Consider the following 57,671-nt stretch of genomic DNA (forward strand, 5'->3'; position numbering starts at 1 on the left):
TACCTGCCCATCCTCCAGATCAACAGTAACAGCCTCTCCGCGTAGCCGCTGGCTGACACGGCCCGGCGTTGGAATAGAATACTCGCCCGCAATATTGGTCTGCACTTCGATCACGCTGGAGCCGCTCTTCAGACCCTCCGGCGTCTCCACCTCCACCGTCAGCCGGTACCGGTAATCGGGGGTGGGGTCAGGGCCTAGCCCGCAGCCTGAAAGGGTCATCGCGCCAATAGACGCAGCGGTACAAAGAAATACTCGGCGGTTCATGCGATGAATAGTATGCCAAGACTTTGAACAATTCTCTAATCCGGTTTTCCTACTCCAGACAGTGCGGCTAAATCATCCTTATGCCCGCACCACACACTTCCTTTTTTCTGGCCTCTGCGGGCGACCTTACGCCGTCACTAAAGGCGGAATTACACCCTTCGGGCAATCGCCAAAGTTTTATCCTTTGGACTGTGTCCCATGTGTCCCTTCCCTACAGCTTTTGTCAGGGTTTGGACTGCGAATATGAACGGTGGTGGTGGAGAGGGCGCGCCTACCTTTCGCATTCCCATACGCATCATTCAGTCGGCATTCACGGCATAAGGCCATGCTTTGCCGGTGTATTCGGGATTAAGAGGGAGTGGGTCTGATGCGCCTTATACGGATAAGTATTTCAACGTCGATACTGGCTATATTGGCAGGTTGTGCCGCCAATCCTGATGGCGGTACCGGTGATGATCTGGTGACTGCTCCGGCCCCGCCCGTTGCCGTGGCCCCACCTCCTCCGCCCCCTCCTCCGCCACCACTCCCCGCACCGGCCCCGATGGCTTCGGCAGATGCGATTATGGTTACGGGTAACCGCTTGGGCAAAAGTGCTGCGGCCGGATATGTCGCGGAAAGCGAGGCACCGGCTGGCTCAACGGCCACCAGTGCGGAGGTTTCCCCCCGATATCGCTATGTCCCGCCGGTCATCATCGCGCGCGATCCCGGCAGCGAGAAATATGATGGAGAGGAAATATCCTCTGTCAAAATCGCGGCAGCAGAGCCGCTCTCCACCTTCTCTGTTGATGTCGATACGGGCGCCTATGCCAATACGCGCCGGTTCCTAAGCCAGGGGCAAATGCCCCCTCGCGCTGCCGTGCGGACAGAGGAAATGATCAATTATTTCCGCTATGATTACCCCAAACCGGCAGATCGCAGCACGCCGTTCAGCGTCAATACCGATATGGCGGTAACCCCGTGGAATGCGAATACGCGTCTGCTGCGGATTGGTCTGCGCGGATATGATTTGCCCCGCAATGAACGCCCGCCAGCCAATCTGGTGTTCCTGATGGATGTGTCCGGATCCATGGGGCGGCCCGACAAATTGCCGCTCGTCAAAACGGCTTTGGCCGGATTGGCGGGGGAGCTTTCGCCCCAAGATAAGGTCTCTATCGTGGTCTATGCCGGTGCGGCGGGATTGGTGTTGGAGCCGACCAGCGATGAACGCAAAATCCGCCGCGCGCTGGATCAATTGAATGCGGGCGGATCAACCGCTGGCGGCGCAGGTATCCAGCTCGCTTACCAGATCGCAGAAGACAATATGATCAAAGGCGGTGTGAACCGCGTTATTCTGGCCACTGACGGTGATTTCAATGTCGGCTTGCGCGACCGGGACGCGCTGATCGAACTGATCGAGAAAAAGCGCGATACCGGGATTACGCTGACCACGCTCGGTTTCGGAACGGGCAATTATAATGAAGCCCTGATGGAACAAGTCGCCAATCACGGTAACGGCAATTACGCCTATATCGACAGCGCATTGGAAGCGAAAAAAGTGTTGGGGGATGAAATGTCCTCCACCCTGTTCACCATTGCCAAGGATGTGAAAATTCAAGTCGAATTTAACCCTGCGGTGGTCAGCCAATACCGCCTGATCGGCTATGAAAACCGTGCTTTGCGGGATGAAGATTTCAACAATGATGCGGTGGATGCGGGCGATATAGGCGCGGGCCATCAAGTTACCTCGATTTACGAAATTGTGCCCGCTGGCCAAACCGGATGGATATCCCCGCGCCGGTACGGAGCCGGTGCTCCGGCGCGGATCGCAAACCCGAACACGAGCGAGGCGGCGTATATCAAGCTTCGCTACAAAATGCCGGACGGGAAAACATCGCGCCTTGTGGATAGGATTGTGCCTGCATCCGGTATGCGGATGGCAGAGCGGCCCCGCGGCGATTTTGCCTTTGCCACCGCGGTTGCGGCCTTTGGCCAAAAACTGCGCGGCGATCCGTTGCTGAATGATTTTGACTTTGGCGATATTGAAAAGCTTGCGGGCACGTCTGGCAATTATTGGCGGCAGGAATTTGCAAGGCTGGCGGATGTTGCGGACAGTTTGGAAGCGCAATCGGGCGGCTAACTGCTTACCAAACAAGCAGGTGAGACACATCAATCCGGTTGACGGTGCGGGTTCGGCGCGCAAAGGACAATGGCGCTAGAACACATCGGTTAAAGGGAACACGGATTGATGATGGAGCTCGTCGAAGCAAACTGGCCGGTGGCCATTATTGCGGTCGTGGTGGTGATACTGGCTGCGTGGTGGCTATTCGTCGCGCTGCGGCGGACCAAAGTAACCACCGACACGTCGGATGTGTTGGACGAAGGCCACGGTCCGGCAGCGCGCAACAATGCGCTGATCGACGCGCCTCCGGCGGCGGTTCAACCAGACAGCGTGCCGCTGGAAACGGCGGCAGAGAAAAAGCCGGTACAGGCCGCAAGCGGATCGGGCGATGACCTCTCCCGGATCAAAGGCGTTGGCCCGAAACTGGTGGCAATTCTGCATGAAAACGGCGTGACCGGTTTCAGCCAGATTGCCGCTTGGTCAGAGGCGGATATTGACGCGATCGACGCAAAGCTGGGCCGTTTCCAAGGGCGTATCCGGCGGGACAATTGGCCTGAACAGGCACGGTTCCTCGCCGCAGATGACACGGCTGGCTACGAAGGCAAATTTGGTAAGCTGTAGACGCATATGACCGATCCCATCCGTCCGCTCCGCAGCGCGCTGTACCTGCCCGCCAATCGCGCCAGCGCGGTTGCCAAGGCGAGATCGGCAGATTGCGATGCTGTGATCCTCGATCTGGAGGATGCCGTGGCGCCCGACGCCAAGGCGGAAGCCCGCGCCGCTGCGGTTGCAGCCATCAAGGAAGGCGGCTTTGGTCATCGGGTCTTGGTGGTTCGGGTCAATGCGCTGGACACCGAATGGGGCGCAGCCGACTTGGCAGCGCTAGGCCACTGCCCTCCCGATGCCGTATTGGTGCCCAAGCTGTGTCACCCGGACGAGGCCAGCATCTACCGGGCGCAGATCGGTGACGGGCCGGAACTTTGGGCCATGCTCGAAACCTGCATTGCCTTCACCCAGCTGGGGGCCATCAACGCAAAGGCGGCATCCGCCAATCTGACAACCTTCGTAATGGGCACCAATGACTTGGCGCTCGAAATGCGCGCCAAGCTGGATACGGGCCGGGCAGCCTTCCTGCCTCTGCTTGCTCAGGCAGTCATCCATGCAAGAGCGCACGGCCTGTCTATCCTGGACGGCGTGTTCAACGATATCGCAGACGTAGGCGGCCTGACGCAGCAATGCCAACAAGGCGCGGCGATGGGCTTTGATGGCAAAACACTGATCCATCCAAAGCAATTGGAAACCGCCAACGCCGCGTTTAGCCCGTCTACGGATGAAGTCACCACTGCGCAAAGCATCCGAGACGCCTTCGCGGCGCCGGAAAATGCTGGCAAAGGCGTTATTAAAGTTGACGGCAGAATGACAGAGATACTGCATTTACGCGAGGCAGAACGCACGCTGGCTCTCGATGCAGCAACGAAGCGCAACACGGCTTGAACCAAACGCACTTGCGGCGCATGGTCAACACTGCAAGAGACCATGAAAATTAGTTTCAGGAGTAACTATGGCCGGCATGGCACCGTTCAATTGGGAAGATCCCTTCAATCTGGAATCCCAACTTTCCGAAGAAGAGCGGATGATCCGCGATGCTGCGAAAGGCTTCGCGCAAAGCGAATTACAATCGCGTGTGATCGAGGCGTATCGCGATGAAGTGAGCGCGCCGGAACTGTTCCCGCTGATGGGGCAGGCAGGCTTGCTGGGCGCGACAGTGCCTGAACAATATGGCGGCGCGGGTGCCAGCTATGTTGCTTACGGTTTGATCGCCCGTGAAATTGAACGGGTGGATTCCGGCTACCGGTCTATGGCCTCGGTCCAATCCAGCCTCGTGATGTATCCCATCCAGGCATATGGATCAGAAGAACAGCGCCAGAAATACCTCCCTGGCCTTGCCAGCGGTGAGCTGATCGGATGTTTCGGATTGACCGAACCTGATGCCGGTTCCGACCCCGGCGACATGCGGACCTATGCCAAGAAAGATGGCGACGGATATTCATTATCAGGGGCCAAAACCTGGATCAGTAATTCGCCGTTTGCGGATGTGTTTGTGGTCTGGGCGAAGAGCGAAGCACATGGCGACGGCATTCGCGGTTTCGTTTTGGAAAAGGGGATGGAGGGCCTTTCCGCTCCGAAGATTGAAGGTAAATTGTCGCTGCGCGCATCGACTACGGGCATGATCATGATGGATGATGTCAAGCTGCCTGCCAGCGCATTGCTGCCTGATGTCCAAGGGTTGAAAGGCCCATTTGGATGCCTCAACCGTGCGCGATACGGGATCAGCTGGGGCAGCATGGGCGCCGCAGAATTCTGTTTTCACGCCGCACGGCAATACGGCCTTGATCGCCATCAGTTTGGCCGTCCGCTGGCGAATACGCAGCTGTTCCAGAAAAAGCTCGCCGATATGATGAGCGATATCGGCCTTGGTCTTCAAGCCTCGCTTCAAGTTGGCCGATTGATGGATAAAGGCGAATTCGCGCCTGAGATGATCAGCATCGTGAAACGCAATAATGTCGGCAAGGCGCTCGATATCGCCCGTGCAGCACGTGATATGCATGGCGGCAACGGGATTAGCGAAGAATATCAAGTGATCCGTCACATGGTGAATCTGGAAACAGTGAACACCTATGAAGGCACACACGATGTGCACGCTCTGATCCTTGGCCGGGCAATTACAGGTTTGGCCGCGTTTTGATGAAGCTGTTTGGATATTTTCGCAGCTCAACCAGCTACCGGTTGCGCATCGCGCTCAATCTGAAAGGGCTGGATTACGAGAATATCCCGGTTGATCTGCGCACATCTGAACAAAAGGGGGCAGCGTTCACATCGCGCAATCCCTTTGGCAGTGTGCCTATGTTGGAAGCAGACGGCCGTGACCGGGCGCAATCGATGGCTCTGCTGGAATGGCTGGAAGAAGCCTATCCCGATCCGCCGTTGCTGCCAGCCGGTTTGGAAGACCGGTACACCTGCCGTGAGCTGACCTATGCCGTGGCGACCGAAATTCATGCGGTGAACAACTTGCCGGTTCTCAAATATTTGCAAGACCCGCTTGGACATTCTCAGGAAGATGTTGATCTGTGGTATCGCCATTGGCTGGCTCGTACATTGGACCCGGTGGAAAAACGCTTGGCCCAGCTTAGCACTGGTGATTTTCTGTTCGACCGACCGGGCCTATTTGAAGTGGTTCTGCTGCCGCAAATCTACAACGCCAGAAAATTCGCATACGATCTTGGCGACAAACCGCATCTGACTCGTATCGAGGACGCGTGCCTTGCTTTGGATGCATTTCGGCGCGCCTACCCAGATAACCAAAAAGACAGTCCAGATTTTAAGGGAGACTAACCGCTTATGAAACTCGCATCGATCAAAGACGGTACGCGCGACGGTAAGCTGGTCGTCGTCTCAAAAGACATTACCCGCTATTGCGCCGCCGATAATATTGCCCCGACGATGCAATATGCGTTAGACAATTGGGATCGCGTTTCTGGCGATTTGGAAGTTCTATATCGCGATGTGGAACATCAAAGCGTACCGTGCGAACGCTTCCACGAAAGCGAGGCTCACTCCCCCCTTCCCCGTGCCTATCAATGGGCGGATGGCAGCGCGTATATCAATCATGTCGAACTGGTTCGCAAAGCACGCAACGCCGAAGTACCGGACAGCTTCTATCAAGACCCGCTGATGTATCAGGGCGGTAGCGACACGTTCTTGGGCCCGCGGGACAATATTCCGTTGGGTGATCCGGCCTGGGGCTGTGATATGGAAGGGGAAGTCGCGGTCATTACAGGTGACGTGCCAATGGGTACTTCTGCCGAGGATGCGGCCAGTCAGATCAAATTGGTCATGCTGGTCAATGATGTATCCCTGCGCGGTCTGATCCCGGGCGAACTTGCGAAGGGTTTCGGCTTCTTCCAATCCAAGCCTTCCAGCGCATTTTCTCCTGTCGCAGTTACACCTGATGAATTGGGCGACGCATGGCAGGATAGCTTGATCCATTTGCCGCTATTGGTCGATTATAACCGGCAGCCATTCGGCCGCGCCGAAGCAGGCGTTGATGCGACATTCAATCTCGCACAATTGGTTGCCCATGCTGCCAAAACCCGCAATTTGGGTGCGGGTACAATTGTCGGTTCAGGCACTGTCTCCAACAAAGGCGCAGATGGCGGACCGGGCAAACCTGTGGCTGATGGCGGGGCCGGCTATAGTTGCATTGCAGAAATCCGCATGATTGAGACTATTCAGGATGGCAGCGCAAAAACACCGTTTATGAAGGCCGGAGACACTGTAAAAATCGAAATGAAAGATAAAGACGGTCACAGCATATTCGGCGCAATCAAGCAGGAAGTGGTGGCAGTTTAAGCCATGGCAAACACAGATTTGGGTGATCCGAAACTAATCCCCGTCATCATCGGCTGCGGGCAAATCAATGACCGGGCAGCCACTGGCGCTGAGGGTATGGACTCTCTCGAGCTAATGATTGCTGCAAGCCGCGCGGCAGGTGCCGACGCGGGTGCCGGGGTTTTGGCCCAGACTGACTGGCTGGGCATCGTTAATCAATTGTCGTTTCCGCAACTCACGGGAACTTTGGTTGAGGGAGTTTCATCCGCACTGGGCCTATCACCCAAGATCGCCCGTGAGACCCCTTCCCCCACGGGAGACAGCCCGATTTTGCTGATCAACGAAGCTGCCAATGCCATAGGCGGCGGCAAGGCCAATGTGGCATTGATCGTTGGTGCAGAAGCGCTCCGTACCGCTGGCAAGCGACGGGCGGAGGCAAAAGCTGCTGCAGCTGCTTCCTCTGCGGGCGAAGAAAAGAAAAAGGGACCGTACCCAAAACGGGCCTCGGTCGAACCCGAGCCACGCCATCATTACGGATTGCTGACACCGACCGACGTCTATCCCATATTTGAGAATGCAGCGCGCGCGGAATTCGGCCAAACATTTGCAGAGGCACAGGCCGAAAGCGGAATGATCTGGGCCGGAATGTCGGAGGTTGCGGCAAACAACACGCACGCATGGATCAATCAGAGCCGAACCGCATCGGACATTATCGAGCCAACTGCGGACAACCGGCCGATCGCTTTCCCTTACACCAAATTCCAAGTCGCCAATGCGGCAGTGAACCAAGGGGCGGCTGTTATTGTGACCAGTCTGGCAGTTGCGCAGGCAGCTGGCGTCAGTGAAGATCGCATTATCTATGTTGGCCAAGGCGCCGCAGCGCATGAGGCAGAAGATCCGCTAAACCGGCCCGCTTATGCGTGTTCGGCGAGTATGTCCGTGTCACTCACCAAAGCGCTCGAGTTGAACGGTCTTTCGGCCAGTGAGTTTGATCATATGGAGATCTATTCCTGCTTCCCGATCGTGCCCAAAATGGCGCGGCGGGTGCTGGGCATTCCCGCAGACCGGACGATGACGATGTTCGGCGGATTGACCTTCGGGGGCGGACCTATCGGGAATTACATGACCCACGCGGCAGCCTGTATGGTCGAGGCGCTCCGCAACGATGGTACCAATGGATTGCTATTCGCCAATGGCGGCTACGCAACGCACAATCACACCATTGTCTTGACCAAAATGCCGCAACCCGCGGGTACCTTCCCCCATAATTTCGACTTTCAGGAACAGGCTGATGCATTGCGCGGCGAGGTGCCGGAAATGGTTGGCGAATATGCTGGCCCGGGCAAGCTTGAAACCTACACAGTGCTGTTTGACCGTAAAGGTGAACCAAAACACGGGGTCGTGATTGCACGATTGGAAGACAATCGCCGCGCTATCGCTTTAGTCCCGCCGACCGATACACCGGCTATCGAACGGCTCATGAGCGGCGCAGCGGACTTGCAGGATAGCGCAGGTGTGCTTGCGGTGCATGACAGCCGCAATATCTGGTCATTTGCCCAACCCTAATCAATCGACACCATTTGACTGATACCCGCTTTTGCCCAATGACTGCTGAGTTCGTTTCCACGCCTAAGGAATTCTGATGTTTAAGTTCTGGTTTTCTATTCCCCTGTGGCAGCGCGTTATCGGGGCTCTGATAATCGGAACATTGTTTGGCTGGATCTGGAAAGAGTTCGCCTTGTTTGGTGGAGCCAGCCCGGAAAGCATCAAGTGGATTGGCGATCTGTTTATCAAGGCGATCAAAATGCTGATCGTTCCGCTGATATTCTTCTCTCTTGTTTCGGGTATTGCGGCGCTGGGCGATCTCAGAAAGCTGGGTAATGTTGGCGGGAAGGCGCTGATGATATTTGGCGGAACCGCAGCGATCTCGGTATCGCTAGGCCTCACACTGGCAACCATCACCCAGCCCGGTGTCGGCCTTAACGTGGCCTTGCCAGACGGGGCAGAAGTACCCGAACCTGCGACCACCACAGCGGTTGATATGATCCTGTCGATGGTAACCGACAATCCGGTTGCGACAATGGCAGAAGGTCAGGTTCTGCCGCTGATTATCTTCGCGTTGCTGTTCGGGATCTCCGTATTGATGGCCGGCAAGGAAGCGCTGCCGATTGTGAAGGCGATGGACGCCGGATCCGCCGTGATGCAGCGCATGACGATGATCGTGATGGAACTGGCGCCGTTTGGCGTTTTCGCCCTGATGGTATGGGTAGCGGGCACGTTGGAACCTGCCGTTCTGCTTGGCCTATTGCAGATTATCGGGCTTAATTATCTCGGCTGTTTTATCATTATTCTGTTGGTCTATCCGGCGATCATCAAATTTATCGCCAAACTGCCCATTATCGATTTCTATCGCGGGATTGTGGACGCTCAAGTGGTGGCATTTTCCACCGCATCATCCAACGCCGCGCTGCCTGTCACGCTTCGCTGCGTTCAGCGGAATTTGGGTGTGTCACGGTCGGTTTCCAGCTTTGTCGTTGCCCTAGGCGCGACGATCAATATGAACGGCACCGCGATGTATCTTGGCCTTGTCGCGGTATTCGGCGCGCAGGTTTACGGTATTGATCTGACATGGACATCCTATGTGCTGATCGCGCTTACTGCGACGCTTGGTTCAGTTGGTGCTGCGGGTATTCCCGGCTCTGGCCTGATCATGCTGACGCTGGTCCTGACATCAATCGGCGTACCACTGGAAACCGTGGCTCTGGTCGCCGGGATCAACCACATTATGGATATGATGCGCACGGCCACCAATGTCACCGGTGATGCCACGGTTGCCGTCGCGGTGGGCCGGATGGCGGGCGAGATTGATGTTGAGGAATACGTCTCTGCTGATGACATTTAACAGCCCGTTTCAGTTGCGGCCAACCAAGTCTCAGGAAAGACTGTTATGAAAAAACGCACTATGGCAATGGGTGTCGCGGGCTTGCTCATCGCTGGCGGCGCTGCTGGCGCTTACATTGTTTCCCCGACTATCCATGCTGGACAAACCGGAGAAGCGCCTGAACTCGGCCGGACAGGCGATTATGTCATAGGCACGTTCGAGAAGGATTTCGCGCTGTCTGATCGAACCGCGATTGGAACGGCGGGTTTACTCACCGGCAACATCGAACCGGTCGGTCGCACACTCACAGTCCGTTTTTGGTATCCCGCCACCGATACTGCCGATGGTGAAGCGGCCAGCTATACCCATATGATGGCAATTCCTGACAAAGATGCCATCGAGGTTGTGACAGGCGGAATTGCTTTGCCCGATGCACCAGCATTGGAAGGGGAAACATTCCCCTTGATCGTGATGTCGCACGGCTACCGCGGATGGAATACCCAGTTCAGCAATCTGGGTGAACACATCGCATCGCGCGGCTACATCGTGGCCTCTATCGACCATGCGGATATGCCGGCAGAAGGCTTGCCCTCGCTGCTGGTATCGTTCGGCAATGTGTTGGTTGATAGGACGCAAGACCAGCGGCAAATCTTGTCGTTGATTTTGAATGGCCCCCGCGAACCACAGCTTGCCGCAATTGATCCGGAAAAGGTCGGGCTGATTGGCTATTCTATGGGTGGTTACGGGGCGCTCGCCACAGCTGGTGCAGCCTATGACTTCTCTAAAGAACCACTATCCAACATTCCAGAGCAGGCACAGCAGCAACTCGCCAACGCCACTTCCGAAGCTGCACCGATTGATGCCTTGGTCACTTTTGCCCCTTGGGGAGGCGCACCTGACAACCGGGCATGGACTGCAGACAGTCTGGCCAAGATCGACGTGCCGACACTGGTTGTTTCAGGCAATCAAGACGATGTGGTAGATTTTGAAGCTGGTGTTCGATGGATTTACGACAGCCTGCAAGGAACGGACCGCCGCCTACTGGTCTTTCGGGAGGCTAGGCACAATATCGTCGGCAATGACTTTACCCTCCCCGCCGATGCGGACTTTGTCGCGACCGAGTTCCTGAAAGAACCCGTTTGGCGTAGCGACCGGCTGAATGCGATCAACCAGCATTTCGTGACCGCGTTTCTTGATCTTCATTTGAAGGGGGACGGCGACAAGGCGGCCTATCTCAATGTACCAAGGCCTGACTCCAATGCTTCCCAATGGCCGATTGGCTTCCGCGAACAATTAAACGGCAAATATGCTGGATCTGACCAGCCAGACCATTGGAATGGCTTCCAACGGCGCTGGGCTGTCGGATTGGAATTGTATTCAGGGGACCGAACGACAGCGGAATAAACGCTGAATTTTCCGGCGTGCTATTCGGTTATTGTGGGCGCGTCATAAATCCAAGATCAGGCTGAGCAAAACGGCCAATATTGGGGGCAATTCCGGGTAATTCGCTGGGCGACACGCCGAACCATTGTGCCAATGTAGCGGAATACTCGTCTACCGAAGTGGTTGGCAGCAATCGGCCCCGCCCAACTTGGTCGTCGCTCTCAACTGATACCTGCGGTGCGGTACCGTAGAAGCGCCCGCCATTGACGGCACCGCCAACAACGAAATGATGGCTACCCCAGCCGTGATCAGAACCATCCCCGTTGGATGCCAGTGTACGGCCAAAATCGGATGCGGTGAACGCCGTCACTTGATCGGCGATGCCCAGCTCGAGCGTAGAGCGATAAAACGCATCCATCGCGAAATCGACTTGGCCCAGCAACGCTTCATGGCTGCCGATCAAACCGTCATGATGATCGAAGCCGCCAGCAGACACCATAAACACTTGCCGCGTCATGCCCAAATCACCACGCGCTGCGATCAGCCTGGCGACCACGGAAAGTTGATCCGCCAGCCGGTTGCCCGTGCCGAAATCAGTCGCCACGCTGGACCGTGCCAGCGCATCATTCACAAAACCGCCAAATTCTACCGACCGGGCGTTTGTTTGCGCATAATCCCCTTCAAACACATGGCCTGTATGGGTCTTAAGCAACGTGTCCAATGCAGTACTAGCCGCCGATGAGTTATATAGACGCCCGCGGGACAGCCCATTAATCAATGTCGCCCCGTCTGGGGATACTTGATACGGCATCGCCTGTTCGCCGTTCATAAATACCGCGTTGCCAGTGGCATTTATCAGCGTGAACATAGCGTTGGAATTGCTGGATTGTGCCAAGTCCCCCATCCGTCCGCCCCAACCAGTAGGCGATCCTTCCGGCTGCGAGCTTTGCCAAGTCGATTGCTGATCATTGTGAGAGAATAGGTTGGCGGGACGCGGAAAGCGCGTGTTGTCATCGCTCTCATACTGAGCCTTTGTCAGCGGGGTTAACAATGGCCCGACGTTCAGCATGGGTGCCATATTACCCTGATCAAACCGGGATTTTAGAAGCGGCATTGTCGGCGCAAGGGCGTATCGGATGTCGTCCGTCAGCGTCTGCTCGTCGGGTTGCATCAACACACTGTTGGCGAGGCTGCTGCGTGGCAAGGCAATCCCGCCCCCGGCTTCGCTGCCATTACCGCCACGTATCTGGCTGTACCGCTGATAGTTCGGTGCATCGAATGGGATCAACGTATTGCCGTGATCATTCCCGCCATACAAAAAAACACACACCAGCGCCTTGTAACCACCAGTACTGGCAAATGCAGCGGCCTCCCCAATTCCGGCGAGCCCCATTGCATAGGAGGTCGCGACACCTGCCCCGGCCAATTGACTGGAACGACGCATAAAGGCGCGGCGGCTTAGCTCTGTGCTTTTTCCAACAAACATCGCAGTGCCTCTATTTCTGAACCATGTAATCATTGGATGCCATCACCAACATCACGCCAATATGGATGCGCCGGAGTTTCGTCGCGTCGTCGCTCGTTTCGGTTACCGTGATATCGTCCAATGCCGCCTTGATAACGTCTCGCGTATTTTGGGTCAGCTGCCCGCCGGCCAAGACCAGATCGAGCCGGTCCAGCAAGGCATCACTTTGATGCGCGATAGGCAATTCACCGGAATAGCTTGCCTTCACATCGCGGCCAAACCGGCCCGTTCCCCCAATCACCCCTTCCATGAAGTTCACATAGCCCGCGACTGATGTCTCGTTCACCAGCTGGAATTCGGGTGCGAGCAAATTGTTCGCCGCCGCCTGCGATCCTGCGGGAATATAGCCGGGCCGGAAGAAGTTAAAGACAGACGGTGATCGCAAAGGTGCTTGGCCAAGCGCAGTCGAATTAGAAGACGTATCGCCTATATCCCAATTCCCGTTTACCGAACTGACGTCAAATGTCCTGCCCCATTGGGCGTATCGCACCATCGGCTCCCGCAACCTGCCGAACATCGGATTGGTTAGCCCTGCCGGGTCCAACGCTTCTTCATCCATCAGGATAGCTGTGAAGACCGCACGCAAATCGCCGCGCACTCCCGATCCGTTGTCGTTGAACGTTTGCGCCACCCGCTGCACATATTGCGGGCTAGGATTGCTGGTCACCAATCGCTGGATCATCTGCTTGCCAAAGAACGGACCGACATTGGGATGCTGAAAAATTGCATCAAGTGTCAGACGAAGCGTCTCTGCGGCCCCGGTGCCAGCGGGGATTACAGTGCCCAAAAAGGCTTTCTCTTCAGCGGAATGCTCGCTCTGGGTTCGCGGGCGCTGCCACTTGGCGGGGTCTGCTGTCATGGGCCGCCGGACATACTCAACATCAGGAATCTGATTGTTCGGGTTCCTTGGATTAGGCGTATATCCAATGCCATCAAAGTCGAAATCATAACCAGTGAACGCTTTGGATATGCCCGTAACATCGTCGTTGGAATAGGTCGGGATAGGGTTCCCGCTGCCATCTGTCCGCTGCGTGCCATCCACATTCAGTTCAAACAGCCCAATCGAAAAAAGCTGCATGACTTCGCGGCCATAATTTTCATCCGGAACCCGGCCGGTAGATGGGTTCGCCTTGCGATTGCCCCGGGTGTTGAGGAACACGCCCATCGCGGGGTTAAGCGTAATATCTTCCAGCAAATCGCGAAAATTGCCGAATGCCCGCCTGTTTAAAATATCCCAATATTCGCCGATCGCCTGGCTGCGCCACGTTATGCTAACGCTGTTGAGCGAGACCACAAAGAACTCTGACAAGGCCAGAGCCGCGCGTTTGCGCACTTCGCTTCCGCGTGACATCAGCTGGCTCCAGATCATGTAATCCCCAATTCGCCGATTGAAGAAAAACTGGTCGGTGGTGATGTCATCAAAACCGCGGGATTGGAAAAACTGCTCAGCCGTCTGATCATTGGAAGCGGACATCTGGCCATCAAGCCAAGGCTCGTAACCCCGATCTTTCAGATTGCTGATGCTGCCAATTGGTGCCGAGAATGCGGCGCGCAGGGCGAACCGGGCAGCCGCTTCATCTGTCGTAGGCTTCAGCACTGTCGGGGGCGGGGTGACCGTTCCGCCGCCACTACTGCCAGTTGGTGGGGCAGAGCCCCCGCCACTATCTCCACCGCCGCATGCCGCAGTGGCAATCGCCAACGCAGAAACGGTTATTCCTTTGGCCGGTAAGGATGCGGGCCCGTCTTCGGGAAGAACGGTTAGGTTTTCTTCTAACGAGCCATGATCACGCTCGGTGGCTTCGCTCAGTCGCTCGTCAGTTACACAGTCTTTCATAACTGCCCGTCCCTCATTTCTGCACAGCACCGGTTTTGCATAACAGCCTCACTGCGCCGAGATTGAAACAATCAGGGAAAAGTCATGCACTGTTTTGATCGCTGCGCCGGGTTAACAAACCGCTTCTGAGGAATGGTAAATTGGCCGGCGGCATAGAGAAATATGCGCCCCGTTTTCTTGTGTCATGCCACGGCGGCTCACAGGAAGAGGGCCACCACGCCTTTTAGCATGATGGCCCTTTTCAGATAGCATGGGATAGGCACCGCATGGCGCCGCCCTAAATATCGGTACGTTTAGCTCGACAGAGCGATATGCCGTTTCATGTGATGATCGACATTGCCGAATTCGGAATCGAAAATCGTCAGACGTTTGAAATAATGACCAATGGCCATTTCGTCGGTCATTCCCATACCGCCGTGAATTTGGATAGCCTCCTGCCCGATAAGATGTGCAGCCTGACCAATCCGGACTTTCGCAGCAGAAACCGCTTGCTTGCGGGCGTTTTCGTCATCACCCAGACGTAAAGTAGCCAAATATGTCATAGACACTGACTGCTCATATTCCGTGAACATATCGACCATGCGGTGTTGCAGCACTTGGAATGATGCAATTGGCACACCAAACTGTTTACGCTGTTTCGCGTAGTCGATTGTCAGTGCGTGGGCGACTTTCATGGCGCCGCACACTTCTGCGCACTGCGCAGCAATTGCTTCGTCGGTCACCAGTTCAATAAGCGGCAAACCGCCATCTTCTTCGCCGATCAGGGCATCTGCCGGTACAGAGACGTTCTCAAAATACACTTCGGAAGCACGGCGTCCGTCAACGGTCGGGTAATCGCGCGTGACCACCCCGTCAGCGCTTTTGTCGACAATGAATACGGAGATACCGCCCTTGTCCCGCTGGCCGCCCGAAGTACGTGCGGTCACCACCAGATGGGTTGCCCAAGGGGCGCCGATCACAACTGCTTTATGTCCATTGAGCACATAGCTGTCGCCGCTCTTTTTCGCAGTCGTTTCAAGGTCTGCAAAATCATACCGGCCGCGTGGTTCAGCATAAGCAAATGCAAAGATCTGGCTGCCATCTACAATCCCGCCAATATGCTCTTCTTTTTGAGCAGCAGTACCGGCGTGCTTCAAGAAACCACCCGCGCATACAACGGTGGGAACATACGGCTCGACCACCAGGCCTTTGCCAAATTCTTCCATCACGATCATGGAATCGATGGCACCGCCGCCGAAGCCTCCATCCTCTTCAGAAAACGGCATGCCCAGCAGACCCAGCTCAGCCAGTTGCGCCCAAATTTCAGGGCGCCAACCGCTTTCGCTGGCGATCACGCCATTGCGTGTTTCGTAATCATAGGTTTCGCGCACCAGCCGTGTCAGGCTGTCGCGCACCATTGATTGCTCATCGGTGAAGTTAAAATCCACAGTGTCTCTCCCGATCTCTCAGCCTTAAAGGCCAAGAACCATTTTCGTGATAATGTTGCGCTGAATTTCGTTTGACCCGCCATAAATGGAGGTCTTGCGCATATTGAAATAGGTCGAAGCCGAATGTTGCGCATATTCCGGACCAATCGGATACTCGTTCGATCCCAGATCGGACATGCCATTGTAATATGGCGTGCCATAATGACCAACAGCTTCCAGGGTAAGTTCCGTCAGGCGTTGCTGAATCTCGGTACCCTTAATCTTCAGGATCGAGCTTTCCGGGCCAGGGCCCTTACCGGCTTGCTCGCCCGCAAGCGTGCGCAATTCGGTGATTTCCAGAGCCGCAAGATCAATTTCAAGCTGGCTCACTTTACGGGCGAAATCAAAGTCGCTCATCAACGGTTCGCCGTCCAGTTGTTCGGACTTTGCAATGTCACGCAATTGCTCAACACCGCGCTTCGACCGCGCGACACCGGCAATACCGCTGCGTTCATGCGCCAACAGGAACTTGGCATATGTCCAGCCCATATTCTCTTGGCCGACAAGGTTTTCTACCGGCACGCGAACATCGGTAAGCCACGTTTCGTTGACCTCGTAGCCACCATCAATCAGCTTGATCGGGCGCACTTCGATACCCGGTGTTTTCATATCCACCAGAATGAAACTGATACCTTCCTGCGGCTTCGCAGCATCGGGATCAGTGCGGCACAGGAAGAAACCCCAATCAGCATGCTGGGCCAAGGTGGTCCAAGTCTTCTGGCCATTAATTACGTAATGATCGCCATCACGCACCGCGGTGGTTTGCAGGGATGCAAGATCAGACCCGGCGCCGGGCTCACTATAGCCCTGGCACCACCATACATCTCCGCTGCAGATGCCCGGCAAATGCTGGGCCTTCTGTTCTTCGTTTCCGAAAGTATAGATAACAGGACCGACCATCGAAACACCGAATGGCAACGGCATAATTGCGTTCACCCGGGCGTTCTCTTCAGACCAGATATAGCGCTGCGTCGGGGTCCAACCCGTGCCGCCATACTCGGTCGGCCATGCCGGTGTAGACCAGCCTTTTTCACCCAACACCTTATGCCATGCAACCATGTCTTCCGGCGAAAGATCATCACGCAACCCGTCGGCAGAAAGGTGTTTCGGGTAATTTTCCGCAATAAAACTACGAACCTCTTCGCGAAACGCCACTTCGTCGGCACTGAACTCCAGATTCATCGGTCTCTTCCCTTCGATCTATATTCTCTTGCTCTTACACTCCTGACATCAACAAAAAAGAGGCCAATTTGTGCCAGATAAAGCAAGTTTTTCTCGGTTAGGCCTCATTACATGCGAACAAACGCTACGGCACGCAGCCTTTCCGGAGGGGATGCGGATAACCGCCCGCTCACAAAAAAATTTGCCGCATCCAGCAATTAAGACCGAGAAGCTGTATCCTAGCGGTTGATTCCGCAATTGGCACGATCTCTCTAAAACTGAAACAGCTTGGGATCTGCACCGGTTATGACTAGAAGCCTGACCAAATGCGCGGCGGGTGGGACGACTTGGCCGCACAATCCAAGCCCGGCGTAACGATCTTTGGTAACGCCGCTTCAGTCAAGGATACCGCCATGAGCAGACCTCTCTTCAGCCCGTTCAAGATCAAATCGCTGGAGCTTCCAAACCGGATCGCCATGGCCCCCATGACCCGCAGCTTTTCACCTGGCGGCGTACCGGGTTCAGATGTGGCCGACTATTACGCACGGCGCGCGGCGGGCGGCGTTGGTCTGATCATTACAGAAGGCACCACAGTGGATAGAGGCGGCGCCTCTAACGACGAGAAGGTACCCAATTTTCACGAGGCGGAAGCTCTTGAAGGATGGGGCAATGTGGCCAAGGCTGTTCATGCCGAAAACGGAAAGATCGCGCCGCAAATCTGGCATCAGGGGATGATGCGCAAGCCCGGCACCGGACCACACCCGGAAGCAATGTCGGATAGCCCTTCAGGCCTCACCCATACAGGCAAGCAGGTTCAAGACGCGCCCAGCGATGCCGATGTGGATGATATGGTAATGGCGTTTGCCAACGCTGCTGGCGAGGCCAAGCGTCTTGGCTTTGATTGTGTCGAGATTCACGGCGCGCATGGCTATTTGATTGATCAGTTTTTCTGGGACCGGATGAATATTCGGGACGGACGATTTGGTGGTTCTCTGCCCGAACGGGCAACATTTGCAGCCGATATCATCCGCGAAACACGCAAAGCGGTGGGCGATGATATGCCAATCATTTTGCGGTTCTCGCAATGGAAGCAGCAGGAATACACTGCACGCCTCGCCGAGACACCTGAAGAGCTTGGCGCGTTTCTCAATGTCTTCGCTGATGCCGGTGTCGATATGCTGCACTGTTCCCAGCGCCGCTATTGGGAACCTGAGTTCCCCGAGCTGGATGGCGAGAATGGGCTGAACTGCGCGGGCTGGGCCAAGAAACTGACTGGTTTGCCCACCATAACGGTTGGTTCGGTTGGCCTCTCATCCGATTTCTTTGGGGCCTTTGCAGGCGAAGGTTCCGCGGCACGTTCTCTGGATGATCTCGAAGAGCGCCTAGACCGGCAGGAGTTTGACCTAGTCGCCGTGGGCCGCGCTTTGCTCCATGATCCCGACTGGGCAGCCAAGATCCGTGACGGTCGGCACGAAGAGCTGGAAGATTATGACGGTAAGAGCCTGATGTCTCTCACCTGATACCGCCGCCCAGGCTCACGGTAAGCCTCTTAAAACAGGCTTACTGCAAACACGCGTCCCTATCGCTGCCCTAACTTACGCAAGTGGTAAGAATGGTCCCCGAACTGTGCATCGAATGCGAGCAACCGCTTGTGATAGTGCCCGATATTCAGCTCGTCGGTCAGCCCCAAACCGCCGTGAATCTGGATGGCAGATTCTCCGATGGCCAGACCCATTTTACCAAGCTGTCCTTTGAACACTGAAATATCGCGCGCCGTGATCGCACCCGAATTGGCCAAGGCTGCCGTGTAGGTCAGCGTCGCGAGCGCCTTGCTATATGCGATTTTCATATCTGCAAGGCGATGGGCGATCGATTGAAACGTCCCGATGGGTGTCCCAAATTGCTTTCGCGTCATTGCATACTCCGCAGTCAGGGAGAGCAAGGCGTCCATTGCCCCGACGGCCTCCGCCCCCTGCACGATAATCGCTTTGGCGATGATCTGTTCGAGCGCTTCGCTGGCATCGGCCAGCAGCATTGCATCGGCACCGACTGCCACCGCATCAAAGCGGATATTGGCAGCACTGCGCCCATCAATTGTTGTGTAGGCACTGACATTCAGCCCATCGGCATCTTTCCCGACAAGGAATAATGCGACCGGGCCTGCCGCGCCCATACGTGCCGCCACGACCAAAATATCTGCATCAGCCCCAGCCAAAACCAAGCGCTTTTCACCGCTGAGCACGAAGCCATCGCCGGACGGTTCAGCCACCATTTTGATAAGGCCTGGATGCGCTGTTCCGGCACCTTCTTCATAGGCAAAACCGGCTACTGCCTCACCCGAGGCAAGCTTCTCAATCCAGTCCAAATTGGCTGTATTGTCGCTGGCCGCGATGGCAGCCCCTGCCAGCATGATGGAAGACACGTAGGGTTCGACCACCAAGTGTTTGCCAAAGCTTTGAGCGAACGCCACGCAATCGCCGATAGAACCGCCTAGACCGCCTTGATCCTCGCTAAATGGCAAGGCGAGCAAGCCCAGCTCGGCAAACTGGTTCCAGACCTCGGCAGACCAAGGCGCGGCGGATGACACCAGTGCTTGTCTGGCATCGAAATCATAGTTCTTGTCCAGATAGCGCGCGACACTATCACGCAGCATCTCTTGTTCTTGAGAAAATGAGAAATCCATAAGCTCAAGCCCCTGCCATAGTGCGTGCAATAAGGTCCCGTTGGACCTCGTTAGAGCCCGCGTAGATCGTGGTCGCTCGGCTATTGAGGTATAGCGGCATCGAAATCAGGTCGAATTCGCTACCCAGTGGTTCGACATTGGAACCAACCCGCAAGGCTTCCAATTGGCGGGCCAATCCGCCCACGCCAGATACCTGGTTCATGATCACCGAAGCGCGCTGGACCAGCTCGGAATTGATGGTTTTATTCATTGACGGGAATGACGGATCGCGGGCGATAGAGTGGCCGCTAATCGCCAATTTTTCAAAATGGGCGAGCGAGGCAACATCCGCCTCCAACTCCCCTATATCGCGCTGGAAAACGGGATCATCCGCCAACACCCCACCGAAAGGAGATGCGATTATCGCGGCCGCCTCACGCGCCCTTTCTAAATACCGCACAAGCGTTGGGCTAGCCGCCGATCCGCCTCCGCGTTCATGCTTGAGCAAATGCTTGGCAACGCTCCAACCATCATTTTCCTCACCGACCCGGCCCGATTGCGGCACCCGGACATTATCGAAGAAAACCTCACATTGTTCGGGAAAGCCGTCCAGCCCGACGATAGGCCGGATTTCCATTCCCGGATAATCCACACGGTCGAGCAGCAGGAACGTGATCCCTTGTTGCTTTTTGCCCTCCGTACTGGTGCGGACCAGCATAAACATCCGGTTTGCATGGTGGGCATAGGTCGTCCAAATCTTGGAACCGTTGATAATATAATCATCACCATCTGGCTCAGCCCGGCAGCTCAGCGATGCCAAGTCAGAACCCGAACCCGGCTCAGAATATCCTTGCGCCCAGAAATCGTCACCATTGAGGATAGTGGGCAAGTATCGCTGCTTCTGCTCTTCTGTCCCCAAATCGATCAGCAGCGGACCGACCATGCCCAAACTTTGCGGCAATAAGGGCGGTAGATCGGCTTTGCGGTATTCCTCAGCAAAGATGAAACGTTGTTCCACACTCCAGCCTGTGCCGCCATATTCCTTTGGCCAATGGGGCGCTGCCCAGCCTTTCTCGAACAAAGTTTTGTGCCATTCCATACACTCTTGGAACGGAGCAAACACGCTGGTCGTCTTGCGGCCTGCCTCGCGAATGGCGGGTGTTGGAGCGGTGGCGAAGAAGGTCGCGACTTCCGCCCGAAACGCTTCCAACTCTGGCGAAAAATCGATATTCATATGGTGGTTCCAATCCCCAATGCACCAGCTGGCATTCCGCTGGCAACCATCTGTTCTGTCAGTTACGCAGGATACAAGCGCGTCTAGTATCCGCTGGCTTGCCCGTCTTTCCGCATTTCGGTTGCACCGGTATAAACGCCGGTATCGGGGTCTCTGGCAATGGCTTGATAGCCGCCAAACATAATCCCATTATCAACCACGCGGACATTGTGCCCCATGTCGCGCAGCGCCTCGACAGTTGAAGCCGGAATACCCGGTTCCACATTCAGAGTCCCCAGCGGATCAGCAGACGGGCCCGTCAACGCTTCTGTTGGCTGGCGCCCCCCGTCGTGGTTTATCCGTGCCGTATCGCCAGCTTCCTGAACATTCATGCCGTAATCGGCAATGTTGATCAGCACTTGGACATGGCCCTGCGGCTGCATTCCCCCGCCCATCAGACCCAGCGTCATATAGGGCTTGCCATCTTTCTTCACGAAAGCGGGAATGATGGTGTGAAACGGCCGCTTGCCGGGCGCATACGCATTGGGATGGTCCGCATCGAGGCTGAATAGCTCGCCCCGGTCCTGGAACATGAAGCCAAGTCCATCGGGCACAAGGCCGCCGCCCATACCGCGATAATTTGATTGGATCAGGCTCACCATCATCCCGTCTTTGTCGGCAACGGTCAGATATGTGGTATCTCCTGGCCCTTCGAGCTTGGGTTCGCCCGGTCCGAATTCCGGGGTCGCCTTGGCAGGGTCAATCAGCGCAAACCGTTTGCGGCCATATTCCTCTCTCAGCAGGTCCATCGGCACAGGGAAGAAATCTGTATCGGCGTAGAAGCGCGCAACATCGGCATGCGCGAGGCGCTTCGCTTCTGTGATATAATGGATCACTTCCGCGCTGCCGCGTTCCCACTGGCGCAGGTCTACATTCTTGAGAATATTGACCATTTGCAATGCTGCGAAGCCCTGTCCGTTTGGCGGCAATTCACACAGTTCAAATCCATCGCGGTATCCGACACAGGCGGGTTCCACCCATTCGCTCGAATGATCCGCAAAATCCTCCAGCGTAAAGGCCGAACCTTGCCGTTGAAGATAATCGACCATCACCCCGGCCAGATCGCCTGTATAAAACGCATCGCGGCCACCCTGCCCGATCTTTTCGAGCGTATTTGCCAAATCCGGATTTTTGAAGATCTCTCCGGCCTCGGGCGCTGTACCGTCCGCGAACCAAGTGGCCCGGGCATTGTCGAACGAGAAGTCGTAGGTTTCTTGGCGGCGAGTGTAAGCCTGCAAAGACCGGTCAAGATACATTGCAATAACCGGTGCGATGGGATGCCCTTCCCGTCCATACCGGACTGTCGGTGCAAGGATCCCGTCCATCGGCATTTTTCCGAAACGTTTGTGCATGGCGAACCACGCATCAACAGTGCCCGGGATTGTTACTGGCAAATGCCCCACCGGCGGCAGCGCTTCAGCTCCATCCAGTCTCTCCAATAATTGGTCGAGCGTTTGCCCCTTGGGTGATCGGCCAGATCCATTGATCCCATGCAGCCTATCGGTTTTCGGATCATAGATGATTGCGTAAAGATCGCCGCCAATCCCGTTGCCGGTAGGCTCCATCAGTCCCAAGGCCGCATTGGCAGCGATGGCGGCATCCACCGCGTTCCCGCCATCCTTCAAAATATCCAGCGCAATCTGCGTGGCCAACGGATGGGCAGTGGCGGCCATTCCGTGCTGGGCAATAACCGGACTGCGCGACCAGTTGGCGCCCACCGGCCTGCCGCCGGCACCTATCTGTTCTTCAACCGGCTTGGCCTCCTGCGCTGCGGCAGGTGTTGCTGCCAATGCTACAGCCGATATGGCGGCGGTGATGGTGACGCGCATGGTCATTTCCTTTAAAATTGCAGGATCAAGCTTTCTTCCCTTTGCGCATTGGAGGCAATAGAAAAAGTAGATGCCGATCCGCCAGATGATCCCGGGATTGCCGGGCTGCGGTGCTAATTGGTTCTGTTCCAGGCCCCCCATCATTTCCGGCTCCGAAACAGTATTACCGTATCACCATACGGCAGTTGCGACTGAGCAATGATGCCCGTACGGTTCAGGCTACAGCCGGTTTGGCGATGGGGAGAACAGTATGAAGGTTTGGATGATAGCGGCGGCAGTTACCGCAGGAACCTTCGGCCACGGGTTTGCTGCACACGCGCAATATGACGCGGCAATTACCCGAACCGACTTCAACATTCCGCATATCAAATCCGATAGTTGGGGCGGTGTCGGCTACGGCGTTGCTTACGCCTATGCGCAAGACAATTTCTGTATGTTGGCGGAAGAATTTGCCACTGTCGCAGGCACCCGGTCACTACACTTCGGCCCCAAAGGAACTTCCACTCTTGGATTTGGCGAACAAGACAATCTGACATCCGACCTGTTTTACCGCAGCCAGATTGATCTGCCGACACTGCGCGCCGGCTGGTCCCAGCAGCACAGCACAACCCAGGCATTGGTTGATGGATATATTGCGGGTTATAACCGCTTCCTGCGCGATACAGGCAGCGATGCCTTACCCGCAGCCTGCCGCAATGCCAGCTGGGTACGCCCGATTGATCGGGACGACATGATCCGCCTCAACCAGAAGCAAATGTTGCTGGCAAGCTCGCTGGCGCTGGCGCCCGGGATCGCTTCAGCAGCCCCTCCTGGCAGTATGCAATCCGAAGCAGTGTCCTACACCATAACACCGCATGAAGATCTAACGTTTGGAAGCAATGGCTGGGCCTTTGGCGGGGATGCTACATCGGATGGCAGCGGCCTTTTGATCGGCAATCCGCATTTCCCGTGGGAAGGACCCGCACGGTTCTGGCAGCTGCACGTAACCGGGCCAGATGATTATGACGTGATGGGTGTCGGCCTTGCCGGTACGCCAATCCCGACGCTCGGTTTCAACCGCGACGTTGCGTGGACGCATACTGTAACGGCCGCGCGCCATTTCACCATTTACGCGTTGACGCTTTCGGCTGACGATCCGACCACCTACATGGTTGATGGTGAGCCTGTGGCCATGACCAAGCAGGACATTAGCGTCCCCATGCCCGATGGCGCTCCGCCAGTTGTCCGCACGCTCTATTCGACTCAATTTGGCCCTGTGGTGACTATGCCCGGCACACCGCTGGCGTGGAATTCATCTTTGGCTTTTGCTCTGCGTGATGCGAATTCAGGCAATCAACGCGCAATAGAAACTTGGCTAAACATCGGGAAAGCCCGCAATGTCGGGGAAATCCAGACAGCCGTCAGCGACAATCTTGGTATCCCGTGGGTCAACACAATCGCGGCTGATCGCGATGGCGATGCGCTGCATGCTGATATCACGGCAGTGCCCAACGTATCTGCAGAATTTGCCAAGACATGCGGTACCCCGTTTTCCGGCTTGGTAGCGCATCTGGTGATACTACTGGACGGAACCAGAGCTGAATGCGATTGGCGCGGATCGGATCAGAATGCGACGGCCGGCTTGCTGCCCGCTTCTGAACAGGCCTCTCGCACTCGCCGCGATTACGTCACCAACAGCAATGATAGCTATTGGATCAGCAACCCTCGCACCCAGTATCAGGAACTGTCACCAATCCTTGGCAAGTTTGAAAAGCCGCTGAGCCTGCGAACGCGTTCCAATTTCATCGAAACAGAGGCTGCTTTGGCAAACGGCTTGATGGACCGCGACGCTGCAAAGGATCTGGTGTTCGGCAATAAAAGCCTCGCTGCGGATATGGTGGTAGAACACCTGCTTACGCTGTGCGCTGACCAGCAGGACATGGAGGAGGCTTGCTCCGCAATTGCTGGATGGAACCGGAAATTTGAAATCGGCAGCACCGGGGCCTTTCTGTTTGCCACCTTCTGGGAAGAAGTGCGCGAGCGGGACGGATTGTGGCAAGTTCAGTTCGATGCGGCTGATCCGGTCAATACGCCGCGCGAACTTATTACAGAGGGTGCCAAGGGAGAGGCCCTAATGGCCGCTCTATCCAAAGCTGCAACATCCGTTACCGCAGCCGGAATTGCCCTTGATGCGCCGTGGGGAGAAGTCCTGGCGGTTCGCCTGAATGATCGGCAGATTGCGCTACATGGCGGGCCCGGCGTGGCAGGCGTGCTCAACATGCAACGCGGCCGCCCGGTGGAAGGCGGATTGGTTCCGCAGCATGGCTCCAGCTACATCCAGATAGTGGGTTTCGACGAAAACGGACCGGTGGCCGACGCTATCCTGAGTTATTCGCAATCAACCGATCCGGCATCACCGCATTTTTCCGACCAGACGGAACTCTATGCGGCCAAGCGGTGGCACCGCTTGCCTTTCTCACCGCCTGAAATTGAGGCCCAGCGTAAGGGAGAAACTCTCCGTATTACAGAATGAACTGCTGCGGCTGTTGTCACATCCCTAAGATGCGTGGCCCAACATTGGCCGCGGGGATGATCACAAAATAGAGCGGTCATTCGGTCGTCACCGAAATACCGATGACCGCTACATCGCCTCGCGGATCATGGCTTCGTACTCGGCCGCTGAAACCGGACGCGGGTTTGACCGGGCCGACAAATCTTTTTGCGCATATTCAATCAGCTCGGGTATGTCGCTTTCTTCAATACCCATTTCTGCAAGGCCGGATGGCAATCCGATTGCGGCATTCATTTCAGTGATCGCAGTGGATAAATCCGCATCGGGTGCAAGCCCCATAGCCTGCCGTAGACGCACGTATTTTTCTTCACATACTGACGCGTTGAAACGAAGCACCGTTGGCAAGAAAACCGCATTCAACGTCCCGTGATGCAGATTCAATCGGCGGATACGGCCCGCAGCGTGGCTCATCGCGTGAACGGCACCCAGGCCCTTGATGAAAGCCAGCGCCCCTTCGGTAGAACACATCATCATCTGCCAACGGGCGTCGCGATCCTGGCCGTCCTTGACCGCGCGGGGCAGATATTGCCAGCCACGCCACAAACCATCCAGCGCGACACCTTCCGCAGGAGGGTTCACTGCCGGTGTCAGAAATGCTTCGATACAATGCGTAATCGCATCCATACCGGTTGCGGCAGTCATCAGTGCCGGCAATCCCATTGTCAATTCCGGGTCACAAATGGCAGCTTGCGGGATGAATAGCGGGCTGGCGAACGTCATTTTGCGGCCGTCTTCAAGAATAATCACAAACCCGACAGAAACCTCGCTGCCTGTACCGGCGGTTGTGGGAGCAGCGATAATCGGGGCAACCGACTTGATCAGCTTTGCACCGCCGGCAAGCGGATCATACTGCGCTAACGGTCCGCCACTGCCAGCGAGCAATGCCACTGCCTTGCCCAGATCCATGGAAGAACCGCCGCCAAGCGCGATCACACCATCGCATCCCTCGTCCTGATATTGCTGAAACGCAGCTTTGACAGCTTCTTCTGTTGGATTACCGGGCGTACCATCAAAAGTGGTCGTTTGAATATCCGCACCGATTGCATCGATTACGGTGCCGACCACTCCGGCAGCCACCAACCCGGCATCGGTAGCTATGAAGGCCTTGGATATTCCTGCTTTTTTTAACTCGCCACTAAGTTGTCCCAGCGCACCGAAATCGAAATGCGTCGTTGTTAGATACGTCAGTGTTGCCATGTTCAGCTACAGCCTCTCTGCTGGATAATTATGTTGTGAGAGTTGGTTTAGCTAGGTGGCAAAACTAGTCAAATGATCTGCGATCTGATTTCGATTTTCGAACGACAGGCGAAGCGCGATGCAGAAAACATCAATTGGCAGCCGATCTCTAATGTTCAGCTTGATGGAGGGCTAAAACGCTATTGAGGCGATGATGGACCTACCACCAATTTAGAGAACGAAGCTTGCGCATAGTCACCGTTCGCCTTGTCAGTTGGCCAATCCCCGGTACCGGCACACGCGGCGGCCCAGAAACTTCCATCGGCTTTTGTGCTGCATTGATTATAGAGGCCCGCTTTGAAATATAGCGAGTCCCCGCCGTAGCTATATTTGTTGTCGGCCGCGTCTACATTCCCGTTTGCATCAATATTGTCTACCAAGCTGATGGCTTGGCGAACTGTGCCGAGCCGCTCGCTTTCAAATTTCAGATACATCGTATTGCGATAGACGTTGATCGTATAACTGAAATCTTCGCCCAGCGGGATGCCCGCCTCGCCCGGGTCACTCGTCTCGGTCCAAACATTGCCCCAAACCGGATAAGCGATATCAGTCCGGTCTGGATCGTTCTTGGCCAGATTGCGTTCGTAGGTCCAGAATACCGAACCCGTTTGGTGATCCGGCAGTTTCTTATAGAATATCTTGATCGGTTCGTTTCCATATCCGAACCCCGATCTAGTGTTGTCGTATTTTACCGCGTGGATTTGTCCGACAACCGCAGAATAAGCCGGCTTGCTGCTGGGGTTGCCGGAATTTCTGGCAACATGATCCACTCTCAAAGTCGCTTCAAGCTTTCCGCCAACAGCACCGAATTTGTCAGAATCTTTGCGTGCCTCCACGGCAAAATTATTTTCCGGGCCATGCGTCTTGAAACGGGTGTTCACACCGCGAAGCATATGTCGCAATTCACTGCGGGTGTTGGACGAGTTTTTGGTAGTTTTTGCCTTGTTCGGTGCGGTAAAAACCATTCGGCCTTCAGCGTCCAGATAGAAGTAGTCTGGGTGACTATATCCCTGGATCTTGCGAACACTAACCTCGTCTACCTTACCATCACCGTTTTCATCAGCAGGCAGTGTAATCTTCCACTCGCTTAAATCGAACTTAGTGCTGGGCGCGGCGGACGTGTCATGAGCTACGCTGGGTACAGATGCAACTACGCTAGATACGATAAACGCAGCTACAATCGCCGAACAGCACTTCATATCAATTCCTCAAACAATGCAGCGGAAATTTAAGCTTAGCAGGCGACGATAACTCTGCGCTGAACGGGGCTTAGCGTTGAACCCGGCCAGACCCGTCTCCGCCCATCAGCTTCTCCGCTTCTGCAACCGTAACACGATTGAAATCGCCAAGAATTGAATGCTTGAGGCAACTTGCGGCTACGGCAAATTCCAACCCTTGCTGCTGATCTTCATAGGCATTGTAGCCATAGATGAAGGCCGAAGCGAAGCTGTCCCCTCCCCCTACACGGTCAACAATATCTGTCATTTCGTAGCGGCGGGAGAGCTTAAAGCCTCCATCACGGTGGCGAACACAGGCCGACCAGCCGTTGCGGTCTGCGCTGAAGCTTTCACGCAGCGTAATCGCAATGGCTTTCATTCCCGGATATATATCCAGGACCTTCTCCGACAAAGCTTCGTACTTAGCTGTGTCGAGCTCGCCAGATTCGATGTCTACATCGACCGAAATGCCCAATGACTTTTGGCAGTCTTCTTCATTGGCGATGCCAACATCGACATATTTGACCAACTCGCCCATCACTTCAGGCGCAGTCTTGCCATATTTCCACAATTTGCCGCGATAATTGAAATCACATGACACGGTAACGCCGGCCGCCTGCGCAGCTTTCACGCATTCAAGGCTAAGGTCGGCGGCTGACTGGCTAAGCGCCGGTGTAATACCGGTAATGTGTAGCCACTTCTTACCTTTGAAAATGGCATCCCAATCAAAATCGCCCGGCGCCGCTTCGCAGATGGATGAATGCGCCCGATCATACACGACCTTGGATGGACGCTGGTTGGCACCCGTTTCTAAGTAGTAGATTCCCACCCGGTCACCAGAGCGCCGCACATGTGATGTATCCACGCCAAACCGCCGCAATTCGCGGATGGCATTTTCACCAATGTCATTGTCGGGCAGCGCAGAAATGAAGCCCGCATCAAGCCCATAATTGCTGAGTGCCACCGCAACGTTGGCCTCCCCGCCGCCAAAGGTCGCCTCAAAGGCAGGGGATTGGAAAAACCGTTCGTGGCCGGGTGTCTTGAGGCGCAACATGATCTCGCCAAAAGAAAGGAAGTCTGCCATTTTCAAATATGCTCCAATTGGAGTTCAAAACCGTTAGGAAAAGAACAAGCCGCCATTGATGTCGACATTTGTGCCGGTGATGAAGGATGCTTCATCTGAAGCGAGGTACACCGTTGCATCCGCAGTTTCTTCCGCTCTGCCTTGCCGTTTTAGCGGGGTTGCATTGGCAACATTTGCGCGGACTTCGTCTTTGGTGAACGTATCGTGGAACGACGTTGCAATCATCCCCGGACATAGCGAGTTCACTCGGATGCCTTTGGGGCCCAGATCTTTGGCAAGCGCCCGGGTAAGGGTCATCACAGCGCCCTTACTGGTGGCATACGCAATTGCGCCAGGGCCCCCGCCATCACGGCCAGCGAGTGACGCATAGTTCACGATTGAGCTACCTTCAGTCATGTGGGGAACGACCGCCTGTGCTGCCAAGAAAGCAGAAGTGACGTTCAAGCTCATCACATTCTCGAAAAACTCGGTGTCCATTTCATCGAGGCCCTTACGCGCCACGAGACCGCCGACCACATTCACCAAGTGGTGGATGACCGGACCGAATGCGTCGAGTGACGCGGCCACAACAGCGTCAACATCGGCTTTCTGGGTCATATCGCCTTTTACGATAATACCTTTGCCACCAGCTGCCTCGACTTCTGCCAGCGTTTCTTTGGCTGCATCTTCGTTGCTGTTGTAATTGATGACAACCGATGCACCTTGGCGTCCAAACGCGACCGATGTGGCGCGTCCGATATCGCGGCTACCGCCAGTAACAATAACAACTTTACCGCTAAATTTAGTCATGTGATTTCCTGTAGTTTAGATATCTGAAAAGGTTCAGCAGCTTCACGCCGCCTTTGGCTTGAGTGGTTTGATGTTGGGACAGAAGATGAAGACCGAAACAACGGTCATAATTGCCAACCCGGCGCCGACGACAAATGCAGGCGTGTAACTGTTCACCGTAATGGTCGGGATCAGGAAGTTGAGGAGAACCACCGCCAGTTTGGCGGCAGTGCCGGCATAACCCGCCAATGTCCCAACCGAATTTCCGCTATAGAAATCGCTCGGCAATGTTTGGATATTGCCGACTGCAGTTTGAAACCCGAACAAGATGGCTGCCATCAGCATAACCGCGACGAAAGGTGTCGCCGCCTGTGTCGTGAGTAGCAGGAAGATCAGCATGATGATCCCGCCAAGAGTGATCACACTCTTCCGCGTTTTGTCGACGCTCCAACCAGCTTTGATACGGTTTTGGGCGAGCAAACCGCCGAACCACGCACCAAGCATCGCACCGACATAGGGAATCCATGCATAGATGGCGATTTCTTCCACCCCAAAGCCGTAGGTTTCGTTCAAATAGAGAGGCAGCCAGCCAACAAATAACCACCAGATCGGGTCAAGGAAGAATGATGCCATGATGACACCCCAACTTTCCTTGCGCGACAGAATCTCACCCGATCCCGGCGCGTATGTCGCTACCTCGTTAGTTTCTTGATTGCGTTGTCCGGTAAGAATGAACTGGCGTTCTTCTTCCGATAGCCACGGATGCGCCTCAGGGCCGGACTTGTAGACCAATAACCACGGCACAAGCCACAGAAAGCCTAAGGCACCAATGGCAATAAATGTCGCTTGCCAGCTGTCCAAAAAGACAAACAGCACGCCGATAATCGGTGCAGAAACAATACCACCAATGGCGGCGCCAGAGTTAAATATGCCCTGAGCCAAGGCCCGCTCATTGATCGGAAACCATTCGGCATTGGCTTTGGTTGCGCCCGGCCAGTTGCCAGCTTCTGACACACCCAATAGGCCGCGGAATACCGCAAAACTGGTCAGCCCCGTCGCGACCGCATGCAGCATAGTCGCTGCCGACCATACGACGATCGACAAAACAAAACCAAGTCGCACGCCGATCCAATCAAAAATCTTGCCGAACAAGGTTTGACCGAAAGCGTATGCGAAAGTGAACACGTTCAATATGATCGCATAGTCTGTCTTGGTTAAACCAAGATCTTCGGAAATTTCAGGCCAGAGAAAGCCCAATGCGCCACGGTCAATATAGTTGATGATCGTCGCGATCGCGACGAGCCCCACAATTACGAACCGGAATTTTCCCTTCAGCATATTATGCCCCCTCGCCCAAAAAATCTTCGCGTGCCGGACTAAACGTATCGAGGATCACGCCTTCTTCCAGACAGACCGCTCCGTGCATGACATTGGAAGTTACGAAGGCACTATCGCCTGCGCCCAGCTCTTGCTCTTTACCGTCAACCGTTATGAGAAAACGGCCAGACTCGATATAGATAGACTGGCTGTGCGGGTGCGAGTGGACCGAGCCTTCTGCGCCTTTATCGAACAGCACACGGCACATCATTAAATCCGTTCCATAGCCCAGCATTTGTCTCCGGATGCCAGGTTCCAAAGCCTCTACCGGAACATCTGCACCGCGAATAAATGTGTCGCTGTCTGTGGTCTTAGCCGCACTCATTATTTGTCCCCTTCCGCGCCGATCACGGCCGCAAAGCCGGTCCAACGATATTCCGTTTCATCCACAATCACAGAGTGTGAAGCTGCATCATCCGGATTGTGAGAAATCGCCAATGTGCGGCGCGCGCCGTTCTTCATGGTGATTGTGATGATATCAGCGCCATCTACGCGGTCATGATTTACACTGGCGACCAAACTGTCGCTCAATGTCGTGCGCTCTGCGGAACCGTCAAACTTTCCGTGTGGCTCAAGCAGAGTCACAAAACTTGTCCCGCCAGCTATCCTCACGCGCTGCAACAACATTGGTTCACGGCGAAGGTTGAACGACGCATCGTTCGCTCCGCTTTCCGCCAGAATTGCTTCGGCACCCTCCTGCGGGACCCAGCGTGCTGTGTAGAACCGGTCATCGAGCAACCATGTGATGAAAGCATTGCCTGAGGATGTTGGCGCGCCTTGGGCGTCTACCCAAATATGCTGGTACCCATTATCTTTCCCCAGCACTGGGCGGGTGTCTGTAAAGGACTCCAATTCAAAACCGACACGCATGATCTGGCCCATGTAGTGCAGCGGCAAATCATACTGATGTTCACCGTCTGATGCGGCACGCAATAGATCGACAACAACTGGGTGCTCAGAACCTGGCATTTCCACAAGCGCCATGGTCCGTGTCATAGCCACATCTGCGAAAGCGGTATCGATGCTGCCAGAGCTAAGCTGAAGACCTTCGCGCTGGACGTAAGCGTCTTGCGTCGGCGCATGAGCGCTCGCCAATTCCACGTCACCGTTGAAGTTGCTTTGCTCGTCCACCACCAATGTGTTGTGGGCGATGGTCTGCTTCGCCCAACTCTCGTTTTCCGGCAGATAGCGGCCACCCTCTTTGGCTTCGATATTCAAGAACCGGGCCGCGCCGTAATCTGTGACAACTTCATACCCATTGTCGTAAAACTGCCAGCTTAGCTTATCGAAATGGCCGTGCCCCATCCCTTGTGAGCTGTTCTTTGTGACGAGCGCTTGACCGTGCATGCTCTCGCCATCAGGCGACGGCGTACGCATAATGGCGACAGCGCCTTGCTTACCCTCTGGCCCATCGCGCAGCAGCATGGACTTGAACGGGAACGGTTTTGCCTTGCCTGCCGCCAAGTCGCTTGCGACCAGCATACCGGCTTCGGACAGTACGGTGCGCCCTTGCCATTCAGCAATCGATAGCAGGCCGGGGTCACGTGTTTCGGCATATGCCACCGCGATGCCTTCATACAGCTCCGCAGTTTTCAGTCCTTTCTCTTTCAATGCATCATTGAAAGGGAAGAACTGGCCAGCATAGCTCAGTTCAATGGTGGTCCGCAGGGCCTTAAGCAAAATTCCATCACGATGTTGGAATATCTCTCTCTCCGGCTCGTTCGCGTTAATCGCGTTTGCAAACACCATAAATGGTAGCAAGGCGAAGCGCTGATAATACGGCCCTTCGGCATAATATCCATCAGGAGAAAACAGCAGCTCAGTCTGACGCAGAAACCCGGTCTCACCGGTCTTGTCAGACCCCTTCAGCGCGATATCGACCAGATGCTGATCGCCTAGCACATATCCCGTCATGCCGACCCCGGCCGTCGCCCAAGTCGCGTGATTGTGGATGAGATTGAATGTCCGCTTTGAATCCACCGACATGAAATGCGCTGCTTTGCGGAACAGTTGATTATCTATCAAATCGCGTTGTTCATCAGTGATCGTGTCACGGATGGATTCGTACGCCTGGATAGAGTGAACAAGCCACATCGCATCATTCAAAACCTGCCAGAACAACCGGCCAACATTCTGGTTGGCCCGGGCTGGATGATCACCCAGTGTCGGGTACATCTCGGCATATTCGACAAGCATATCACGAACGAAATCGCGATACTTCTCGTCCCCGGTTATGCGATACAAATCGCCTGCCAGATACATGACACGAAAGTTCAACTTATGCTGTTCGTGCGTGTAACCGCCGCCTGGATCCTTCGGCACTGGCACGATGATCCCATCCGCCATAACCTCATCGACAAGATCCCGCGACATCTCGAATTCCGAAGCAAACAGTGCCGGCATTGGACTTGGCGCTTCAACATTTTGCGCTTGAGCCACTTCCGCCGGTGCAAAGATGGAAGAGCCAGCCAGCAAAACCGCGGCATAAATAGAACGCACACTCATTGCTTAGCACCTTTAGGTATGATGTTGCCCCGCATAACGGCGCGGGGATCGCCAGAATAATTCAGCTCCTCGACGACAATCCCATCAGCGGAATCGAGCACATTATTCGAAATCACCGTGCTGGGCGCACCAACAGTATGGACGATCTTGATCGGCCCTGATGCCGCGATGCTGTTCTGATCGATCTCAGTGATTTGAGCACCGTGCAGAACCAATGCAGGCGCGTCTTTGCCGCCCACACCGCTTAGGCTCGATGATGAAAGCGTAAAGTGCGGCCCGAAGGTACTCTCATCCCGTCCGCCGCGATATATGTTGGCGATACTCTTTCCAATATTGCTGAACGCCGATCCCGTAATTGTGGTGTATTCAATGCCATACTGCCCATAATCCTCGGTTTCGGCATTCGCCTTCACCACAACCCCCGTAACGTCGTTAAAAGCGCTATTCTTGATCGTGACAGCGTCAGCGAAGGCGCTTTTTCCGATGACAATGACGTCAAAATTGCGGTTGACGGTCAAGTCAGTCACCGCAACCTGATCCAGCTCAATCACAAAATTCCCGCGAATGGGTGATGATGTAGTCCGGACGACGCTGTTACCTACATTGTCAGGAGCATCCCGGCCCGAGATCGTAAGGTTATGCAAACGAAGACTTCCGCCCTCGGCCATTTCAAACAGCGAAGGGCGCGCGAAGTTGACAACAGCACCGTTCGCCCCGGAAATCGTCAGCGGGAAATCCAGAAAGATAGTCTTATTGACGATATAATCACCGGCGGCGAGGTGCAACGTATCGCCCGATGTCGCGCGCTTTAGAGCAGCCTCAATAGTCCCCTCACCCGGCGCAACTGCAATGACTTTACCTGAACCGAAAGCCGTCTGGCCGTCCGGTTTCGGGTACCAAGCCGGGCCAGTGGCCTCACGGCTTACTGGATCTAAGTCACGCGGCACCCCGACATCGAACAATTCCGGATCCACGGGATAGAGCAGCCCGTTATCAGCGCGGGCCAGTTCAGTATTTACCGGCATCAGCGCCGCCAATGCGCTGTGGACTTTGCCTGAAAGAAGGCGGTTATCAGAGAACTCAATGCCAGAAATATCAGCATCGACTTCGATGAATGTCCCGGCACCCGAACTCGATAAGAGATTGCGGGAGAAGGTGCTATCAACTGGCGGAGCGGACCTTTCCTCGTCAGCGCCCGCTCCTAATGTTATACGCCTGCTATCCAGGATGGTATTGCGGTCAATCCTCGCGTTCGACACTTGAACGTAACGGTTGACCGGAGAATTTGGCACACCATTCATGACGGTCAATGCACTGGAAAAACCATTGCCGCGCAGACCCTCCATATAGTTGTCCCGGACGGTCTGATCACCGTTTATGACGCGAATACCACCGGTGTGATCCTTACCGCGTCCGAAGAATACGTTGCGCTCGATGATATTGCCGTCCCCGTGACGCAAGGTAAGTGCACCCCGGCTGGCATCAAACACATTGCCGCGCACAATGTTCGCCCCGGCTTTAATGGAAATAATCTCGACCTCGCCATCGGTCCGTTCAAAATAATTATTCGCAATCACCGTGTTGGAATTGAACATCGAATATTTACTGGTTCCGACACGCAAAGTCTCACCGCCATTTGACCCCAAAACCGGCCGGTGACCAAAATAGTTGTGGTCTATCCGGTGGCCGTTTTCTTGGCTTTCCGGGCTGTCGAGACGGACGGCAAAGGTCACGCCCTTATTGGTTTTGCCAGCAAGGAAGCTATGATCGAAACGGTTGTTTTTGCCGTACATTCCGACCCAGTAATCGGTTTCATAACGGTCCGGCTTACTGAAACCATCAATCACTATTTCAGTGACCCGGCTGTTATTCGCAAGGTCCGTTTTGCTGCGGCGAAACGAAATCACTTCTCCGGTCGGGCTAAAGCCATCGGTGAAGACCAACCCCTTCACGACGATAAACTCCCCGCCAATCCGCAGGTTGCTTTGGCCGGTAATTTTCACTGCACCGGGAGTTTGTGCGGTGAGATGGATCGGCGCATTCACCGTCCCCTTGGCAGACAAGACAATTTCGAAATCATCCCAAACACCATCCGCCAGCACGATGGAATCGCCTGCTTTCACCGCCTCGGCAGCAGCAAAATACTCGGCCTGGGTTTTGACAAGATATCGCTCGGCGGATGCTGGCGTGACCTGCACCAACAACAGAACGATAAACAGACCAAGTCTAGCAAACATCGAATCCAGCCCCTCTCTTATGAAAATAGAGCTATCAGCCGGCTATCAGTCAGTCAACCAATCTAACTTACCTGATCTCGATTATCGTCATACCAGTTTGCAGACCGCTTGCGCACTTAGTGTGTTGCGCCTGAAAGAAATCGCTCTCGGCTCTGCGACACACGCTCCTGAACCTCGCGCAAGGCTTCACGCTCGGTAACATCAAGCATTGATGAGATCATACGGTGGAAATGCGACCGCATCGCAGAACGCGCGCGGTCGGAATCGCGCGCCAACAAAGCGTCCAATATTTCTTGGTGCTCGGTTGAACGGGTCTTAGGGTCGTCATCGCAAATGGCTTCGTATGTGCGCTTCACTTCCGGCAACTCTTCGCGCATCCGCCAATACGCTTCGATGGTATGGACCAAGGCATTGTTACCTGACGCCAGAGCAATCGTGGCATGAAATTCCCCATCGGCCTTATTGGCGATGTCTTCATCTTCAGATTCCATTGCATCCAGCAGAGCGGATAACTTGGCCAGATCCTCATCAGAGATATGCTTTGCTGCAAGCGCCGCCGCCTCTGCCTCGACCAACGCACGCGCCTCTGTCACTTCAAACGCAGTGACATCCGGGAGCGCTCCCGGCCGTTGTGGCGGTGCTTCGCAAACGTAAACACCAGCCCCTGTCTTGATCTCAATACGGCCGATAGCCTGTAACGCTATCTCGGCTTCGCGGATTGTCACCCGGCTCACATCAAAACGGTCGGCAAGCTCCCGTTCCCCCGGCAGACGGGACCCGGGCGGAAAAACACCTTCATCAATCAACTTAGTCAGTTGTTCCGCGATTGCGTGAAACAGCCTTTGTTCTGCCATGCGTTGCCCAGCCCCATCTACTTACGTCAAATTACCCTTCACTCTACTAGCGCAGATTTGTGGCAGTTGTCACTTCCCGTACGCAGTATTGGTATGCATATCCCGACTTGCCAAACGGTATGGTGACACCCCCAAAGCATCACCATGCCGCAGAATGCCTCAGAACTTGAACCGTACGCCAGCAAAGTAACGTGGACCATAAACAAGAACTTGGCCCAGATCATCCGGCGCACCGCGGAAATCGGTACGAGGCTCGTTGAACAGATTCAGTCCCTCAATGGTGAAGGTGACATTGTCTGTGATATCTATTGATGCACGAGCCTCGAACACAGAGACGTCGTCAACGATACGAACGCGACCAGGTGTAGAAATGAACTGCTGGAAGTAGTCACTACGATGCTTGTAGACGCCTTGGAAATCAAACGGCCCTATCTCGTAGTACAACTGCGCTGACAGAACATGTTTGGAGAAACCAAACAGGTTGGCAGGCGGAATAATTCCAGGGGTCGTGGTAGTCGTTCCGTCATCATTGACAGTGGTTCTTGCACCCAGAGTATCATCTTCAAACTCAAAGTCTGAGTCTGCATAATTGTAGCTCAGCTTGAAACCAAGCCCGTCAAGCGGCGCCGGAAGATAGCTGAAGCGATGCGCTGCTGTAATCTCCAGACCGTAGATAGTGCTGGTGTCTTCGCTGACATTGGCGGTGGTCACGAGAACCGACAAATCTTGGCCATCGACCGTAAAGTTTTCGAACTGGCCGACCGTTTCAAATCCACCGTCAAAACTCTTATAGTAAGCATTGAAGGCGAGAATTGTGTCATCATTCGGATACCATTCAAGACCAACATCGACATTCCAAGAAAGCAATGGATCTGTAAACGGATTGCCCGTTGCATTTGCGGTACCGACAATCTCGCCAATGCTGGTTGCATCATCACTATCATCGGTGGATCCTGTGAATGTCCGCCCAGAACTCAAATCCGATGGATCCGGCCGTGACAGCGCGCGATAAACCGCAAACCGTCCCAGCAGATCAGGCTGGAAATCGGCCACCAGATTCAAACTTGGCAAGAACTCTGTATAGGAATTCTTAGCAGTAATCGGGACAATATTGCTGTTATCTTGAATGAGCGAAACCGTTCCGTCAGCGGCAGTTATCGAAGACAACGTACCGCGGAAGCCGTCGGAAATAACATCGGTTCCAACGACTCTCAGGCCGACGTTACCGCGTACTGGCAAATCACCCAGATCAGTATCGAAGTTGGCTTGACCATACAGCGCCCATGAACGCTCTTCGACTTCCGAATTCTGGATCGAGTCGAACTCCCCGGTCGGGAACACAACATTGCCATCGGAATCAAATTGAACGCCCTGCGGGTCTTCACGCTCAAGCACCTGAACAATACAACGCGCATCGAAAGTGGCGTAGGAGTTCGCCGTGCCGATAACGTTGCCCGCTGCATCAACGTTTGTAACCAACGGGTTGCCACCAGAAATTGAGGATAGGAACCCGCTTTCCGGGAATGCTGTTCGGCACTCCTGATTGGCGATAGCCAGAGCGCCCGTTACCGGAGTTTGATCATAGCCGGTGAATTCAAACCGTGAGAAACCTCTGGTCGCGTTTGAACCACCTGGAGTGCTTGAATAGAACAGCTGTTGATACCGCGCACCAGCCATGATGGTCGAGAAGAAACCATCCATTTCATACTCGATATCGCCCCGAAGTGCCCAGACCTCATTCACGCGGTTTTGGTCAAGATCAATGCGGAGGCGGGCATCACCAGCAAACAAATTGTGGTCCGTGACATCGAAGTTCTGAACGATGAAATTCAGACCCTCGGAGCCATTTTGAAAGATCTGCGTCAGCGTTTCTACACGGTCACGGTTGGTATCCCCATTGTCCTCGGTAACCTCCGAAAGAACCCGGTCCCCATTCGCATCAAAGGTGCCCAAAATTGATCCGACACTATCAGTCCGGAAACGAGCCTGTATCTGCTGCTCGATACGCTCCGTACGCGAGTATGACGCATCAATCGAGATCTTAAGCCGATCAGAGACTTGGGCATCTACTGACAGACCGCCGCCGTAATATTCCTCATCACGCTCAAGATATTCACTGCCAGCTTCAATGCGCGTTTCGTTAGTAAACAAACGTAGAGCACCCGAGTCCGTAGTGACCAAGATATCGCTCAGCCCCAGATCGGCGCCAATGTTATTAAGGTCGCCATCAGGCGTGATCCGGCGCCCCTCAGAGAAGTTTAGATCACTGCGCTGCTCACGAAAAAGACGCTTGGAATACTGAAAGTCGGCATTGATATCGACATCAGGCGTCGGCTTATATTGAACGGCACCAAAGAATGCGTCCCGTGTATCTTCAGTAATGTTACTCCGGAAGAGGTAGCTATTGCGTGCAATCGCGAACGGCTCTTCACCGGCGAAAATGGACCCTAATGCGTTAATGCCGCTGGTATCAGTATCACAATTATCCTCATGGATAATGCCATCATTCTCGGCATCTAGGGCAGGATTAAAAGAACACGCACGGATTGTGTTGGAAACTTGCGTTTCCTGCTCAGGGTTCGTGGTGGAGTTACGCTGATAACCGAGCGAAATACCCAGCTCGCCATCGCCAACGTTGAATTGGTCAACATAGCTTATGGTGCCGCGATAACCGAACTTCTGAAAGCGCTGATCCGCGTCAATATCCAGATTATCGGGGTTCACATTCAGCTTGAATTGCCCTTGAATTCGGCGCTTCCCGTAATCCAGAGGCTTTACCGTTTCGAGAACGATCTGACCGGCAACACCACCTTCAATATAGCTTGCGGCCTGCGTTTTGTAGATACCAACCTTGCTGAACAATTCCGATGGGAACTGGCTGAAGTTGACCGACCGGTCGCCACTGCCGTTAGTAGCGATACGGCCATTGATGACCGTCGATCCCAAGAATGGCCCGAGACCACGGATGGAGATCTCTGTCGCGCCACCTTGCTCACGGTGCGAACCGGCGCCTGTAAGTGTTTCAAGAGCTTCGCCGATCGAAAGCGCCGGAAGGTCACCAATCTCATCCGCTGACAAGGCATCAAACACCTCAACAGAATTACGCTTCTCTTCCAGCGAGTTTTGGATAGTTCCGCGAATACCGGAAACAACAATCTCATTTTCAGCAGGCTGCGCCGCGGCACCTTCGTCTCCAGCCGCGGCCTCTTGCGCCATCGCATTGGAGGCCAGTGCCAAACCCGCAACCCCCGATAACAGTGTCGATATTGCCCTGGTGGTACGAATGGATTTGGATTGTGCGGTGTTCATGACTTCTCCCCCAAAGAGATTCTGATTTCGTTATAATTACCTCATAAATGACCAATCACACTTCGCGTGTCAACCAATTGAATTGATATTTTAGTACATTTGTATATACCAGTAATCTAGACCCATGACGCATACCTAAATTAGGACATCTGCAGACAGTGAACTCCCGCTACCCAAAATCATGGTAGAGATCGGCGAAAACCAGCATCGCCAGTGCCTTGGGACCCTTGGGGAACACATCGTAAAGATCGAGAAATTAGTGATGCACAATTCTCGTCGTGCCGAACGCAGGACTGACAGCTTGCATGAGCGCGATTTCAGAAGTTTTGTGCCGATCCGGACAACCTGCGGGATCAGTTTGTCGTGGTGGGGCTGTGGTACACTGGCTGAAACCACCACTGATCTACCGCAGGCGGTTTTCAATCGGCGCCGCCCATCTAGCTAGTCGATAGCAGTTGATAGCCAAATTGTTCAAACAGCTCAGTATGCGGCTTGAACACTTCGTTGAGCTGGCAGGCCTGATCAACGCCAAGCCGCTCGATCTGGGCTGTATTGAAATTGGTAACAGCCTGATCATACATACCCTTCACAGAAACTGCTTCGTGAAACGTGACATCGTGCAACTCTGGCAGAAAATCGGCTAATCGTTTCAGGATAGAATCTGGCCGATCGCACATATCCTCATATGTAAAGCAGATGCTTTTGCCAGCGAGGTTTTGAGCATTCTCAGCCTGTATCTGAAAACACGTGACTACATGTTCCGCTACCTCCCGAATCATTTCAGGGGTGCTTGACCGACGGCGCAAAATACCTTCCGCCATTGCATAGGGGTTGCGCACCATCACAATGAACTTCGTGCTTTCAAAATTTGCTGCAAGCAAATCCGGGATCAGCAGAAATGGCGGGGCTTTCGTTGCAAAGACAGTTGCGTTTGAATCGCGTGCCGTGGCTTGAAAGTACCATGCCCGTTTTGTCTTGCCCCAGTCGTAGTTCTTGTCGTCGCGAAACCATTCCAGCAGCTCAGCCTCACTGCCCCAAGTCAATGACCTTTCCGTTCCCCGCGAATTTGGCCCGACAAAACCGGGAACGTGCTGCCCCTCTTTTGGAAGCGACCAGACATTGCTTGATTGACCGATTGCGCCGATCAGAAAGGTTGAGCCGCTATTATTGGGGCAGAGCAAAAATAGATGCGTCTGGATCAGATTTCGCAGGTTATGCTCGGCGCCAAAATACACGGCCATGATCAAAGGCTTTCTGAATGAAATGGAGCTGACGCGCCGTTTAAATACGCCGTATAGATTAAAACCCGCACGACAAATAGCTTGCGCAGTTGCAGATCGCCACCGGCGCATCTGGCAGCGCGAAAGCGGATACTGCGGCATACGCGCAGCCAAATGACCCCGCTCAACCCGGTCGGATAACCGCCGACCGTCTTCGTTAGCCATCAACAGATACTTACAGACGAAATTCAGATGCTGGAGGACATCATAACGTATGACATTGAAAATCGCCTGACTTTACAAGGCGAAGAAAGTTGGGCGTCGCAGGACTGATCCCTAGTCACGATCTACGTATAAAAGTGATCGAGACCAGATTGACAGTGAGTATGTCAATCTACTCTGCCCAACTTTCAATCAGGCGCATTTGATCTGGGAGCGCCCTTGGCACTCAGGGCCCAATCCCCTGGTCCGACTTCAAACTTGATGTACTTTTCATCAGCACCGGCAAATTTTACCGTCGTTTTATCACGCGCTATTTCGTCAGAAGGTAATCCGCCAGACCAGATGACGCTGCCATTAGCCCTGACTTCTTCTATCTCGAAATGTTCTTTGGGTATTCCGACCATCGCTGTCGTGTCGTCAGGTGTATCCAGCGCCATGGTAATTTCCATATCGCTGCGACGCATTTCGAACGCAATGTCCCCCTTAACACTGGGAACCAGCTGCTTCACATATTTCAAATGCGCGAGATTGGGCATGATTTGATAGGTTTGCCACCCGATTGAAGTCGGTTCGATACCGGCAATATGCTGGCTCAGAACAGTGGCCGGGGCATTCCATGCATGATTTTCCGTGCCACCGCTCGGTAGATATTCCGCCAGCGTGGACAGCGCCGGATTATCGACCTGCTTTGCATAACGTTGTTTCATCCTGCTTATGGCGTCGTCATAGCGGCCCGCCTTTGCCATCGCCTGATATACCATCCATTCAAAATGGGGGCTGGCGAATTGATTAGGAACCAAAACGTTGTCGACGATCGCTTGATATTGGGCAGGTTCGGCCAAGCCGAACAGGATCGCAATTGCGTTGGCCCTGTCATCTTTTAGGGTTTCAGGATCGCTGCTGTAAAAACCGTCCTGCCAGAATTGGTCTTGATAAGCCCGCTTCAGCTCTTCGATCCGTCTGTCGTAAAACTCCAGATGCGTATTGTCGTTAAGCTCCAACGCCATCTTCCGCGCGGAGACTAAGGCGCTGTAATACAGCGCGTTCTGGATGGCATCGTAATCAATAGTGTCTTGCGGTCCCCAATCGGTCCAGCTCCACGCACCGTTCCTGAAAACAATCAATCCGTTCTCTTGGGTCTCCCAAAGCGCGAGGTATCGGTGCACATAGGGGTAGGCATAGCGAAGCGTTTCCAAGTCGCCAGTATTGTAATAATAATGCCAAACGCCCTGCTCGATAAATTGCAGGCTTTGTGCGGGAAGTTCCCGGAAGCGCCCAGGTCCAAGTCCGGCAAATTTACCGGATTCTGAATCACTGAAAGCCATGGTAACCGTGATAGCTTTTTTTAGCAGATCCCGGCCCGGCTGATCCATGACGTAGAATAGATAGCTCGCCTGGTCTGCGACATCACCGATCCACAGACCACGCTCTCTGTCCGGGGTGTCCATAAAGTTGTCGCGCGCGCAGATATACAAAGTGTTTTCCGACATTTGCCAGATGCGGGTCAGCCACGGATCATCACTTTCAAAATGCCCGCGCGGTTCGCCCACCCCGGTCCAACGATATTTCAGACCATGCACGGTCACCCCTGCCGGGATGGTGAATTCCAAAACCCTGGCGTTCATCCAAGAGTAGGATTCAAATTGCTGGCGGCCGCTCGTTGTGGTGTAAAAACTGTCAATCGTATTCCGCTTCATGTTGGAACGGATGGATATTTCCAGTCCTTCATCCGACTCTATGTCGAAATAAGGCGTGACGTTTTTGTTGAAATCCAGATTGCACTTGATCGTTTGGCCGTCGCTCACAAACGGGAAACGGGCCTCAGGATAATTTTCGCAATTCGCCAAGCCGAAATTATTCAATGGCGGCACGTCGCTCTTGAACAGGTTAAAGAAGGGGGCTCGTGGGGGTTTGCGCCCCCCTTTTGCTGCATCCCATGATGAATCATCATAACCGGCCCGATACCAAGCGCTATCACCCCAATCGCCCATCGATTTGCGGGCGTCATAATTTACGCTCCACGCAGCGACCCGAAATGGAGGCTTCTTCTCGGCCGGTTGATAGGCCGTGTGCGTTTTGGCTTTCCAGGACGCATCGGAAACGATCAGTTGGTCACCAACTTGGGCCTGAAACAGAAACCCTGGCTGGCCGGTTGAAATATGCGTGCCCTTTGTTCCATTATCACCATAGTACCAGGCAAGGACGGCAATCGTGTTCTCACCCTCTTTGAGGTAAGGAGCGATATCGATCTCGTCGTAATATTTATGTGAAGCGATCGGAAAGTTATCGACCCGCGGAGCTGGCTTTACCGGGCTTGGCCCACCGGTATAGCTTCCTTCGAATACCACCAGCTCGCCATTGATCCACAGCCAGTATTTCGTGTCAGCGCTGGCATAGGCAATCGCTTCGCCATCGATTTCGGAAAGCGTAATGTCTTTGCGCAAAGCGGCCCAGCTGTTGGGGATAGCGGCACCGTCTTTCGCCCAAATCCATTCGGCTTGCCACGTGACCGCATTGGCCACGGGCATACTCACAAAGAAAATTGCGACCATGATCGACGCCATCACCTTCGCGGCTTTCATGATCTTGCTGCAACTGTTGATGGCAAAAGAATATCGGCATTCAGCCAAGCACTGTTGTGTCAATTCTCAACTCCCCAATACTCTCCAGCGCCTTAGCACCTGGCCCGCAACATAAGCCTGACACCGCCGATGATCAGCCTTTGATCTCCGGCGAAGGCCCCGTTTTGTTATCTCTGCACTCGCCCTGATCCGTCTCCAGACATCAGCTTTTCAACCTCTGATACGGTGACACGGTTAAAGTCACCTATGATGGTGTGCTTAAGCGCGCTTGCGGCCACCGCAAATTCCAGACTCTGTTGGCGATCTTCATAGGCATTGAGGCCGTAGATCAACGCTGAGGCGAAACTGTCGCCCCCGCCGACACGGTCAACGATATCGGTCAGCTCATACTTCCGGGACAACATAAAGCCATCATCGCGGGTGCGCAGACAGGCCGACCAATTGTTGCGATCCGCGCTCAAACTTTCCCGCAGTGTGATCGCAATAGTGTGCATATCGGGATAGATATCGAGCACCTTTTGGCCCAGAGCCTCGTATTTGGCGGTATCAAGTTCACCGCTTTCCACATCAACGTCGACGGTTATGTCGAGCGACTTCTGGCAGTCCTCCTCATTGGCAATGCCAACATCGACATACTTGACCAACTCGCGCATCACTTCAGGCGCGCTCTTGCCATATTTCCATAGCTTGCCGCGGAAGTTAAAATCACAAGATACAGTGACGCCTGCCGCCTTGGCAGCCTTGACGCATTCCATAGAGAGATCTGCAGCAGACTGACTCAATGCAGGCGTAATGCCTGTAATATGCAGCCACTTTGCGCCTTCGAAGATTGTTGGCCAATCGAACTCGTCAGCGCTTGCATTACAGATAGAGGAGTTTGCCCGATCATAAACCACTTTGGACGGACGCTGGTTCGATCCGGTCTCCAAAAAGTAAATCCCGACCCTATCGCCCGAGCGGCTGACATACGCAGTATCCACCCCGAATTTGCGTAATTCCATGATCGCGTTCTCGCCAATGTCATTATCAGGCAGAGCGCTGACGAAGCCTGCATCCAGCCCATAATTGCTCAGCGCAACCGCGACATTGGCCTCGCCCCCGCCAAAGGTAGCCTCAAACTGCGGCGATTGGAAAAAGCGCTCATGGCCCGGCGTTTTGAGCCGCAGCATGATTTCGCCGAATGAAAGAAAATCAGTCATGGAACATTCCCTGAAATGACAGACGTTAAGGCAGTTTAATAGCACCCTTCACGCTGTTCGGACGTTGAAACAAAAAATCGGTGTGGGCAAAAGTGCTTTGCATTTTTGCAAAGGAGCCGGCTTTGTGGTCCCGCTCGGGAAACGGCCAGTCGGCAGGCTGTCGGGCATAACCGCTTAGAAAATTGCGCGCATCTGAAAGGCTGCGGCCATCATCAAGCTGCGCGCTCCACAGATCAATCTCTACGCATTCGCCAATAGTAGCCAAGCGGGCAGCTGCGCCAACGACATAGTTAGAGTAATGCCAGCTGCGGGTGCGCGTTAGCTCCTGATGAAAGCGCCCCTCGCTGTCCATTTGGACTTTCAGACGGTTTTCAGGGAAACCTTCAACAGTCCTTTTGGCGGCCTCTTCAATACCGGCAAAGATCGCAAAATGGGCGAGGTAGAAATCGTAGAAAACGCCATGATTATTGCGCTTTCGCTGTTCGGCCTTACCGATCTCGCTGGTCGTCATCCAGGCGGCGAAATCGGCATACCATTGGCGCACGGCATCATGTTCTGCGCGGCTTAAAGCAGGCGATTGCGCGAGCAGGCCGATGCTTTCCGCTGCGGTCGATAGGTCTGAGGATTCAATTATGCCTTCAGCGCGGCCGCTGACTTTACCCGGAATACCTTGGGCAAAATTCATATGCGGTGCCATGCGGGTCTTCGGATCAATGAACCAAACCCGGATCAAAGTCGCTGCATGATCGGCATAGCGTTCATCCGAAGTCAGAAAATATGCGAGCGACAAAGCTTTCAAATCGCGGCCCAAACTACGCAGGCGCATCTTGTCAAATTCCGGCCCGTTGCGCTGCGGATTGAATTCGCCATCGCGGCGGATGTAAGGCAAGCCGTCCGTCTTCGTGGGGTCTGGCCACCAATATGGCCCGATCGAAGTGTAGTCATTTGGCGTTGCCCCTGGAACAGATGCGACCTTGTCGGTTACGCTGTATGGGCCGTCTTCTAGTGACTTGTCAGCTTCAGCGATGATTGCCGCGCTTTGTGTGGGATTGTTTTTAATTGCTTCGAGCCATTGCGGCCGCCACAAGAAAGTCCGGCGTCCGCCAAAATCTGCGGTATAACCATCGCCGCCCCTGCAAGCCGGAGCTTGCTCGGCATCAGCTTGGTTCTGGCCAAGAGATTGAGCGAGAACGGGCGTGCTGTAAATTGCCGCGAACATTCCTGTAGAAAACAGAAAAGTTCCGAGGTAGCCGCGCACACGTTTCATACTGAAATTACCGCGCCAACCAGCCGCCATCAACGGCAAGGACATGCCCTTGCACATAGCGCGCAGCATCAGAAGCAAGGAATACCGCCGCCCCGCCAATATCGTCAGGCTCACCCCAACGCCCCGCCGGAATACGCTCTAGAATTTGCCGGTTGCGATCTGAATCAGCTTGCAACGCCGCAGTGTTGTTCGTGGCGATATAGCCCGGCGCGATCGCGTTTACATTGATACCCTTGGCAGCCCATTCATTGGCAAGCAGCTTGGTCAGGCCGCCAACGCCGCTCTTCGACGCAGTGTAGCTTGCCACACGAATACCGCCCTGAAATGTTAGCATAGAGGCGATGTTGATGATGCTCCCACCGCCATTTTCAGCCATCCGGCGGCCCGCTGCCTGACACAGAAAGAACAGCACTTTCAGATTGGTGTCCATCACAGCATCCCAATCATCCTCGGTGAAGTCGAGCGCATCGTTCCGACGAATGATCCCTGCGTTGTTCACCAGAATATCCAGGCGCCCAAATGCTTCGACCGTTTCGGACACGATCCGCTCACACGGCTCTGTGCTGGATAGATCAGCCATCACTACATGCGCGCGAACGCCTTGAGCCTCCACAAGCTGGCGCGTTTCAGAAGGATCTCGGCGCGCCGTCAAAACAATATCGGCACCAGCCTTCGCCAGCGCGACCGCAATGCCTTGACCGATACCGGTGTTGGCACCGGTCACCAGCGCGACTTTGCCGCTCAAATCAAACGGGTTTTGGGCCATCGAAGTGGTCTCCTATCTGGAAAGTAGGACGGTAATTATAGGCTGCGAAGGTAATCGCTAATCGCGTCGTCCTGAGAATTAGGATAAAAATATTCCGCGAACTTTTCACCCGCAATGGCGGACTTCAGCAGGTCCTGATCTACTGCTTTGAGCACAGACAGCATATCATGACAGGTAGCCGCCTTCAGATCCGCCAGAACCCCGCGGTTCTTTGCCATGATCTCGGCCCGCTCCGTGGGATAGCCTAAACCACCTTCTTCGCCGAACAGCTTGTGATAACAGTCTTTGAGGTTCAATTCAGCTGCCCAACCGAAGCCTTTCGCATATGGCATGGAGACCGCATTGCCATCATTGATGCGGTTAAAAAGGAAAGCGTCAGTCGGATCGATTACCAACCCGCAGAAAACGCCCGGCATGGAATTGCACGCCAGCATGGAACCCATGCCAGTGCCGCAACCAGTGATTACGAAATCAGCCGCCTTTGAATTGAGCAGTATCCCCGCCAGCAGTCCGTTCATGACATAAGTCAGTTGGGCATCATCTTCGGCCGTATACATGCCATAGTTGAACACTTGATGCCCCATCGGCTCCACTACAGAAGTCAGCGCATCAGAAATTATGCTGTTTTTCGCCGCTTGGCTATTTTCACTGATCAATGCAATTTTCATCGGGAAACATCCTCTGAGTCGAAGGGTAAAATTTAGAGCCAGGTCGGCCAGCTTCTTTGGCTATTAGGTAACCGGTGTCATTAGAAATGGCAAGACCTGTTCGTATGCATAGGAATGCTTGTGCAACAATCATATTTGGGCACAAAAAGCTCACCCCTCATCAGCCAAAGCAATGAACGGCATGACGCTAATTGACTTGCAAATCCCAGACGGATGCTCCGCCCCATCTGCGACAGTTTGCGACAATCTGCGACGATTTAGACCTTCTCAATACTGCTCATTTGTGATCAAGTAGCGAGCGAGAAAGAGGATGACATGACTGAAGGTAAATGGAGTATCACCCTTAGGCGGTTCGGCTATGGCGGCAAACCTTCAGAAAGACATGCCGGATCGCCGAAATCTTGGTTGATGCATCAAATCAACAATTACGATCCTTCCCCGGAATCACTTCGCCAGCTGCCCGGAACCAATCAGATTGCACAGCAATTTGGCGAGTATCGCCAACTGCGCAATGGTGACCAAGAAGTAAGGCGCACAGCAAGGCGCGCATTGCGCCGCCATGTGCAAAATGCGATTGGTGCGCGCATCGCGACAGCAATAGAAACTCCAGATCATTTCTCCGAACGGCTTGTCCATTTTTGGGCCAACCATTTCGCTATATCTACCGAGAAAAGGGGCGCTGGCCCATTAGCAGGTAGCTTTGAATTTGAAGCAATAAGACCGCATATATTTGGGAAATTCTCAGCCATGCTGTCAGCGGCGGAATCGCATCCGGCAATGTTGCTTTATCTGGATCAAGCTCAGTCGATTGGACCTAACAGTCGCAGAGGATTGCGGGCAGCACAGCGAGGTCGGCGAAGAGCCGGCTTGAACGAAAATCTCGCTCGTGAAATTCTCGAATTGCATACTCTGGGCGTTCGGTCAGGCTACACTCAACAAGATGTCACCGAATTCGCCAAAGCGCTCACCGGGCATACGGTTCCGGCGATAAGGGGAAATCGGCGCGATCGCCAAAATCGCAACGGCGATATGGCTTACAGATTTGAAGAGGCCTTGCACGAGCCTGGAACTAAGACCGTGTTGGGTAAAAAATACGGCCCGAGTGGCGCGCGTGAAGCAGCACAAATTCTATCTGATCTGGCCGTCAATCCAGCGACAGCCAGACACGTGGTGACCAAGTTTGCGCGGCACTTCACGTCCGATGATCCTCCTCCGGCTTTGGTTAGCCGATTGGAGAATGACTTTCTTTCGACTGGTGGCGATCTCAGATCGTTAACGCTGGCCTTGGTGAATTCTCCGGAAGTCTGGGCGGAGGAGCGCAACAAGTTTCTCACACCATGGGAATGGTCGATTATGTCGGCACGCGCGATCCAGCCTAGCGTCTTACAGCCGCGCCAAATCCGCCGGATGATGATCAATCTGGGCCAAGATCTATGGAAACCTGGTTCGCCTGCTGGATTTGATGATGCGGCAAGTCAATGGGCTGCACCGGAGTCTTTGCACCGCCGGGTAGAGGCTGCCCAAACACTCGGGCAGAGAGGCGCGCGTCATGATGCCCGTGCCTTGGGGCCCGAGCTCTATTCAGGCATTTGGAGCGAACACAGCGCGTTGGCGGTGGCGCGCGCAGAAAGTCCGGCACAGGCTATGGCCCTGCTGCTGGCCAGCCCGGAGGCTATGTGGCGATGATATTGAACAGACGGACTTTACTCGGCGTTTCGGCAGCAACGCTCGGCGCGGCGGCACTACCCAAAGTGTCATTTGCCGCTTCAGGGTCTGGTAAAAAGCGACTGGTTTTTGTTTTGCAAAGAGGGGCTGCGGACGGCTTGGGCATTGTGGCTCCGGTTGGCGATCCGGATTACGCCAGATTGCGTGGCGCTTTGGCTGAAGACTATGCCGAAGCACCCCGGATCAGCGGCCTGTTTGCCTTGCATCCTTCTTTGACCAAGTCGGCTGAAATGTTTGCCAAGGGCGAGATGATGGCGGTTCATGCCGTCGCTTCGTACTATCGCGACCGCTCACATTTCGATGGCCAGAACGTATTGGAGAGCGGCGGCACGCGCCCATACGAACGTAAAGACGGTTGGCTCAATCGGTTGGTGGGTCTGATCCCGGCAACCGATGCCTCTGGCATTGCGATATCGCAAACCATCCCGCTGGCATTACAAGGCCCGAATAAATCGAGTTCCTACGCTCCATCGCGCCTCCCCGATGCGGCGGACGATTATATGAAGCGGATCGGTAACCTCTACATGAACGATCCAAAACTTCATATGCTGTGGGAAGAAAGCATAGCCACACGCCAATTGGCCGAAGGCATGGATGGCAGCGCCAACATGCGACAGGCGGCCGACGTGGCAGCACTTACCTCTCGTATGCTTTCGGCCGAAGACGGTGCGCGTATCGCCATGATCGAAACCAGCGGTTGGGACACCCATTTTGGACAACGCCAGCGTCTTGGGCGCGAATTGAGCCGGCTTGATACCCTGATTGCGTCTCTCAAAGATGGACTTGGCCCTCTATGGAATGACACGATGGTGATAGTCGCAACCGAATTCGGACGCACCGCAGCAATCAACGGGACCAATGGAACTGACCACGGTACAGCGTCTGCAGCCCTATTATACGGAGGTTCGCTAAGCGGAGGTACCGTCTTGGGGGATTGGCCCGGATTGCGACAAGGCGACCTGTATCAAAATCGCGATCTCAAGCCCACAGCCTCCCTCGAGAATGTAATCGCGTCCAGCGTAGCGAGCCATTTTGCGCTGGATCCCGAGATAACCAGACGTACCCTCTATCCCAGCCAATAGCAGATCATTGGCCGGGCAATTGGTCGTAGACTAGCCGGAATCCAACATTCGACGCGCCCAGACCCGGATCGCGTCCCTGACGGCTTTCTGGCCGATAACGCTGACAATAATTGGGTGCGCACAGATAGCTACCGCCCTTCATAACCCGGCTTGGCATTCCCGGATTAAGCGGGTCGTAAGCCGCGTTCTCGCTCGGACCGCGCGGATTATCTTTATCAGAGGGATCATGGCCGGGCCGGAAATAGTCACCGGTAACTTCCCAAACATTGCCAACCATATCGTATAGCCCGAAGGCATTCGGTTCAAAACATCCAACCGGAGCGATCCCTGCAAATCCATCTTGGGCAGAGTTCACAACAGGGAATACCCCCTGCCAGCTATTGGCACGTTTCGGTGCTGGTTGTTCGGTATATTTTTCAGCCCCCGCGCTGGCTGCAAACTCCCATTCAGCCTCGGTCGGGATGCGGCCACCTTTCCATTTGCCATACGCGATCATGTCTTCCCAAGCGAGATGGACGACGGGCTGATCTGGCGCGGCATCAGGTCCATCGGGACCATAGGGTTTTTGCCACTTTGCTCCAGGCAAATACTCCCACCAATCATTATATCTTTGCGAAGGCCGCGCTGGCGGTGTGAACACAGCAGAACCCGGTTCCAACATGAAGGCCGGAATTTGCTCCGCAGGGACACCCAACTGCTCAGGATCGACCGGTTTTTCGGCAATTGTCACGTAACCTGTCGCCGCAACGAATTCAGCAAATTGCCGGTTTGTTACCTCGTGCGGGTCAATCCAAAATCCGTCGACGCGCGTGACCCGTTCCGGCCCCTCCTCCGCATAGACCGCAGCGCTACCCATAGTGAAGGTTCCGCCGTCAATCCGCACAGGCGCGTCCGGCGGTGTCGTGCATGTAGTGGTAGCGGCAAAATCTAGCGCAGAATCTGGCGAGGACTGTGCCCCGTCCTCCCGCTCCACTTGGTCGCACGCCGATAGCACGAAACCAGCACTGACGAGCGTCATACCGATCAAAAAGGAACGATTACCACCAACCCGTGTTGTCCAACGTCTACCCGCCAACTGCTTCGTCCTATGGTTTGGTCTGGTCCGTTTCCATCTTGAGCCTTTGCACTGGCCCGCTCTCGCCAAGAAGATACATATTCCGGCGATCTGTGCCACGTAATCTTTCAGCGACCATAATCTGAGCATCAGGATGGGCATTGCGAATGAAGCTGCTGATCGCAAAGCTTGGGCTTGATCGGCGGAGCAATTCGCGGGTCTTGGTGAAAGATTCGCCGCCATCCGCGCTTGCCCACCAGCTCACTGTGCCATCCCCTTCTACGTTTTGGCTTGCGAGTACGAAGCGAACATCTTCGGGATCACCTGCGACGATTGCACCGTTGGAAATAGGCAAAATGCTTGGTTTGCCACCGACCCATTCGCTACCTGTCCAGCGATAGTGGCGCATTTCTTTGGGGCCGCCCGTCTTGGAGACACCCAGATCGGGACCCATAGTGATTCCGATATGGGGATAGCCTTTATTATCTAGCGTTACCGGGCCATTGAACGACCATAACTCGCCTGATCGCGCCACCAATGTCTTGTCTTCTGCCACCTCGCGAGTCAGCGGCATGGGCAGTGTTTCACCTTCTATGTTGCGCCATGTATTGTCGCCGGTGTCGAACACCATGTAGAAAATGTCTTGGCGATTGGCAGTATGGCCGCGTTCATCCGGTGCACCATCATTGTCCCAGCACAAATGGTAATCAAAGTTGACGATGATCTCGTCACCCACGCCTTTGGTGACATAGGGATACCAACTATCCACCGCAGCCAGATCATCGCGGCGTTTGTGTTTCAAAAACGACACCGGATCCCCAAAGCTGCGGCCATTATCGGTAGATTTGTGATACACCCAATCGCTTCGGTGAGCGCCGTGGCGGTAGAACAGATAGATATCGCCATTATCCATCTTCACAACTTGATTGTAAGTCCCAAAGGGAGGGATCGTATCAAGCTCTTCCCATTCGGTGATATCTAGCGGACGCTTGGATACGACGTGTTTGTTTTCGCCGTAGTGATGATTGCCGAGCGGGTTCTCGCCGTGCAAATTACGCAGGCCGCCATGACCGCCAAAGAACACATGGATGTAACCGGCATTATCGATAATCATGGTGGGCTTGCCATGATTATCGATCTTTCTGCGGCGACTAGGATCCTTGCCCATGATGCTGACCCCGGCCTTGAACGGACCAAACCACTCACCGGTGCGGTGATCATAGGACACCACATAGGGGTCTTCCTGCGGCCCCTGATAGCTAAGATAAGTGCTGCCATTGTGATGTTCGCCAGCGGGATGCTGGATCACCGCCACTGCATTGCCCAGCCCGTTTTCAGCAAAATGATCGGTCATTTGCACTGATGGCGGATTGGTCGCAGCTGTCGCCTCATCAGACGTTTGTGTGGCGGTACAGGCCGACAACACCAGCAGCGAAGTCGCTATCGCGCCTGCGGAAAACACTCGTCTATTCATTTGGCGTTCCTACAATCGCTGTTCAGTCGAGCATCTCAGACGCGAACAGCAATGTGCCGCCCACTGCGTAAAGCTGCGTCGAATCCTTGTCTGTTAATTGAGGGTCTTTGCCGATTTGCTGAACCCAGCCGACCTTTCCGCTGTCAGAAATAGAACCGCGCATCGCATCCCACGCCTTGTCGCGGGCGGCGGTGTACTTCTCGCCTTCCAAGAAGCCATTGTTCAATCCCCATGCAAGCCCGAAACCGAAGAATGCCGTGCCGCTGGTTTCCGGGTTCGTCAGATATTCCGCATCCATCAGCGAAGTTGGCCAATACCCGTCTTCCCGCTGGATAGAAACCAGCGAGTCGGCCAAAGTTTTAAATGTCGCAATCATCAAAGGGCGCTCTGGATGATCTGCAGGCATAGCCTCGATAAAACGCGCAAGCCCTGCGAAGACCCAGCCATTGCCTCGGCTCCAGAATACCGGTTTTCCACTCGGGGTCTTGAGGTCAAAATAACGGCTGTCACGGAACAGCAGACCGGTCTTAGGATCTTGCAGATACTCAATCACCGCACGCGTCTCTTTCGCGGCATAATCAAGATATTTTGGATCACCGGAAACCTTGGTCGTCATCGCCCAAGCGGGCGGCGCCATAAAAATCGCATCGGCCCAACACCAGCGCCGCTGGCAGGTACCCTCTGTGTGACCGTCTTCTGGCTCGATAAACTCAAGGCTCATCGTGTAATTCTGGGCTATGATGTGGTCGAATTGTTCCATCGACTTGGACATTGCCTCAGGGGTCTTGTCTCTCAGAGCGACAGACGCATAGACGGCAGCCACGGTTTGATCATCGCCATGCCATTGCCGATCACCAAGTTCCAAGCCGCTATCATATGCATATTGACGGACCCGAGCGAGAAGATGTTCGTCATTGGTTGCCTCGGCAAAGCGATCCAATCCCACAAAGAAAGTCGCCTTCACCCAGCCCCGATTGTAAGACGATTGGGGGAACTTGCCATCAATGTAGCTTAGGTCATTGTTGGCTTTGAGCTGCCAATTGGCGACCGCACACCCAATTTCCTTGGCCGATGCTTTTGTCGGGGCTTCAAGCGCAGAGGCAGAACCAGCAGGAATCATCGAGACACAGGGCGCAGTTGATGCGGCGTGGCCTTCGCCATGTTCGGCGCTGGCTTGCGCTGGAAATGCTGCGATTACCATTGCAAGGGGTGCGGCGGCAAAGCGTAGATAGTTTTTCATAAGATCGTTCTCTCCCGAGGATTGCTGAGCCCCGTATTTGCCTGAAGGCTCTGAGCGGCCTTTTCCAATTGCGGAGGGGGTTTCCAAGTTCTACTCACTCAATTACGATCAAAAATGCGCAAAGGCAAGCAATCCATGTGCAGAATTGAAAGAGGAAACATGGTTCATTTCACACGCAGAGGCTTTTCCCTGAGTGCTCTGATGACTGTCGGAGCCTTGAGCGGCTGCTCGCCAGATACGCTTATTGGCTCGCCAAGACGCACCGAAGCCAATCCGCGAAACCTGCTCTTGATCATGGTTGATGATCTCAATGATTGGGTAACCGCCTTGGGCGACCATCCACAGGTCACGGCGCCGCACATCAAAGCGTTGGCCGCTTCGGGAACAAGCTTTGCTAACGCCCATGCGCAAGCTCCCATTTGCGGCCCATCGCGCGCCAGCCTGTTTTCCGGCCTTTATCCTGCCCAAACCGGCATTTATGGCCAGATCAAAGATGCTCAACTTGGCCCAGCGGTATCGGCTGTTTCCCCCACTCTATTACTCCCGCAATATCTGCGTTCGCATGGCTATTACACGGCGGGACGCGGCAAGGTGTCCCATCAGGGCGGCCAAGAGGGGATGTTTGACGAATATCACCCTCGCCTGCCTGAGAACGGAGATTACGGCCCCAAACCTGAAGGCCGTTTCAAATGGGACAGCGACAAGACCCATACCGATTGGGGCGCTTGGCCCGACGCTGACGAGAAAATGATCGACCATATTACCGCAAGCTGGGGAGCGGAATTTCTTCAACAAGAGCATGAGCAGCCCTTCTTGTTAGCGCTTGGTTTCGTACGTCCGCACGTACCGTGGTATGTACCGCAGAAATGGCTCGACATGTTCCCGCTGGATACGATCGAGTTGCCACAAATACGCGCAAACGACCTTGGCGATGTACCTAAGGCGGGACGCGACCTTGCCGCTGTGCCGCAAATGCCGACGCTGGAATGGGCGATGGAGAACAAGGAGTGGCGCCCGATCATGCAGGCCTATCTCGCTTCGATCGCCTTTGTGGATCACTGCGTGGGGATGGTGCTGGAAAGCCTGAGCACATCGGCCCACGCCGAGAACACTCTGATCTGTCTGGCATCCGACAACGGGTACCATCTGGGCGAGAAACAGCGCTTTGCAAAAATGTCGCTGTGGGAACGGTCAACCCGCGTGCCCCTGATGTTTGCAGGGCCCGGGATCCGTCAGCAGGTAATTACCGACCCGGTCGGCCTGATTGATATCTATCCCACCGCTATCGACATTCTGGGCCTACCCGCAAATACGGAGAACGCTGGGCGCAGTCTCGCTCCGGTACTGACCCAAGGGAAGGCTTTACCGATTGAACCACAGCTGTCCGTATATGGTGAGGGCAATTACGCGGTCATCGATCCGAACCATCGTTATATCCGCTATGCTGACGGGTCGGAGGAGCTTTACGATTTGCGGAAGGACCCGAACGAATGGGTTAATCTGGCCAATGATCAGAGCCTTGCTTCGGTCAAAGACAGGCTGCGCGCATACATCCCGGCCAACCCGCGCAGCGATGTGACGATAGGCCGCTAAAACAGTTTCACAGCCCGTCGCGCGGCCGGGGAATTTGCGCTGGCGGTAAATCCCGCCAGATACCCGGCGTCACCCTAAGGTTGATCGGCCCGGCCGTATCAGGCCATCGCATGACCAGAATTTGCTGCGCGCTTTCATCCCAGATGAAATCTGACAGCTGGCTGCCATCACCTCGTCGCGCCACGCGGAAAGCTTCGCCACTTCCCGGTGCATGAGTCAGCACCAGGCCGTTGCTCAAATGCAGCGAGAAGCCATCAGGATAGTGACGGTTTGCCCCGACAAACACCGAAGAAACCCCCTTGCTATTGTCCGGCGTGATGGTGGCAGAAAGCTCTCGTTGGGCAAAGTCATAGCGAAAGCGCTCCAGATCACCGGCGATAAATTTGGGATAAGGGCGGGCGATAATATCGGTGATGTATTTGCGCTCAACCGTGCCCCGTGACTGGTTGTCCTGAAAGATAGCCCATGTGGACGGTCCGCCGGGCAGAAAGTTCTGATAGCGCGGATTGCCAAGGAACCACGCCTTGATTGTGCCCATGCCGGTTTCATCGAAAATCTCTGCCGTGCGGATATAAAAGCGCTGGTAATGGAGCTGGTCTTCTACGGAGATGTCGGTCGACATCAATGTTGGAAAGCCCCACTCACCCACAAGAATGGGTGCATCAAGCAACTCAGCCTCCCGCTCAAACCGGCGCAGGATGGGTTCGATGAAATTGATCCGATGCTGGTAGATGTGCGGCGCAAAAACGACATTGCCGCCTTTGATCGGGTTCTTAATCTCAGCATATTGATTGAATTCAATTGCTTCGCCCTTGTTCATGAAAATCGTCTGGCACAGAAACAGCTTGTCAGGGTTGTACGTGCGACCCTCTGCAATCAGGCGTTCATAATACGGGATCAGGAACTGCCGTGTCAGATCATCGTATGAGATATCCATCGCAAGCTTGCGCGGTTCATTGACCAAGTCGTATCCGACCACGTCCGGATTGCCAGCAAACCGTTCCCACATGATATGCCACGCTTTGGCGTAGTCATCTTGAATACCATCAGTATTGTTCCAGAACCCTTCCCACGAAAAATTGGGCACGCCATATAGCGTCATTTTGAAGCTGGTGGTCATGCCGGCATCACTGCCAAGCTGCGTTAGTCTGTCCAGTTTTTCAAGATAGGCCGGGTCAAAGGTGGTACCCGGCATTGTGCCAAACTTGCTGAGTTCGAGCCGGATCACCTGCGTGTTCGCGCCCAAGCGCGCCATACGCCAGTAATCGCCTTCATCGAACATGACAGGTTGATTGCCGTCATTGGTGTTCACAACAAAGCCGCGCGGAATATAGTGACGTCCGTTATCGTCCCTCAGACCATGCTTAATCTCTGCCTGAACCGGCGCGGCAAGGCCGAAAAGCGGCACAGCCAAAAACAGCAATATCGCCATCCGTCGGATAACTGAATATATAGAGGCGATCATGGGCTTTAGCCCTCCTGAATGCGGCCAATCGGCCCTTTGTCGCCAACAAGATAAAGGCGGCGCCAATCCGAACCCTTGGGCTTTTCGGCAATGATCATTCGTGCATCGGGATGAGCATTGCGAATAAAAGCGCTGGCGGCGGATCCGGGACTATCGAGATTGCTCAGAGACTTGGGCCTCTGCGGTGCCTCTCTAGCTGGGGGCATGTCTG

Annotated in this window: 43 protein-coding genes and 1 pseudogene (1 of these 44 running past the window's edge); 15 read left to right on the plus strand and 29 right to left on the minus strand. The window is 54.5% G+C overall.

All coding sequences use genetic code 11. The annotated features are described in order from the left end of the window. Positions 1–264: pseudogene (locus tag HKD42_RS07815) on the minus strand (hypothetical protein); the annotation flags it as partial. Positions 265–631: 367 nt separating this feature from the next. On the opposite strand from HKD42_RS07815, the gene HKD42_RS07820 reads away from it, so the two are divergent. From HKD42_RS07820 to HKD42_RS07860, 9 genes are all read left to right on the plus strand, one after another. After that, positions 632–2,380: a vWA domain-containing protein gene (locus HKD42_RS07820; protein WP_170012216.1), complete on the plus strand. Its 1,749-nt coding sequence runs from the start codon at positions 632–634 to the stop codon at positions 2,378–2,380. Positions 2,381–2,488: 108 nt separating this feature from the next. Continuing rightward, positions 2,489–2,983, plus strand: coding sequence for a hypothetical protein (locus HKD42_RS07825; RefSeq protein WP_170012218.1), 495 nt, complete (start codon positions 2,489–2,491; stop codon positions 2,981–2,983). A 6-nt stretch (positions 2,984–2,989) separates the two neighbouring features. Beyond that, positions 2,990–3,856: an HpcH/HpaI aldolase/citrate lyase family protein gene (locus tag HKD42_RS07830; protein WP_170012220.1), complete on the plus strand. Its 867-nt coding sequence runs from the start codon at positions 2,990–2,992 to the stop codon at positions 3,854–3,856. Positions 3,857–3,923: 67 nt separating this feature from the next. Then, positions 3,924–5,108 carry an acyl-CoA dehydrogenase gene (locus tag HKD42_RS07835; RefSeq protein WP_170012222.1) on the plus strand — a complete coding sequence of 395 codons (1,185 nt, stop codon included), beginning with the start codon at positions 3,924–3,926 and terminating at the stop codon, positions 5,106–5,108. Continuing rightward, positions 5,108–5,755 carry a maleylacetoacetate isomerase gene (gene maiA, locus HKD42_RS07840; protein ID WP_170012224.1) on the plus strand — a complete coding sequence of 216 codons (648 nt, stop codon included), beginning with the start codon at positions 5,108–5,110 and terminating at the stop codon, positions 5,753–5,755. Before HKD42_RS07835 ends, maiA begins: the two co-directional genes overlap by 1 nt. A gap of 6 nt (positions 5,756–5,761) precedes the next feature. Continuing rightward, a complete protein-coding gene (locus HKD42_RS07845; RefSeq protein ID WP_170012226.1) occupies positions 5,762–6,772 on the plus strand; it encodes a fumarylacetoacetate hydrolase family protein in 1,011 nt (336 codons plus the stop codon). A 3-nt stretch (positions 6,773–6,775) separates the two neighbouring features. Next, positions 6,776–8,317, plus strand: coding sequence for an acetyl-CoA acetyltransferase (locus tag HKD42_RS07850; RefSeq protein ID WP_170012228.1), 1,542 nt, complete (start codon positions 6,776–6,778; stop codon positions 8,315–8,317). Between the two features lie 76 nt (positions 8,318–8,393). After that, positions 8,394–9,653: a dicarboxylate/amino acid:cation symporter gene (locus HKD42_RS07855; protein ID WP_170012230.1), complete on the plus strand. Its 1,260-nt coding sequence runs from the start codon at positions 8,394–8,396 to the stop codon at positions 9,651–9,653. A 45-nt stretch (positions 9,654–9,698) separates the two neighbouring features. After that, on the plus strand, positions 9,699–11,036 hold the full coding sequence (locus tag HKD42_RS07860; RefSeq protein ID WP_170012232.1) for an alpha/beta hydrolase family protein: 1,338 nt from the start codon (positions 9,699–9,701) through the stop codon (positions 11,034–11,036). A 28-nt stretch (positions 11,037–11,064) separates the two neighbouring features. Here HKD42_RS07860 and HKD42_RS07865 read toward each other — a convergent pair whose 3' ends face one another. From HKD42_RS07865 to HKD42_RS07880, 4 genes are all read right to left on the minus strand, one after another. Then, on the minus strand, positions 11,065–12,459 hold the full coding sequence (locus HKD42_RS07865) for a DUF1501 domain-containing protein (protein ID WP_246236917.1): 1,395 nt from the start codon (positions 12,457–12,459) through the stop codon (positions 11,065–11,067). Positions 12,460–12,511: 52 nt separating this feature from the next. Then, positions 12,512–14,374: a DUF1800 domain-containing protein gene (locus HKD42_RS07870; protein WP_170012235.1), complete on the minus strand. Its 1,863-nt coding sequence runs from the start codon at positions 14,372–14,374 to the stop codon at positions 12,512–12,514. 293 nt (positions 14,375–14,667) lie between these two features. After that, a complete protein-coding gene (locus HKD42_RS07875; protein WP_170012237.1) occupies positions 14,668–15,801 on the minus strand; it encodes an acyl-CoA dehydrogenase family protein in 1,134 nt (377 codons plus the stop codon). 24 nt (positions 15,802–15,825) lie between these two features. After that, a complete protein-coding gene (locus tag HKD42_RS07880) occupies positions 15,826–17,022 on the minus strand; it encodes an acyl-CoA dehydrogenase family protein (RefSeq protein ID WP_170012239.1) in 1,197 nt (398 codons plus the stop codon). A gap of 392 nt (positions 17,023–17,414) precedes the next feature. On the opposite strand from HKD42_RS07880, the gene HKD42_RS07885 reads away from it, so the two are divergent. Beyond that, positions 17,415–18,521 (plus strand): NADH:flavin oxidoreductase, encoded by a 1,107-nt coding sequence (locus tag HKD42_RS07885; protein ID WP_170012241.1) that lies wholly within the window; start codon positions 17,415–17,417, stop codon positions 18,519–18,521. A gap of 59 nt (positions 18,522–18,580) precedes the next feature. Here HKD42_RS07885 and HKD42_RS07890 read toward each other — a convergent pair whose 3' ends face one another. The 3 genes from HKD42_RS07890 to ggt form a co-directional block, all read right to left on the minus strand. Then, the gene (locus HKD42_RS07890) at positions 18,581–19,684 is read right to left on the minus strand and encodes an acyl-CoA dehydrogenase family protein (RefSeq protein WP_170012243.1); all 1,104 of its coding nucleotides are present in this window, start codon (positions 19,682–19,684) and stop codon (positions 18,581–18,583) included. Between the two features lie 4 nt (positions 19,685–19,688). After that, on the minus strand, positions 19,689–20,897 hold the full coding sequence (locus HKD42_RS07895) for an acyl-CoA dehydrogenase family protein (RefSeq protein ID WP_170012245.1): 1,209 nt from the start codon (positions 20,895–20,897) through the stop codon (positions 19,689–19,691). A gap of 83 nt (positions 20,898–20,980) precedes the next feature. Further along, positions 20,981–22,765: a gamma-glutamyltransferase gene (gene ggt / locus HKD42_RS07900; RefSeq protein ID WP_170012247.1), complete on the minus strand. Its 1,785-nt coding sequence runs from the start codon at positions 22,763–22,765 to the stop codon at positions 20,981–20,983. A gap of 250 nt (positions 22,766–23,015) precedes the next feature. Here ggt and HKD42_RS07905 point away from each other — a divergent pair, with 250 nt between their 5' ends. Then, positions 23,016–25,277, plus strand: coding sequence for a penicillin acylase family protein (locus tag HKD42_RS07905; RefSeq protein ID WP_170012249.1), 2,262 nt, complete (start codon positions 23,016–23,018; stop codon positions 25,275–25,277). 108 nt (positions 25,278–25,385) lie between these two features. Here HKD42_RS07905 and HKD42_RS07910 read toward each other — a convergent pair whose 3' ends face one another. From HKD42_RS07910 to HKD42_RS07955, 10 genes are all read right to left on the minus strand, one after another. Next, positions 25,386–26,513, minus strand: coding sequence for an iron-containing alcohol dehydrogenase (locus HKD42_RS07910; protein ID WP_170012251.1), 1,128 nt, complete (start codon positions 26,511–26,513; stop codon positions 25,386–25,388). Positions 26,514–26,692: 179 nt separating this feature from the next. Then, positions 26,693–27,751, minus strand: a complete 1,059-nt coding sequence (locus tag HKD42_RS07915) for a polysaccharide lyase family 7 protein (RefSeq protein WP_170012253.1) — start codon at positions 27,749–27,751, stop codon at positions 26,693–26,695. Between the two features lie 70 nt (positions 27,752–27,821). Further along, positions 27,822–28,853: a sugar kinase gene (locus HKD42_RS07920; protein WP_170012255.1), complete on the minus strand. Its 1,032-nt coding sequence runs from the start codon at positions 28,851–28,853 to the stop codon at positions 27,822–27,824. A 33-nt stretch (positions 28,854–28,886) separates the two neighbouring features. Then, the gene (locus HKD42_RS07925; RefSeq protein ID WP_170012257.1) at positions 28,887–29,642 is read right to left on the minus strand and encodes an SDR family NAD(P)-dependent oxidoreductase; all 756 of its coding nucleotides are present in this window, start codon (positions 29,640–29,642) and stop codon (positions 28,887–28,889) included. Between the two features lie 42 nt (positions 29,643–29,684). Continuing rightward, complete coding sequence (locus HKD42_RS07930) at positions 29,685–30,959, minus strand: MFS transporter (RefSeq protein WP_170012259.1); 1,275 nt, start codon at positions 30,957–30,959, stop codon at positions 29,685–29,687. A 1-nt stretch (position 30,960) separates the two neighbouring features. After that, a complete protein-coding gene (locus HKD42_RS07935) occupies positions 30,961–31,323 on the minus strand; it encodes a cupin domain-containing protein (RefSeq protein ID WP_170012261.1) in 363 nt (120 codons plus the stop codon). Continuing rightward, entirely contained in the window at positions 31,323–33,503 is a 2,181-nt protein-coding gene (locus HKD42_RS07940; RefSeq protein ID WP_170012263.1) for a heparinase II/III domain-containing protein, read from the minus strand. Before HKD42_RS07940 ends, HKD42_RS07935 begins: the two co-directional genes overlap by 1 nt. After that, a complete protein-coding gene (locus HKD42_RS07945; RefSeq protein ID WP_170012265.1) occupies positions 33,500–35,740 on the minus strand; it encodes a polysaccharide lyase 6 family protein in 2,241 nt (746 codons plus the stop codon). The genes HKD42_RS07940 and HKD42_RS07945 overlap by 4 nt, the downstream gene beginning before the upstream one ends. Positions 35,741–35,856: 116 nt before the next feature. Beyond that, positions 35,857–36,594, minus strand: coding sequence for a FadR/GntR family transcriptional regulator (locus tag HKD42_RS07950; RefSeq protein ID WP_170012267.1), 738 nt, complete (start codon positions 36,592–36,594; stop codon positions 35,857–35,859). 159 nt (positions 36,595–36,753) lie between these two features. Beyond that, positions 36,754–39,903 carry a TonB-dependent receptor gene (locus HKD42_RS07955; protein WP_170012269.1) on the minus strand — a complete coding sequence of 1,050 codons (3,150 nt, stop codon included), beginning with the start codon at positions 39,901–39,903 and terminating at the stop codon, positions 36,754–36,756. 262 nt (positions 39,904–40,165) lie between these two features. Here HKD42_RS07955 and HKD42_RS07960 point away from each other — a divergent pair, with 262 nt between their 5' ends. Continuing rightward, a complete protein-coding gene (locus HKD42_RS07960; protein ID WP_170012271.1) occupies positions 40,166–40,348 on the plus strand; it encodes a hypothetical protein in 183 nt (60 codons plus the stop codon). Here HKD42_RS07960 and HKD42_RS07965 read toward each other — a convergent pair. The 6 genes from HKD42_RS07965 to HKD42_RS07990 all read right to left on the minus strand — a co-directional run bounded on the left by HKD42_RS07965 (position 40,341) and on the right by HKD42_RS07990 (position 47,827). Further along, a complete protein-coding gene (locus tag HKD42_RS07965; protein WP_170012273.1) occupies positions 40,341–41,144 on the minus strand; it encodes a sulfotransferase in 804 nt (267 codons plus the stop codon). The two genes, HKD42_RS07960 and HKD42_RS07965, sit on opposite strands and share 8 nt — an antisense overlap. Positions 41,145–41,533: 389 nt before the next feature. Beyond that, complete coding sequence (locus HKD42_RS07970) at positions 41,534–43,927, minus strand: alpha-L-rhamnosidase-related protein (RefSeq protein WP_211483567.1); 2,394 nt, start codon at positions 43,925–43,927, stop codon at positions 41,534–41,536. Between the two features lie 167 nt (positions 43,928–44,094). Continuing rightward, entirely contained in the window at positions 44,095–45,126 is a 1,032-nt protein-coding gene (locus tag HKD42_RS07975) for a sugar kinase (protein ID WP_170012275.1), read from the minus strand. 25 nt (positions 45,127–45,151) lie between these two features. Beyond that, on the minus strand, positions 45,152–46,393 hold the full coding sequence (locus tag HKD42_RS07980) for an alginate lyase family protein (protein ID WP_170012277.1): 1,242 nt from the start codon (positions 46,391–46,393) through the stop codon (positions 45,152–45,154). 7 nt (positions 46,394–46,400) lie between these two features. Further along, positions 46,401–47,159, minus strand: coding sequence for a 2-dehydro-3-deoxy-D-gluconate 5-dehydrogenase KduD (gene kduD / locus HKD42_RS07985; RefSeq protein WP_170012279.1), 759 nt, complete (start codon positions 47,157–47,159; stop codon positions 46,401–46,403). Positions 47,160–47,194: 35 nt separating this feature from the next. Continuing rightward, positions 47,195–47,827, minus strand: a complete 633-nt coding sequence (locus HKD42_RS07990; protein WP_170012281.1) for an RpiB/LacA/LacB family sugar-phosphate isomerase — start codon at positions 47,825–47,827, stop codon at positions 47,195–47,197. A gap of 315 nt (positions 47,828–48,142) precedes the next feature. On the opposite strand from HKD42_RS07990, the gene HKD42_RS07995 reads away from it, so the two are divergent. Both HKD42_RS07995 and HKD42_RS08000 read left to right on the plus strand, forming a co-directional pair. Next, positions 48,143–49,513 carry a DUF1800 domain-containing protein gene (locus HKD42_RS07995; protein WP_170012283.1) on the plus strand — a complete coding sequence of 457 codons (1,371 nt, stop codon included), beginning with the start codon at positions 48,143–48,145 and terminating at the stop codon, positions 49,511–49,513. After that, positions 49,510–50,634: a DUF1501 domain-containing protein gene (locus HKD42_RS08000; RefSeq protein ID WP_170012285.1), complete on the plus strand. Its 1,125-nt coding sequence runs from the start codon at positions 49,510–49,512 to the stop codon at positions 50,632–50,634. The genes HKD42_RS07995 and HKD42_RS08000 overlap by 4 nt, the downstream gene beginning before the upstream one ends. Positions 50,635–50,638: 4 nt before the next feature. Here HKD42_RS08000 and HKD42_RS08005 read toward each other — a convergent pair whose 3' ends face one another. From HKD42_RS08005 to HKD42_RS08015, 3 genes are all read right to left on the minus strand, one after another. After that, positions 50,639–51,652 carry a formylglycine-generating enzyme family protein gene (locus tag HKD42_RS08005; RefSeq protein WP_170012287.1) on the minus strand — a complete coding sequence of 338 codons (1,014 nt, stop codon included), beginning with the start codon at positions 51,650–51,652 and terminating at the stop codon, positions 50,639–50,641. A 67-nt stretch (positions 51,653–51,719) separates the two neighbouring features. Next, the gene (locus HKD42_RS08010; RefSeq protein ID WP_170012289.1) at positions 51,720–53,162 is read right to left on the minus strand and encodes a BNR-4 repeat-containing protein; all 1,443 of its coding nucleotides are present in this window, start codon (positions 53,160–53,162) and stop codon (positions 51,720–51,722) included. A 22-nt stretch (positions 53,163–53,184) separates the two neighbouring features. Then, entirely contained in the window at positions 53,185–54,402 is a 1,218-nt protein-coding gene (locus HKD42_RS08015) for a glycoside hydrolase family 88/105 protein (RefSeq protein ID WP_170012291.1), read from the minus strand. A 201-nt stretch (positions 54,403–54,603) separates the two neighbouring features. On the opposite strand from HKD42_RS08015, the gene HKD42_RS08020 reads away from it, so the two are divergent. Next, on the plus strand, positions 54,604–55,995 hold the full coding sequence (locus HKD42_RS08020; RefSeq protein WP_170012293.1) for a sulfatase: 1,392 nt from the start codon (positions 54,604–54,606) through the stop codon (positions 55,993–55,995). A 7-nt stretch (positions 55,996–56,002) separates the two neighbouring features. Here the strand turns inward: HKD42_RS08020 and HKD42_RS08025 are convergent, their stop codons facing one another. Both HKD42_RS08025 and HKD42_RS08030 read right to left on the minus strand, forming a co-directional pair. Continuing rightward, positions 56,003–57,460: a cellulase family glycosylhydrolase gene (locus tag HKD42_RS08025; protein ID WP_211483568.1), complete on the minus strand. Its 1,458-nt coding sequence runs from the start codon at positions 57,458–57,460 to the stop codon at positions 56,003–56,005. A 5-nt stretch (positions 57,461–57,465) separates the two neighbouring features. After that, positions 57,466–57,671, minus strand: the 3' portion of a protein-coding gene (locus tag HKD42_RS08030; RefSeq protein ID WP_211483569.1) for a BNR-4 repeat-containing protein. 1,249 nt of this gene lie beyond the right edge of the window; only the last 206 of its 1,455 coding nucleotides appear in the window; its start codon lies beyond the right edge, outside the window; the stop codon is at positions 57,466–57,468.

The organism is Pontixanthobacter rizhaonensis (assembly GCF_012972675.1).
GTDB classification, from domain to species: domain Bacteria; phylum Pseudomonadota; class Alphaproteobacteria; order Sphingomonadales; family Sphingomonadaceae; genus Pontixanthobacter; species Pontixanthobacter rizhaonensis.

Coding starts and splice junctions, on each gene's coding strand:
- HKD42_RS07920 (WP_170012255.1), bottom strand. CDS start 28,853: ATGGCAGACTTCCTTTCTTTTGGCGAGATCATGTTGCGCCTCAAGACA.
- HKD42_RS07870 (WP_170012235.1), bottom strand. CDS start 14,374: ATGAAAGACTGTGTAACTGACGAGCGACTGAGCGAAGCCACCGAGCGT.
- HKD42_RS07935 (WP_170012261.1), bottom strand. CDS start 31,323: ATGAGTGCGGCTAAGACCACAGACAGCGACACATTTATTCGCGGTGCA.
- HKD42_RS07835 (WP_170012222.1), top strand. CDS start 3,924: ATGGCCGGCATGGCACCGTTCAATTGGGAAGATCCCTTCAATCTGGAA.
- HKD42_RS07820 (WP_170012216.1), top strand. CDS start 632: ATGCGCCTTATACGGATAAGTATTTCAACGTCGATACTGGCTATATTG.
- HKD42_RS07980 (WP_170012277.1), bottom strand. CDS start 46,393: ATGAAACGTGTGCGCGGCTACCTCGGAACTTTTCTGTTTTCTACAGGA.
- HKD42_RS07855 (WP_170012230.1), top strand. CDS start 8,394: ATGTTTAAGTTCTGGTTTTCTATTCCCCTGTGGCAGCGCGTTATCGGG.
- HKD42_RS07915 (WP_170012253.1), bottom strand. CDS start 27,751: ATGAAGTGCTGTTCGGCGATTGTAGCTGCGTTTATCGTATCTAGCGTA.
- HKD42_RS08010 (WP_170012289.1), bottom strand. CDS start 53,162: ATGAATAGACGAGTGTTTTCCGCAGGCGCGATAGCGACTTCGCTGCTG.
- HKD42_RS07930 (WP_170012259.1), bottom strand. CDS start 30,959: ATGCTGAAGGGAAAATTCCGGTTCGTAATTGTGGGGCTCGTCGCGATC.
- HKD42_RS08020 (WP_170012293.1), top strand. CDS start 54,604: ATGACTGTCGGAGCCTTGAGCGGCTGCTCGCCAGATACGCTTATTGGC.
- HKD42_RS07825 (WP_170012218.1), top strand. CDS start 2,489: ATGATGGAGCTCGTCGAAGCAAACTGGCCGGTGGCCATTATTGCGGTC.
- HKD42_RS07885 (WP_170012241.1), top strand. CDS start 17,415: ATGAGCAGACCTCTCTTCAGCCCGTTCAAGATCAAATCGCTGGAGCTT.
- HKD42_RS07990 (WP_170012281.1), bottom strand. CDS start 47,827: ATGAAAATTGCATTGATCAGTGAAAATAGCCAAGCGGCGAAAAACAGC.
- HKD42_RS07995 (WP_170012283.1), top strand. CDS start 48,143: ATGACTGAAGGTAAATGGAGTATCACCCTTAGGCGGTTCGGCTATGGC.
- HKD42_RS07830 (WP_170012220.1), top strand. CDS start 2,990: ATGACCGATCCCATCCGTCCGCTCCGCAGCGCGCTGTACCTGCCCGCC.
- HKD42_RS08000 (WP_170012285.1), top strand. CDS start 49,510: ATGATATTGAACAGACGGACTTTACTCGGCGTTTCGGCAGCAACGCTC.
- HKD42_RS07845 (WP_170012226.1), top strand. CDS start 5,762: ATGAAACTCGCATCGATCAAAGACGGTACGCGCGACGGTAAGCTGGTC.
- HKD42_RS07910 (WP_170012251.1), bottom strand. CDS start 26,513: ATGGCAACACTGACGTATCTAACAACGACGCATTTCGATTTCGGTGCG.
- HKD42_RS07850 (WP_170012228.1), top strand. CDS start 6,776: ATGGCAAACACAGATTTGGGTGATCCGAAACTAATCCCCGTCATCATC.
- HKD42_RS07905 (WP_170012249.1), top strand. CDS start 23,016: ATGAAGGTTTGGATGATAGCGGCGGCAGTTACCGCAGGAACCTTCGGC.
- HKD42_RS08005 (WP_170012287.1), bottom strand. CDS start 51,652: ATGACGCTCGTCAGTGCTGGTTTCGTGCTATCGGCGTGCGACCAAGTG.
- HKD42_RS07865 (WP_246236917.1), bottom strand. CDS start 12,459: ATGCGTCGTTCCAGTCAATTGGCCGGGGCAGGTGTCGCGACCTCCTAT.
- HKD42_RS07880 (WP_170012239.1), bottom strand. CDS start 17,022: ATGAATCTGGAGTTCAGTGCCGACGAAGTGGCGTTTCGCGAAGAGGTT.
- HKD42_RS07970 (WP_211483567.1), bottom strand. CDS start 43,927: ATGAAAGCCGCGAAGGTGATGGCGTCGATCATGGTCGCAATTTTCTTT.
- HKD42_RS07955 (WP_170012269.1), bottom strand. CDS start 39,903: ATGAACACCGCACAATCCAAATCCATTCGTACCACCAGGGCAATATCG.
- HKD42_RS07890 (WP_170012243.1), bottom strand. CDS start 19,684: ATGGATTTCTCATTTTCTCAAGAACAAGAGATGCTGCGTGATAGTGTC.
- HKD42_RS08025 (WP_211483568.1), bottom strand. CDS start 57,460: ATGATCGCCTCTATATATTCAGTTATCCGACGGATGGCGATATTGCTG.
- HKD42_RS07975 (WP_170012275.1), bottom strand. CDS start 45,126: ATGACTGATTTTCTTTCATTCGGCGAAATCATGCTGCGGCTCAAAACG.
- HKD42_RS07895 (WP_170012245.1), bottom strand. CDS start 20,897: ATGAATATCGATTTTTCGCCAGAGTTGGAAGCGTTTCGGGCGGAAGTC.
- maiA (WP_170012224.1), top strand. CDS start 5,108: ATGAAGCTGTTTGGATATTTTCGCAGCTCAACCAGCTACCGGTTGCGC.
- HKD42_RS07925 (WP_170012257.1), bottom strand. CDS start 29,642: ATGACTAAATTTAGCGGTAAAGTTGTTATTGTTACTGGCGGTAGCCGC.
- HKD42_RS07860 (WP_170012232.1), top strand. CDS start 9,699: ATGAAAAAACGCACTATGGCAATGGGTGTCGCGGGCTTGCTCATCGCT.
- ggt (WP_170012247.1), bottom strand. CDS start 22,765: ATGCGCGTCACCATCACCGCCGCCATATCGGCTGTAGCATTGGCAGCA.
- HKD42_RS07965 (WP_170012273.1), bottom strand. CDS start 41,144: ATGGCCGTGTATTTTGGCGCCGAGCATAACCTGCGAAATCTGATCCAG.
- HKD42_RS07960 (WP_170012271.1), top strand. CDS start 40,166: ATGCACAATTCTCGTCGTGCCGAACGCAGGACTGACAGCTTGCATGAG.
- HKD42_RS08015 (WP_170012291.1), bottom strand. CDS start 54,402: ATGAAAAACTATCTACGCTTTGCCGCCGCACCCCTTGCAATGGTAATC.
- HKD42_RS07940 (WP_170012263.1), bottom strand. CDS start 33,503: ATGAGTGTGCGTTCTATTTATGCCGCGGTTTTGCTGGCTGGCTCTTCC.
- HKD42_RS07945 (WP_170012265.1), bottom strand. CDS start 35,740: ATGTTTGCTAGACTTGGTCTGTTTATCGTTCTGTTGTTGGTGCAGGTC.
- kduD (WP_170012279.1), bottom strand. CDS start 47,159: ATGGCCCAAAACCCGTTTGATTTGAGCGGCAAAGTCGCGCTGGTGACC.
- HKD42_RS07950 (WP_170012267.1), bottom strand. CDS start 36,594: ATGGCAGAACAAAGGCTGTTTCACGCAATCGCGGAACAACTGACTAAG.